This window comes from Pseudomonas sp. GW456-12-1-14-TSB6, assembly GCF_059424205.1.
Map to the genome: position 1 here is coordinate 1 of NZ_JBWKZE010000005.1, position 57,671 is coordinate 57,671.

At 57.4% G+C, this 57,671-nt stretch carries 40 protein-coding genes, 1 other RNA gene and 1 pseudogene (1 of these 42 running past the window's edge); 22 read left to right on the top strand and 20 right to left on the bottom strand.

The window, feature by feature from the left end; all coding sequences use genetic code 11:
• The 4 genes from AC07Y2_RS05855 to AC07Y2_RS05870 all read left to right on the top strand — a co-directional run.
• Positions 1–1,186, top strand: a 1,186-nt coding sequence (locus AC07Y2_RS05855) for a GntT/GntP/DsdX family permease (RefSeq protein WP_103385608.1), incomplete at its 5' end; no start/stop codon positions are given.
• Between the two features lie 15 nt (positions 1,187–1,201).
• Complete coding sequence (locus AC07Y2_RS05860; RefSeq protein WP_039769047.1) at positions 1,202–2,062, top strand: MurR/RpiR family transcriptional regulator; 861 nt, start codon at positions 1,202–1,204, stop codon at positions 2,060–2,062.
• Position 2,063: 1 nt separating this feature from the next.
• On the top strand, positions 2,064–3,521 hold the full coding sequence (locus tag AC07Y2_RS05865; RefSeq protein ID WP_103385609.1) for an N-acyl-D-amino-acid deacylase family protein: 1,458 nt from the start codon (positions 2,064–2,066) through the stop codon (positions 3,519–3,521).
• 117 nt (positions 3,522–3,638) lie between these two features.
• Positions 3,639–4,007, top strand: a complete 369-nt coding sequence (locus AC07Y2_RS05870; protein ID WP_103385610.1) for a glyoxalase superfamily protein — start codon at positions 3,639–3,641, stop codon at positions 4,005–4,007.
• Here the strand turns inward: AC07Y2_RS05870 and gliR are convergent.
• The 7 genes and pseudogenes from gliR to AC07Y2_RS05905 all read right to left on the bottom strand — a co-directional run.
• On the bottom strand, positions 4,004–5,032 hold the full coding sequence (gliR, locus tag AC07Y2_RS05875) for an AraC family transcriptional regulator GliR (protein WP_039769050.1): 1,029 nt from the start codon (positions 5,030–5,032) through the stop codon (positions 4,004–4,006). The two genes, AC07Y2_RS05870 and gliR, sit on opposite strands and share 4 nt — an antisense overlap.
• 237 nt (positions 5,033–5,269) lie before the next feature.
• Complete coding sequence (locus AC07Y2_RS05880; RefSeq protein ID WP_103385611.1) at positions 5,270–8,092, bottom strand: RHS repeat domain-containing protein; 2,823 nt, start codon at positions 8,090–8,092, stop codon at positions 5,270–5,272.
• Complete coding sequence (locus AC07Y2_RS05885; protein WP_103385612.1) at positions 8,089–12,618, bottom strand: SpvB/TcaC N-terminal domain-containing protein; 4,530 nt, start codon at positions 12,616–12,618, stop codon at positions 8,089–8,091. The genes AC07Y2_RS05880 and AC07Y2_RS05885 overlap by 4 nt, the downstream gene beginning before the upstream one ends.
• Positions 12,615–16,463: a Tc toxin subunit A-related protein gene (locus AC07Y2_RS05890; RefSeq protein ID WP_103385613.1), complete on the bottom strand. Its 3,849-nt coding sequence runs from the start codon at positions 16,461–16,463 to the stop codon at positions 12,615–12,617. The genes AC07Y2_RS05885 and AC07Y2_RS05890 overlap by 4 nt, the downstream gene beginning before the upstream one ends.
• A gap of 23 nt (positions 16,464–16,486) precedes the next feature.
• Positions 16,487–19,807, bottom strand: a complete 3,321-nt coding sequence (locus AC07Y2_RS05895; protein ID WP_103385614.1) for a Tc toxin subunit A — start codon at positions 19,805–19,807, stop codon at positions 16,487–16,489.
• A gap of 226 nt (positions 19,808–20,033) precedes the next feature.
• Complete coding sequence (locus tag AC07Y2_RS05900) at positions 20,034–20,897, bottom strand: methyl-accepting chemotaxis protein (protein ID WP_371857340.1); 864 nt, start codon at positions 20,895–20,897, stop codon at positions 20,034–20,036.
• Positions 20,892–21,953, bottom strand: a pseudogene (locus tag AC07Y2_RS05905) (methyl-accepting chemotaxis protein); the annotation flags it as partial. The gene AC07Y2_RS05900 and the pseudogene AC07Y2_RS05905, both read right to left, overlap by 6 nt.
• Before the next feature lie 244 nt (positions 21,954–22,197).
• Here AC07Y2_RS05905 and pmrG point away from each other — a divergent pair.
• Together pmrG and AC07Y2_RS05915 are read left to right on the top strand one after the other, a co-directional pair.
• Positions 22,198–22,869, top strand: coding sequence for a lipopolysaccharide core heptose(II)-phosphate phosphatase PmrG (pmrG, locus tag AC07Y2_RS05910; protein ID WP_085611269.1), 672 nt, complete (start codon positions 22,198–22,200; stop codon positions 22,867–22,869).
• Positions 22,866–23,687, top strand: coding sequence for a phosphatase PAP2 family protein (locus AC07Y2_RS05915; RefSeq protein WP_103385616.1), 822 nt, complete (start codon positions 22,866–22,868; stop codon positions 23,685–23,687). Before pmrG ends, AC07Y2_RS05915 begins: the two co-directional genes overlap by 4 nt.
• Before the next feature lie 65 nt (positions 23,688–23,752).
• On the opposite strand, the gene AC07Y2_RS05920 is transcribed toward AC07Y2_RS05915, so the two are convergent.
• Positions 23,753–25,186, bottom strand: a complete 1,434-nt coding sequence (locus AC07Y2_RS05920; protein ID WP_103385617.1) for an ArnT family glycosyltransferase — start codon at positions 25,184–25,186, stop codon at positions 23,753–23,755.
• Positions 25,187–25,254: 68 nt separating this feature from the next.
• The gene (gene rimJ, locus AC07Y2_RS05925) at positions 25,255–25,842 is read right to left on the bottom strand and encodes a ribosomal protein S5-alanine N-acetyltransferase (RefSeq protein WP_103385618.1); all 588 of its coding nucleotides are present in this window, start codon (positions 25,840–25,842) and stop codon (positions 25,255–25,257) included.
• Between the two features lie 143 nt (positions 25,843–25,985).
• On the opposite strand from rimJ, the gene AC07Y2_RS05930 reads away from it, so the two are divergent.
• The gene (locus AC07Y2_RS05930; RefSeq protein ID WP_103385619.1) at positions 25,986–26,564 is read left to right on the top strand and encodes a GNAT family N-acetyltransferase; all 579 of its coding nucleotides are present in this window, start codon (positions 25,986–25,988) and stop codon (positions 26,562–26,564) included.
• Positions 26,565–26,659: 95 nt separating this feature from the next.
• Here the strand turns inward: AC07Y2_RS05930 and AC07Y2_RS05935 are convergent, their stop codons facing one another.
• Complete coding sequence (locus AC07Y2_RS05935) at positions 26,660–27,028, bottom strand: DUF6124 family protein (protein ID WP_103385620.1); 369 nt, start codon at positions 27,026–27,028, stop codon at positions 26,660–26,662.
• Between the two features lie 1,035 nt (positions 27,029–28,063).
• On the opposite strand from AC07Y2_RS05935, the gene AC07Y2_RS05940 reads away from it, so the two are divergent.
• The 5 genes from AC07Y2_RS05940 to AC07Y2_RS05960 all read left to right on the top strand — a co-directional run bounded on the left by AC07Y2_RS05940 (position 28,064) and on the right by AC07Y2_RS05960 (position 36,988).
• Positions 28,064–29,623 (top strand): type I restriction-modification system subunit M, encoded by a 1,560-nt coding sequence (locus AC07Y2_RS05940; protein ID WP_103385621.1) that lies wholly within the window; start codon positions 28,064–28,066, stop codon positions 29,621–29,623.
• The gene (locus AC07Y2_RS05945; protein ID WP_103385622.1) at positions 29,620–30,897 is read left to right on the top strand and encodes a restriction endonuclease subunit S; all 1,278 of its coding nucleotides are present in this window, start codon (positions 29,620–29,622) and stop codon (positions 30,895–30,897) included. Before AC07Y2_RS05940 ends, AC07Y2_RS05945 begins: the two co-directional genes overlap by 4 nt.
• A 1-nt stretch (position 30,898) precedes the next feature.
• A complete protein-coding gene (locus AC07Y2_RS05950) occupies positions 30,899–32,056 on the top strand; it encodes an ATP-binding protein (protein ID WP_103385623.1) in 1,158 nt (385 codons plus the stop codon).
• Between the two features lie 119 nt (positions 32,057–32,175).
• Positions 32,176–35,274: a type I restriction endonuclease subunit R gene (locus tag AC07Y2_RS05955; RefSeq protein ID WP_103385624.1), complete on the top strand. Its 3,099-nt coding sequence runs from the start codon at positions 32,176–32,178 to the stop codon at positions 35,272–35,274.
• A gap of 712 nt (positions 35,275–35,986) precedes the next feature.
• A complete protein-coding gene (locus tag AC07Y2_RS05960; protein ID WP_103385625.1) occupies positions 35,987–36,988 on the top strand; it encodes a restriction endonuclease in 1,002 nt (333 codons plus the stop codon).
• A gap of 106 nt (positions 36,989–37,094) precedes the next feature.
• On the opposite strand, the gene ssrA is transcribed toward AC07Y2_RS05960, so the two are convergent.
• From ssrA to AC07Y2_RS05995, 7 genes are all read right to left on the bottom strand, one after another.
• Positions 37,095–37,484: a transfer-messenger RNA gene (ssrA, locus tag AC07Y2_RS05965) on the bottom strand.
• A gap of 95 nt (positions 37,485–37,579) precedes the next feature.
• Entirely contained in the window at positions 37,580–37,858 is a 279-nt protein-coding gene (locus AC07Y2_RS05970; protein ID WP_007953788.1) for a PA2433 domain-containing protein, read from the bottom strand.
• A 130-nt stretch (positions 37,859–37,988) separates the two neighbouring features.
• Positions 37,989–40,811 carry an FAD-binding and (Fe-S)-binding domain-containing protein gene (locus tag AC07Y2_RS05975; protein ID WP_103385626.1) on the bottom strand — a complete coding sequence of 941 codons (2,823 nt, stop codon included), beginning with the start codon at positions 40,809–40,811 and terminating at the stop codon, positions 37,989–37,991.
• Positions 40,808–41,479 carry a LutC/YkgG family protein gene (locus AC07Y2_RS05980; protein ID WP_011332385.1) on the bottom strand — a complete coding sequence of 224 codons (672 nt, stop codon included), beginning with the start codon at positions 41,477–41,479 and terminating at the stop codon, positions 40,808–40,810. Before AC07Y2_RS05980 ends, AC07Y2_RS05975 begins: the two co-directional genes overlap by 4 nt.
• Positions 41,479–42,933, bottom strand: coding sequence for a LutB/LldF family L-lactate oxidation iron-sulfur protein (locus AC07Y2_RS05985; RefSeq protein ID WP_103385627.1), 1,455 nt, complete (start codon positions 42,931–42,933; stop codon positions 41,479–41,481). Before AC07Y2_RS05985 ends, AC07Y2_RS05980 begins: the two co-directional genes overlap by 1 nt.
• On the bottom strand, positions 42,930–43,754 hold the full coding sequence (locus AC07Y2_RS05990) for a (Fe-S)-binding protein (protein ID WP_039769136.1): 825 nt from the start codon (positions 43,752–43,754) through the stop codon (positions 42,930–42,932). The genes AC07Y2_RS05985 and AC07Y2_RS05990 overlap by 4 nt, the downstream gene beginning before the upstream one ends.
• Positions 43,755–43,904: 150 nt before the next feature.
• Positions 43,905–45,599 (bottom strand): lactate permease LctP family transporter, encoded by a 1,695-nt coding sequence (locus AC07Y2_RS05995; protein WP_064593333.1) that lies wholly within the window; start codon positions 45,597–45,599, stop codon positions 43,905–43,907.
• A 262-nt stretch (positions 45,600–45,861) separates the two neighbouring features.
• Here AC07Y2_RS05995 and AC07Y2_RS06000 point away from each other — a divergent pair, with 262 nt between their 5' ends.
• Positions 45,862–46,629: an FCD domain-containing protein gene (locus tag AC07Y2_RS06000; protein ID WP_039769141.1), complete on the top strand. Its 768-nt coding sequence runs from the start codon at positions 45,862–45,864 to the stop codon at positions 46,627–46,629.
• Positions 46,630–46,679: 50 nt separating this feature from the next.
• Here the strand turns inward: AC07Y2_RS06000 and smpB are convergent, their stop codons facing one another.
• Positions 46,680–47,162: an SsrA-binding protein SmpB gene (gene smpB / locus AC07Y2_RS06005; protein WP_007953781.1), complete on the bottom strand. Its 483-nt coding sequence runs from the start codon at positions 47,160–47,162 to the stop codon at positions 46,680–46,682.
• A 119-nt stretch (positions 47,163–47,281) separates the two neighbouring features.
• Between smpB and AC07Y2_RS06010 the strand changes: the two genes are divergently transcribed.
• From AC07Y2_RS06010 to AC07Y2_RS06020, 3 genes are read left to right on the top strand one after another with little or no spacing between them, the layout of a single operon-like run.
• A complete protein-coding gene (locus AC07Y2_RS06010; RefSeq protein WP_039769144.1) occupies positions 47,282–48,685 on the top strand; it encodes a sodium-dependent transporter in 1,404 nt (467 codons plus the stop codon).
• 7 nt (positions 48,686–48,692) lie between these two features.
• The gene (locus AC07Y2_RS06015; RefSeq protein ID WP_003221509.1) at positions 48,693–49,127 is read left to right on the top strand and encodes a type II toxin-antitoxin system RatA family toxin; all 435 of its coding nucleotides are present in this window, start codon (positions 48,693–48,695) and stop codon (positions 49,125–49,127) included.
• Positions 49,120–49,434 (top strand): RnfH family protein, encoded by a 315-nt coding sequence (locus tag AC07Y2_RS06020; protein WP_103385628.1) that lies wholly within the window; start codon positions 49,120–49,122, stop codon positions 49,432–49,434. The genes AC07Y2_RS06015 and AC07Y2_RS06020 overlap by 8 nt, the downstream gene beginning before the upstream one ends.
• A 61-nt stretch (positions 49,435–49,495) precedes the next feature.
• Here AC07Y2_RS06020 and AC07Y2_RS06025 read toward each other — a convergent pair whose 3' ends face one another.
• A complete protein-coding gene (locus tag AC07Y2_RS06025; RefSeq protein ID WP_039769148.1) occupies positions 49,496–50,023 on the bottom strand; it encodes an outer membrane protein assembly factor BamE in 528 nt (175 codons plus the stop codon).
• A gap of 97 nt (positions 50,024–50,120) precedes the next feature.
• Here AC07Y2_RS06025 and fur point away from each other — a divergent pair, with 97 nt between their 5' ends.
• Positions 50,121–50,525 (top strand): ferric iron uptake transcriptional regulator, encoded by a 405-nt coding sequence (gene fur / locus AC07Y2_RS06030; RefSeq protein WP_039769149.1) that lies wholly within the window; start codon positions 50,121–50,123, stop codon positions 50,523–50,525.
• Positions 50,526–50,600: 75 nt separating this feature from the next.
• Here fur and recN read toward each other — a convergent pair whose 3' ends face one another.
• Positions 50,601–52,274 (bottom strand): DNA repair protein RecN, encoded by a 1,674-nt coding sequence (gene recN / locus AC07Y2_RS06035; RefSeq protein WP_103385629.1) that lies wholly within the window; start codon positions 52,272–52,274, stop codon positions 50,601–50,603.
• Positions 52,275–52,514: 240 nt separating this feature from the next.
• Here recN and grpE point away from each other — a divergent pair, with 240 nt between their 5' ends.
• The 5 genes from grpE to carA all read left to right on the top strand — a co-directional run.
• Entirely contained in the window at positions 52,515–53,084 is a 570-nt protein-coding gene (gene grpE / locus AC07Y2_RS06040) for a nucleotide exchange factor GrpE (RefSeq protein WP_103385630.1), read from the top strand.
• Between the two features lie 102 nt (positions 53,085–53,186).
• On the top strand, positions 53,187–55,103 hold the full coding sequence (dnaK, locus tag AC07Y2_RS06045) for a molecular chaperone DnaK (RefSeq protein WP_074691912.1): 1,917 nt from the start codon (positions 53,187–53,189) through the stop codon (positions 55,101–55,103).
• Between the two features lie 297 nt (positions 55,104–55,400).
• Positions 55,401–56,525, top strand: a complete 1,125-nt coding sequence (gene dnaJ / locus AC07Y2_RS06050) for a molecular chaperone DnaJ (RefSeq protein ID WP_039769159.1) — start codon at positions 55,401–55,403, stop codon at positions 56,523–56,525.
• A 9-nt stretch (positions 56,526–56,534) separates the two neighbouring features.
• Positions 56,535–57,341, top strand: a complete 807-nt coding sequence (gene dapB / locus AC07Y2_RS06055) for a 4-hydroxy-tetrahydrodipicolinate reductase (protein WP_007953764.1) — start codon at positions 56,535–56,537, stop codon at positions 57,339–57,341.
• Positions 57,342–57,597: 256 nt separating this feature from the next.
• Positions 57,598–57,671 carry the 5' portion of a glutamine-hydrolyzing carbamoyl-phosphate synthase small subunit gene (carA, locus tag AC07Y2_RS06060; RefSeq protein WP_064593337.1) on the top strand. 1,063 nt of this gene lie beyond the right edge of the window, so the window shows 74 of its 1,137 coding nt (coding positions 1–74); it begins with the start codon at positions 57,598–57,600; the stop codon falls past the right edge of the window.

Here is a 57,671-nt window from a genome sequence, read left to right on the forward strand (position 1 = left end):
GGCGTACGAGGCCGGGGTGGGCAAGACGCTGGGGCACATTGCGCTGGTGGTGGCGCTGGGGACGATGCTCGGCAAGATGATGGCCGAGTCCGGCGGGGCCGAGCAGATGGCGCGCACGCTGATCGAGCGCTTTGGCGAGAAGAACGCGCACTGGGCGATGGTGTGCATTGCGTTTCTGGTGGGGCTGCCGCTGTTTTTCGAAGTCGGTTTCGTGTTGCTGGTGCCGATTGCATTTACGGTGGCGCGGCGGGTCGGCGTGTCGATTCTGATGGTCGGTTTGCCGATGGTCGCCGGGCTGTCGGTGGTGCATGCGCTGGTGCCGCCGCACCCGGCGGCGATGCTTGCGGTGCAGGCGTATCAGGCGTCGGTCGGGCAGACCTTGCTGTACGCGATTGCCATCGGCATTCCGACGGCGATCATTGCCGGCCCCCTGTACGCCAGATTCATCGTGCCGCGCATTCAGTTGCCGGCGGATAACCCGCTGGAAAAACAATTTCTCGAACGCGAACCCCGCGACAGCCTGCCGGGTTTTGGTATCACCATGGCGACCATTCTGTTGCCGGTGGTGCTGATGCTGATCGGCGGTTGGGCCAACCTGATTTCCACGCCGGGCAGCGGCTTCAATCAGTTCCTGTTGTTCATCGGCAACTCGGTGATCGCGCTGTTGCTGGCGACGCTGTTGAGCTTCTGGACGCTCGGCATTGCCCAGGGTTTCAACCGCGAATCAATCCTCAAATTCACCAACGAATGCCTGGCACCGACCGCCAGCATCACCTTGCTGGTGGGCGCTGGTGGCGGTCTGAACCGGATTCTGGTGGACGCCGGCGTCACCGATCAGATCGTCGGCCTCGCTCACGAATTTCACCTGTCGCCGCTGATCATGGGCTGGCTGTTCGCCGCGTTGATGCGCATCGCCACCGGTTCGGCCACCGTCGCCATGACCACGGCGTCCGGTGTGGTGGCGCCAGTGGCCATCGGTCTGGGTTATCCCCACCCGGAACTGCTGGTGCTGGCGACCGGCGCGGGCTCGGTTATCTTTTCCCACGTCAACGACGGCGGCTTCTGGTTGATCAAGGAATACTTCAACATGACCGTGGCCCAGACGTTCAAGACCTGGACGGTGCTGGAAACCCTGATCTCGATTGTCGCTTTCGCCCTGACCGTCGGTCTTTCTTACCTGCTGTAGTCGGAGTTATCCGCCATGGACATCCTTTATCAGATCCGCGCCCGTCAGGATTCCTTCAGCGCCGGTGAAGGACGCATCGCCCGTCTGATGCTCGACGACGTAGGATTTGCCGCCTCCGCCAGCCTCGAAGACCTGGCGCAGCGGGCCGAAGTCAGTACCGCCACGCTGTCGCGCTTCGCCCGCACCGTCGGTTGCCGCGACCTGCGCGATCTGCGCCTGCAACTGGCCCAGGCCAGCGGCGTCGGCAGCCGTTTCCTCGACCCGGCGGGCACGCCCGAGCAGTCGGCGTTTTACGGGCAGATCGTCGGCGATATCGAAACCACCCTGCGTCAGCATCTGGCGGCGTTCGATGAATCGCGCTTCGCCGATGCGGTGAAACTGCTGGGCCAGGCGCGGATGATCCACGCCTTCGGCATCGGCGGTTGCTCGACCCTGTGCAGCGATGAGTTGCAAGTGCGACTGGTGCGCCTCGGCTACCCGATTGCGGTGTGCCACGACGCGGTGATGATGCGCGTCACCGCCGCCAGCCTCAGCGCCGAGCAGGTGGTGATCGTCTGTTCGCTGACCGGCATCACCCCGGAATTGCTGGAGACCGTGGCGCTGGCGCGCAACTACGGCGCACGGATTCTCGCCATCACCCGCGCCGACTCGCCGCTGGCGGAACTGGCCGACATCGTCCTGCCGCTGCAAGGCGCCGAGACCTCGTTCATATACAAACCGACGGCGGCACGCTACGGCATGCTGCTCGCCATCGACGTGCTGGCCACCGAGCTTGCGCTGGCCAATCCTGAAGACAATCAAGAACGTCTGCGGCGGATCAAACTCGCCCTCGACGAATACCGTGGCGGCGATGATCACCTGCCGCTGGGAGACTGACATGCTGTACGACACCCTGATTCGCAACGCCCTGGTCATCGACGGCAGCAACAACCCCGGTTACGCGGCCGACGTGGCGATCCTCGACGGCCGCATCGCGCAGATCGGCGACTTGGGCGATGCCCGCGCCACCGATGAAATCGACGCCGCCGGCCGTGTGCTGGCGCCGGGTTTCATCGACGTGCACACCCACGACGATACCGTGGTGATCCGTCAGCCGCAGATGCTGCCCAAGCTCAGCCAGGGCGTGACCACGGTGATTGTCGGCAACTGCGGGATCAGTGCGGCGCCGGTCAGCTTGCGCGGCGATCCGCCGGATCCGATGAACCTGCTCGGCTCGGCGGCAGCGTTCGTCTATCCACGTTTCAGCGACTACCGCGCAGCGGTGGAAGCGGCCAATCCCACGTTGAACGTGGCGGCGCTGGTCGGGCATACGGCGCTGCGCAGCAATCATCTGGATGATCTGTTTCGCACCGCGACCGACGATGAAATCAGCGCCATGCGCGAGCAGTTGCGTGAAAGTCTGGAGGCGGGCGCCCTTGGGTTATCCACAGGGCTGGCGTATGCGAGTGCGTTCTCGGCATCCACCGATGAAGTCATGCAATTGACCGAAGAATTGAATGCGTTCGGCGCGGTGTACACCACCCACCTGCGCAGTGAATTCGAACCGGTGCTGGAGGCGATGGACGAGGCCTTCCGCATCGGCCGCCACGCTCAGTCACCGGTGATCATTTCCCACCTCAAATGTGCCGGCGCCGGTAACTGGGGCCGCAGTCCGCAGTTGCTCGCCTCGCTGGAGGAGGCGGCGAAAACTCACCCGGTCGGCTGCGATTGCTATCCGTATGCGGCGAGTTCTTCGACCCTGGACCTGAAGCAGGTCACCGACGCCCACCGCATCACCATCACTTGGTCGACGCCGCATCCGGATATGGGCGGTCGCGACCTGATGGACATCGCTGCCGAATGGAACCTGTCGTTGCTCGACGCCGCCAAACGCCTGCAACCGGCGGGCGCGGTGTATTACGGCATGGACGAGAACGACGTGCGCCGGATCCTCGCTCATCCGCTGTCGATGGTCGGCACCGATGGTCTGCCGGAAGACCCGTGCCCGCACCCGCGTTTGTGGGGTGCTTTCCCAAGGGTGCTCGGACATTTCAGTCGTGATGTCGGCTTGTTTCCGCTGCACACCGCCGTGCACAAGATGACCGGTCTGTCGGCCGCGCGATTCGGCCTGAAGGAAAGGGGCGAGATTCGTGAAGGACACTGGGCAGATCTGGTGTTGTTCGACCCGGCGACCGTGCGTGACGTGGCGGATTTCAACGACCCGCAACGTGCCGCGCAAGGCATCGACGGGGTGTGGATCAATGGTGTGTTGAGTTATCGCGACGGCCGGGCCAACGGGCAAACAGCAGGGCGGTTCCTGGCGCGCCAGGGCGATCTGCGCGACGGCTTTCGTTGAATTTTGCTGACTGCGTCACGGTGATGGCACATTGCAATTAAAGAAAGCCATCACCAAGCCGAATTGCTGACATCCACCCCGACTACACTCTGGGGCCAATCAGTCAGGGAGCAACCCATGAGCTTCGGCAAAACCACCCCGATCCTGCGGATTTTCGATGAAGCCAAAGCCGTGGGGTTCTACGTCGACTTCCTCGGCTTCAAGATCGACTGGCAGCACCGTTTCGAACCCGGTTTCCCGTTGTACCTGCAAGTCTCGCGCGGCGAGTGCGTGCTGCATTTGTCCGAACACCACGGCGATGCAACACCGGGTTCGGCCCTGCGGATCGAGACCGATGAACTGGAGGCGTTTCAGCAGCAGTTGCTGGCCAAGGAATACAAGTTTTCGCATCCACAGATTCAGGCCATGCCCTGGGGCAGCCAGGACATGACCATCGCCGATCCGTTCGGCAATCGTCTGGTGTTCACCAACGCGATCAGCATCTAGCCGTCGTTCGACACCCGGTGAATCTGCCGAAACTCACCGGGCGGCATCCCGCGTCGGCTCTTGAAGGCGCGGTGAAAGGAGCGTGATTCGCTGAAGCCCAGATACTGGGCGATGTCCTGAATCGGCAGGGTGCTGTTGAGCAGGTAATGCTCGGCCAGTTCCTGGCGCAGTTCATCGAGAATCTGCTGATACGAGGTGCCGGCCTGATGCAACTGACGTTGCAGCGTGCGTACCGACACGGTGAGATGTTCGGCCACTTGTTCCTTGCGCGGCAGGCCTTCCTTGAGCAACTGGCGCAGGATGCTTTTGACCCGCTGCTCCAGCGACGCATCCTCCAGGGTCGCCATCAAACTCTGCGCGTGCTCTTCCAGGGTGCGCAGCAAATGTGCATCGGCCTGGCGCAACGGCAACTGCAAATACGGCAACGGCACGATCAGCGCTGAATACGCCTGATCGAACAGTACCGGGCATTCAAAAAACTGTTCGTACTGCGCCAGCGTCGTGCCCGCCGGGAGTGAGTGTTCCAGCCACACTGCGGCGGGCGACAGTCGGGTATCGGCGATCCAGCGTGCGTATTGCAGCCAGGAGCCAAGCACGTTTTCCACCAGATGCCGGCGAATCCGCGGGCGCTCAAAGCGACAGCTCCAGATCAGGTGTACGTGGCTGTCGTGTACCTCGGCGCGGCTGACACCCATGTCGCCCACCAGTTTTTCGAACGGCATGATGCGGCTCATGGCATCGCCCAATGTCGCGCAATTCATGGTGATGTAACCCAGCACGCTCCACGAGTTGGGCAGGACGAAATTCGCCGCGTTGAGGCCGAACAGCGGATCGCCCGAGTGTTCGCAAAAGTAATCGAGCAACCGCTCATGGGTTTCACCCGGCAAGCGCAGGCTGTTGTCGCTCAACTGCTGCGCCTGCAACCCGGCCGCCGCCAACGCAGGCTCGATGGCCAGGCCCAGATGTTCGGCATGGCGCAGGTACTTGAGCAGCGGCGGAACGGAGGTGAAGCCGAGCGATTGCATGACCGAATCCTCTTGATCGAGGCCGCCGTGGGCGGATGAGCGCTCTGAAAGGTAATTTGAATCCGCGAATAAAGTAAATGGCTGACGCTTGCGCGACGTTGGGGGGGGAGGTGATCAGCCCTTGGAGAATTTGAGCGAGACAAGCCTTAAGTCTGTCTAGTCCTGAAATAGGTGTAAACCTTATTCAGGACGGGACACCCAGCCAAAAAGAAGGGCAGCCAAAAAGCTGCCCTTCTTTCAGAACCGCCTGAAATAGCCAGTCGGGAACAGATTTCTGAAATCCTCGGTAAATTGGGTTTCATTGGCAATCTGAAGATAGTGACCTTGTGGGACATGGGCGAAGTTGAAGAACTGCCCATTTTCCACGAAGTTGACATCGGCAGACTGTTGGTTGGACGTCATTTGACTCCACACCCACGTGCTTGGGGCGCCAGTCGTAAGGGCATCATTCAGCATGTCGATAATCAATGGTGTATTCGGTAGTACCGTTTGCATATACACAGGTAAAAGCGCATTGACATCGGCTGTGCGGATTTCATAAGTGGGATCCTGAGGCATGCGCGGGGTTACGTTGTAGTAGAAGGGCGTTGCGGGGTATCGGCTTTCCGAGAGCAGATGTGGCAATGGATAAGTCACCCATGGATCTATGACCAGTGGATCCTGATTCGGATCGCCCAGCACCGTGAATGTATGACCGGGGATCACGGCGATGTTCACAGGGTGTATTGCAGAATTGCGGGCGGACGATGAAAGCAGGCTTGAACTGACGGCCGCGTATTCGTCGCAGTAGCCAGTGCCTGCAGCAACCGCGTGTTGTGCCCGGGATGGTGTGGTTGCGGGCGATCCAATATTGAAGCGAAGACGACCGACAAGTGCCGGTGCCCAGCCAGTGCTGTTTACAATGCTGCCGATCTGGTTGCCGGCGCCTGTGTGAAGCAGTGAGCGAGTGGTCCAGATCGTGTCATAAGCCAGCCTGTAGTGCTCCAGATCGTTTGCGTCCAGAAAAGTGCTGGAAGAGTCATGCTGTACGGCCGCACGAGTCGACGCCGGGGCCGGGACGCCGGGCTGGGAGCTGTAGGCGCCGATCTCATACTTTGTGAGTCCCGCATGATCCTTGTATCTTTGAGGGTTGTTGGAAACGAAGCGGTACAGATTCAACCCGTCGACAAATCCCGCCGGATCCGCACTGATCCAGCGTTGCAGCCAGGGCGCGTAATACCTCGATCCGTAATAGTACAGCCCACTGGCATCGCACTCTTTGCCCGAGTAGCGGATGGTTCTGTAATTTGCTTCCACGTGGTTAGGGGCCGCTCTCCACGCTGTGCCACCAAAGGGGTAATAGCCTTCTTCGCTGAGCAGATTCCCCTCAGCGTTCAATTCCATCGTGTTGGCGCCCAGGTGATCATTGAAGGTGTAGCGCAAGGCGTCATTCGTGATCTTTGCGGGCGTGGTTTCATCGCGCCAGTGCAGGCAACGCACGTTGCAACCTCCTGCCTGCACGGTGATGACGTCCAGTCGTTTACCGTTTTTCTCACGGATTTCCAGGCCTGGTAGATAGATGACGGCGTCGATGTGGGTGAGTGCACGAGACTGGGTGGCGCGTTGCTTGCGTATACGTTGACCATTGCCATCGTAGACGTAACTTTCCGTATCCCCCTCTTGCTGTGCGCGTTCGACCAGAGTCACGCGTTGTAGCTGGTTACGTGCATCCCACTCCAGGGGATTCCCGGCTTGCAGCAACTGCAGATTGCCGTTGGCGTCGAAACCCTCTGCAAAGTCGGGTGAGGGATCGCCGGTCTTCCAGGCCAGCGCGCGATTGCTTGCAAGGGCGGTGCGCATTTCACGGGTGTAGTTGTTTCCCTCCCGTTGGTGTTGCAATCGAATCAGATTTCCGCGTGCATCATAGGTATATTTCTGAACGAAGTTGAGCAACCTGCTCCTATCACCGGAGCGCGAGGACCACTCTGGCAGCGATCTTTGAATGCAGGATCCCTGTTCCTCACGACCAGAAGCTTGAACCAACTGATAAAGGCTGTCGTAGACATAGGTATTGATCGGTCTGATCTGTTGATTGTTGTTGTGCTGCACAGGCTTTGAATGGTCCTCGACGTTCAAGACGTTGCCGACGGCGTCATAGGCATAATGCATTTCCTGAAGTACACCTCCGTCTGTGAGCGAAATTTTCATTTTTTTCATTCGCCCGTTTTCAGAGGCGTATTCGGCAGTGTGGTTGATCTTTTCACCCAGGACCTGCGACTCGATCTGACCCTGAGCGTTGTATCGGGTCCGGTCGAGAATCAGCCGCTGTTCGGTTCTGCCATGGAGCTGCAAAGCAACTTTCTTGAGCTGCCCGGCTACATCGAACCAGAAGTGTTGCGTATTCCCTCTGGCATCTTTCTGTCTGAGGGTTTCTCCGGTTGGCGCGTACCACCAGGTGGTGGTGTAGCCGGCACCTGTTTCGAGTTGTTTGTCGCGCTCGTCGAGATCCTCCGGCCAGTCAGGCGTTTGTTGGTTTTTCAACAAATGTCGGGTTTCGCTGAGCAACTTTCCCTTCAGGTCGTACCCGGAAAAAAGGCGTTTTCCCGCTGAATCGTCATGGCGAATCAATTGACCGCACCGATTTGTGTTGGCGTAGCCGGCGGAGCTGTCTGCATAAGTAAAACGCTCGATTGCCCTGCGCGGTTCATTCTTGGGCTTTTCGTAAACCGCGACTGGGCGTAACTGACTGTCATAACGGGTCTGCCAGTGAGTACCGCGAGAGTCCCATTTCTCCAGTGCTTTTCCCGCCCCGGCGAAGAATTCCAGGCGCCAGCCGGCATCATTGCTTTCGGTCAGTAACGCCACACCCGACAGGCTGCTGACTTGCCGCAGGTCAGCTGTTTCCATCTGGTGCGAATAGTGCGCAATGTCCTGACCCTGGATGTCATGTCGGGAGCGAGTGATACGGGGTTGTGGTTCTTTGAGGGAGTCATTGAGCAGGTACGTGACCTCACGGACCTGCAGGCCACGGCCGTCGATGACGCTCAGGGTCGGAGTGTTGCGGTGAGTGTTCGCGCTCATTGCTTGACTCCTGTCTGAGAGGCTTGCTCAGGCTGGGTGTCATTTTCGTCTTCTGTGATGGAGTACCAGGGGTGATAGGTGTACCGACGCTCGTCACCTTTGGCATTGATGACGCGGACAGAGCGGCCCAGCGGGTCGTGGAAATGCTGATCGCACAGTCCTGATTGACGCAGGGACTCATCGTTGATGTACCGATGACGATCACTGAAGTAGGGGCGGTAGGCGCGAATCACCAAGCCTTTGCTGTCGTATTCAGTCCTTTCGCTGACGCGCCAGCGATGGCTGGCTTCGTGCGATTGCGGTTTGTTCCCGACTTGCCTTAACGCGCCATCCGTGTCGACGACCCACGCTGTCCCCGGGTCGACCTTCTGTTTTCGTTGCAATGGTCGACCGAAACCGTCCCAGCAAGCGATCGTGATTCGGAACTGACTATCGACGTCGGTGGAATACCGGTCCGCTTGGATCGTCGCGCAGTGAACCGGCTCGCGTTGAGTGTTTTCAATCCGCTTCTGGAGTTCTTGCTCGTAGGATGTCTTGGTACCGAGGCTGCTCAGACGAATCCGGGCACTGGCGCGGACATGGCCGCCAGGCAACAGATCGCCAAGCTCGACGGCCTGGTTGCGCCATTCCATTTCGGCCGGGGTCGTGGCTGCAATACGACCCATCCAGCTGAGCGTATCGTAGAAGCAGGCGCTGGCGACATCCTGTATTCCTCTTGCCGGTTGCTCGATGGCAATGTCGGGTCGACCATCGTAACGCCGGATATAGCTGGCAATCGGTTTGAAGCCGGTTACCCCGTCAGCATTGCTTTTATGATAAGTGGTGGCCTGCACTTGTCCGAAGGCATCGTACAGTGCTTCCTGGACATTGCCGTTGGGGTCGGTGATCTGTTTGGGCTGGAGTGTCCGGTAGTCAATACCAGAGACCGTGGTGGTGCAGTTGTCCGGCAGCTTGACGGCGCTGATCAGGCAGCAATAAGAGTCGTGGGTGATTGTGGTCGGATCGTGCTGCTGGCTTTCACGGAAACTCTGAATCCTGAAAAAGCCATCCGGTTTTGCGTAAGTGGTGAAGTTGCGCCTGACCGACCAAAGTCTGCCTTGCTTGTCCCCCTCGCTGTCGGGGGGTAATGCGAGGGGCATTTTCCGGTAACCGCCGTTCTGCAGCTTCGTTGTCATTTCAATGGGCGTATTGCCCGGCTGATGGTTGAGTTTGTTGTAGGCACTGAGTGCCAGATCATTGAGTTCGGCAGTTTCCAGATGATCAGCCAGGGCTTCGTTGCTGGCCTGGCCATCTTTAAAGGTGCCACTTGCATCCGGTTTGCGGTAACGCTGTAAAGACAGGCCTGTCATGGCCCGCCTGGCCTTCCAGGCTGCTGAATCGCAAAGTTTGAGCAGATTTTCATAGCTGATGGAGCGCAGCTCCAGGCCGGCGTCCAACGGAGCTTTCGGCAACTTCAGAGCATTGCTGCGTTGCAGGTAACGCAGGCCCAGGTGTCTGGCTTGTTGCGTGCGTACATGGATGAATTCAGATCGTGTTTCGTTCACGTAGTAATACTGCTGATCCTCATCATGGGCATCTTTCCACCACTTGGCTTGCCAGGTGTCCGTGAACGGAGGCTTATCAGTGGCTGTTTTGCGGCGTGCATAACTGATCTTCAGGCTATGGGTGAGATAACCGTATGGGTCCCATTGCAGATTGACTGTGTGGTCGCAGCGAGGGTCATCGTGAGTGCGCTCGTAATGATAGTGAATGGACTCCACGAGCAAGGGATGCATGATCGAGTAAGGGCTGTTTTCACCCATCCCTTTGAGTTCACGTACCAGGTATCGATGTTGTAGTACCGAGTACGGAAGTTTTGCTTTCGTGTCGTTGTCCAGGCCAAATGTTTCCACCCGCAAGATGTGACCACTGAGTGCCCGAGCAAGCTCGCGCCGCCGAGCTTCGACAAAAGTCCTGTGCGGGGCATGGATGGGTGTGCGTGGGCTCCAGCTCTCACCGTAGTTCTGAATTGTCGTTCCGAGGGCGATGGCTGCCGTATCGCTGCGGTCGTAATCGACGTTGACCGGGTCTATCGTATTTCCGGTATGGAACCAGCTTTTGGTCAACGTTGGAGAGCTTTCGGGACCCGTTCGGATGCTGTTCCGGTTGCTGGGGCTATCGGTTGTCAGTAAAAGGCCGAACCCACGGAACTTTCGTTCGGCGCTATCGTAGAAACCGCGTCGATACTTGAAACTCTGAGTCAGCTTGTTGCCGGTGATTTCATCGCACTGGACCTGTTTCTTGACCAGAAACACTGGAAATGGCAAACGTGAAACAGGGTCTTTTTGGTTTTTGAGCAACTGTCTCTTTTCGTCCAGCCACTCTTGCGCAGAACTACGGTAGTGGATACTGCCGCTCGCTCCCATATTGTTGTTGGTCGCCGTGAGCAGGTACGGCTTGATGTCAACGAAGTCGTAGCGCCAATAGCGACGTAATTCACCGGGCTGGCAGAAAACCAGGCTGGAGCAGCCGGTCCCTTGCAGATCCGAAGCACTGACCTGGCAGAAACGGTCATAGTGCAGGCCGTCGGGCCATGGCAAATCGATTGCATCACTCAGTCCATTCCCGCACCGGTTCATGAAAATACGCGCGCAGGTGGATTGCAGATAAACAAGATCGACAGCCCCCGATCCGTCCAGATCGGCCAGCAAGATGTTTGAGGCATCGAATGTCTCATGGGAGAAATCCAGCGTTGCGATCACCCGGCCTTTGCCGAAGTGTCCATGGCCGAGGTTGGGCCAGCACTTCACTTCATTGTGGCGGATACGGATCAAGTGTTGTTGACCACTTCCCAGTACATCACTGAAAGCCACCAATTCGCCGGGCGAGTTTCCAGGCTTAGGGAAATCGTCTTCATCGATCGGCCGAGGTACCTCGGTTGCGGGGGCGAAGTCTCCGTTAGGTTGTCTGGCATACAGGCGCACACTGCGCGGTCCAATCATGGCCAGGTCTGGAAGCCCGGAGCCCGCCAGGTTGGCCAGTCGCCCTTGAGGGTGAAAGAACTCTGTCGGCACCGCGCCAAGAGGGGTGAAATTCGACCATTCGCCTTTTGGGTCCAGGGTGAAAAAACCGTTCAGTCCAGCTTGCGCGACCAGCCAGGCGGGGAGCCCGCTGTCGTCGATACCGTGGAGAAACTGGCGAGTGGGTGCGCGGCTGTCCGCCAAAGGAATAAGTGGAAGCTCGCGCCATTGCGAGTACGTGACCCTGTCCCCTCCCTTTTCATCCCGCAGGGGCTGGCTATAGCGCCAGTTCTTGTCTGTTCGGTTCAGGATGCCTGGCAGTCCCTCTCCGAACAGATCGACAAACTGAAATTGCTGTTGGTGGTTGAGCCGGGAAAGGGCCTCGAACGGTTTGTAACGCCGAGGGTCGGGCTCCAGGGTAAAGTCGGTATAGGTGAGTTCAATGGGTGGATGGTATTGGCTGGTACTTTCGCCGAAGCCCTGGGTCAATGCTGCGGTCAGCAGGTTGTAGGTCAAAGAGGTGGTCTGATACTGGAGCAAGAGACGCTGAACCAGTACCTGTTTACTCCCCATCGATGGTTCTTCGGGGAAGTAATGAAACATCAGAACCTGTCGGCACAAATGCTGAGTGCCCAATTCAAAGCCGTAGGCGAAGTCGGAGAATGGATCGCTGCGTATCGGCCACGGGTGCTCCGCCCGATAGGCTGGTTGAACCCTGAGCGATACCTCTCGTTCGCCGTAGTCGAAGACCATTTCGAAATGCCATTTCACAGCCGTGAGTCCATCAGTCCTGCAGTGGTACAACTGTGAATCGGCGTTGAAGTTGCCATAGCGCACGTGGCTCAGGTAGCGCTGGGCACGATAGTCGGCAGAAGCCCTCGCGGGTGGGGACGTGTCGGATTTGTACTCGTAGAGAATATGTTCCCCGTGAGCGTTCATGCTTTCTTCGAGCAACCACTCTCCGACGCGTAACGGCGTGTCGGGGTCTGCGCGACGTGCCGAGAGGGTTTTTCCGAAAAGATGCTTGCTGCCATCGGCGCTGTGCATCAGCCAGAAGCCGGCTTTGTCCGTTGTGCTGGACCAGTGTTCGAGCAGATCGAAGCGGGTTTCGACCCGAGGTCGGTAACGCACGACAGTATGCTTCAGTTGCTGTTTACCGTCGCTGCACATCTTTTGGCTGGATTGGATGGTCCCCGTCGTTCTATTGCGCTCAGGCATCCAGACCTCTCCATCGGGGCCAATGTACAAATCATCGTCGGCGTACTTTGGGACACCAAGTCTGGTTCGTCTTGCAACGGCGGGCAGGGACAACCTCCAGCCGAGACCGAAAATCCCGTTGCCTTGATCACTGCTGTATTGCAGTGCAAGGGGCGGGGCATACCCGCGCCCGGGTGACACGGGGAGTGGAATTTCGCAGGAGGCCGAACCGGTGACTCCGACAGAGCCTATTGCGTTTCCGATACTTTTGATCGCACCACCGCCCTTGGGCAGAGCTGGAAGGTAGGTCGCCAGGGATTGTTCACTCATTGCACACCTCCATTTACCCTGGCGGTGTACCGTACATGAACGATGATATCGGTGAGCGATTCGAGCATTGCCTTCTGCGCGTCATGATTGGGAAACGACAGTATCCACTTTGATACTGCGCCGGTGTATTCAAACGGCAGGTAGCGCTCGTCCTGGAAGTTCAGCGTGAACAGACCGTGATCGTTGACGCCGGTGGAGAGGGCTATTTGCTGATTGCTGCGCAGACTTTTCATGACGCTCTTGCCATCACCGGGCATGACGACTTCGCTGTCGGTCTGGGTCAGCGTGGCGCGGATGTCTTCGTATGGGCCGAGGATGGCGGGCAGAGAGATACTGATGCTTTTGATTCGGCGCAGACAGTGCCCCGGGTAGTCATTTTCAAAAAGGGACTGGGTCAGTTCGAACGCGCACGAGCCGGTTTTCACAAGGTCGGACTTGATCCCGTCAACCTTCTCCGTGCCGCCTGCCTGGAGCGGTGAGTCCTCCCAGTTCTTATTGATCGATATCTTATTGTCGTTCTTGTTGTTGTCTTTCGCCTTGAGCTGACGCAACGACACGGTTTTACTGATTTCCAGCTCGCGCTCGTTGCCCAGCAGGTAGGCGTTTTTCATCTTCAGCAAACTCATCTTCATTCGCTCGCCAGGGCCCAGCCCCTGATAGGTGCTGTTCCAGGTCTGATGCTGGAAGAACGGCTGCGTGGAGTTGTCGACCATCGTTTCGTAGCGCCAGCTCAATTCGGTGAGCCGGCACATGGAAAGGGCCGAGTCATACACCTGGCTGTAGAAACTGGCCATTTGATTGGTGAACCATTGGTAAAGCTGCGAATTGGTAAAGCGTTTGCTGAGAAATTCGTAGGAGCTACGGGCATGTGCCAGGGAGGTCTGGGTCTGTTGCAACAGCAGGCGCGAGGCGGTTTCCTTTTCAGTTTCCTGCTCCAGCTGTGCCTCGATCTGCGCGATTTCGAGCCGTGCCTGGTCACGGGCGAGCTTCCAGTCCTGATGGCGGCGACGATACTGCGCGACACGATCGAGGGCGTCGCCAATGCCATGGGCGGCGACTGCCACCCCTTGAGCGGTCGTTGCCATGGACATGGGCACGCCTTCAAGGCGAAAACCGCCATCTGCCAGACCAAAAATATTTGGCATGACTTTCAGGCCCTCGCCAACGGCCTGTGCCGCATAGACGACTTTTTCAGCGATACGTCCCTTCAAGTGTGACGCGCTGGCCGCCACCTCGTCAGTATTGACGACTTCATGGACCAGTTGGCTGTAGTAGTCCAGCCGGTTCTCGACAATGGCTTTACTGGCGAGCAGCGCTTGTCTGGTTTTCTGGTCGACTTGCAGCGCCTGGGTCTGAAGGTCGACTGCCATATTGGCAATATCCCAGACGTGGTGCTGTTGCAGTTCCTGATAGCTGGACTGCTCGCTGCGTTCGATGAACGACATCAGGGAATTGCCGAGTTGAATGACCGTGTCTACCGCGCCCATGGCATGGGCATGCCAGATAGTGAAACGGTAAGGCGGTATCTCTGAACCCAGGTATTGGGCCATTTCGGGTTCCGCTGCACGCGGGGAACTGGAAGCAAGAATATCGGAAGAGAATGATGAGGGCGCAAAGAGCGGGAGCCTCAACGGGCGGCCGACGATATCGAGATTGTGTCTCAGGTTGTGTAGACGGCTTTCGAGTTTCTCCCACCGTGAAATCAATACGGGGTTAAAGGGCAATCGCAAATGCGGTGTGTCGATCGTATGTACAGAGAGTGGGGGAGCATAGGGGCGTATGCAGACTTGGGGGGGCTGTCTGGGGTTGGCGTCACTGGGTATGTGTTTGCTCTCATCGATCAGACTTTGCTCAAAATCACGCAACTCTTGATTCTTGTTCTCACTGAGCTCCTTCAATGAGACCGTCTCCCACAAATCGGTTTGCCTGATATCCAGCCGTGGACCCAGTAAATCCAGTGCGCGTATGTACCAGAACTTGGCATCCGTCAGGCTCTCGGGCGTTAACTGGCGGTAGGCCGTGTCGCCGCAGTTGAACAGAATATCGATATAGAGCATGTACAAGGCTTTGCGAAAGTGCACGGGATGGCTCATGGCAATCTGATGCGGATCCAGTGGATTCTGAATGGCAAAGCTGGGCTGGCTCGGGGTGGGGGTGGCGGTGATCAATGGCACCGCGTTCCAGTAATCGGGGTTGGCGCCTTCGACCTTTTTCCGACCGGGATTGAACAGGTAGTGCAACCAGGATTTGGCGTTCCCGTATTGACCCTCTTGGTTATAACGGTGGGCCACCAGCCAGGGAAGGTACAGGAACAGCTCGACAAAGTAGCGCCCGTAGGCACCATAGAAATCCAGCTTCTCCCCCTGCTCCCCGGTCTTCAAGCCAGGTTCTTCAAGACACTGGGTGCTCCAGGCGAGCAGTGTGTCCATACCGTTTTCTGCGCGTTCGATCAGGTGTCTGGCGAAGGTGATGTTCAGTCGGATGTCGCTGCGAAGCTGTTCTGGTGAACTGTCGCTCTGTTTGATTGATGAGCCTGAGAAGTCGATGAGTTCTATCGTACCCAGTGCAGTGTCCTGACGGGAGGTAAGGCAGGGTGGCGTCTGCTTGCTTTCTGTGGCGTGAGGCGCCAATAAAGGGAACAGGAGTTTTCGTTTGAGAGGCTGCGATCGAACATCCAGCTGCTGCAGATGTGTATAACTATCTTCACTGACAGTAAGTTCCTCGAGTAGGATCGATGACTTGCTTACAGAGTCCTTGTCTATGTGAACCGACATCCCGAAAACGAAAGTGATAACCGATGTTGGCTCGCCAGTTGGCTTTTCAACATACAGGCCAATCAACAGTCGTTCTGTAGGCCCCGATTTATCAACCATTGCAACGGTATGCGTTCTGTCTTTCAGCGAGGTGACGTCGTGGGGAAAGTAGCTTTGCAGGCAGGTACGTGGCGTGCTCCAGTTGCCGTCGTATTTTTTGTGGCACATGTTTAAACGGAACAGGGGATTGGCGGCTGCTTTCTTCGATTGATCTTTTTTAGCCGCCTCGTCTTGCTGGATGCACTCAGCCCAGATCACAAACAAACGATTGTTGAACACAACCGGGCGAATGGTACGTTCGATAGTGCTTTCGGAAACCGGCAGGTCGACGCGTTTCCAATCGGACCACGCTTGCGGCTCCGGTGCATCGTATTTTTGTGCCAGTGGGCCAGATAGTGAGGGGCGGCATTTCATGTCCAGAGAACGCCAGTACCACGTGTTGGCAGTCCGGGACCTGGCAATGAAGTAATAGGTACTGTGGGCTAAATCGACTCCGTCGATATAACCGTTGATCATTTGCAGGTTGGCCACCTCTTCAAGCCTGCTCAGGTAGGCCAGCACTGCCGTATCAACGGACTCGGCCGTGAGCTGGTTCTGGTTGAGGTCGTTTTCCAGTTGCTCAAAGTTTGCGGTCCTGGTCTTGCGCAGTGTCGGATCAAGATAGAGTGCGGGGAAGTAGTGCAAACGCTGATGCGTTGCCCAGGCAGGATAGTGATGCATCACGGTGTGCCAGATTTCGATGTGGTCCGCCGGAAAATGCGCGGTGTGGTACCCGGGCTCCATGTCGGCCAGGATACTGCTGATGTATTGCTGAAGGCTGGCAATGGCACAGGCCACCGGAGTGGTCGGTACATCCTGGCTGACCAGCACATCCAGCAGCCAGTAGTGATAAAGGTCATTGGCAGTCTGGATATTCTTGTCGATACCGAGGCGCACCAGTGTTTTGTCTTTCGGGGCAATTGCCGACAGGTAGAACCCGAGCTGCGCGTCACGCAAGCTTTCGTTAAGTTGTTTTTCAATCGCAGTAGACATGTTCATTCCTTGAGCATGTGGGATCAGAGACTGGCAGCCATCACGGCTTCTCCGACAGTTTTCCAGGCGTTTTCCGGGCTTTCGTTACTCAAGGCCGTAGCCTTGAGCAAGGCTTGAGCGCTGAGTCCCGTGGATTTACAGGTATTCTGGCAGCGCATGATCCAATCAATGGCTTGCAGCGTTTGGGCCTTTCCGGATTCCAGCTTTGCACTCAGCTCGGTGACTTCTGCCGTTGTCCAGTTCAGCAGCCGGGCCAGAAGACTGTTGAGTGTCGTTGCGCTAGCAGAGTCGTTGGCGAGTTCCAGATAGCTCAGTACGCTTTCTTCAGAGACGTAATTTGTGTCGATGCAATGATTGAAACGATCCAGAAAGTACAGGCTGTCAATCGTCATCCTCAAGGGCGAGGTTGTCTTTCTCAGCCACTCGGGGTGCTTCAGGAACAAGCACAGGGTCTTGTTACTCAGGCGCAATTGAACGCTTGCTTCGGCATGGCGCAGAATCGGATGCATAACCTGGGGAAGAGAGAGGGAGTATTGATCCTGTATGGCCGCGCTCAGAATCCGGTAAACCGACGATCCACTCCAGATCACGACACCTTTGCCACGATTCATGGGCAGTGAAGACGTTTCTTGCAGGAATTTTTCCATCAGGTGCAGCTGTCGGTCATGGGCCGATAGCAGCAGCGCCTTGAGTTTCTTTTTGCAGTCCACCTTGAGCTTCAGGTCTTTGTCGGGATTTGTATCCAGAGTCAGCGCATCTACGACGATGGCCAGCGCCGCGTCGAATTTGCCAGGTATATCGTCGTCGGGTGACGGGGCGAAATCCTTTACCAGGCCTTTGTCATCAAGCAATGTCTCGGAAAGCTTTGCGCGCCAGTCAATGTTTTCCGGCAGATACAACTTTGCCAGCTCCTGGGGAGTGACTGCGCATCGCTTTGTATCCTCGTGCAGCTTGTCCAGATGCGGCAGCAAGTCCTGATACGAATGATCATCGCTGTTCGTGGGTACGAGGAAACGGCGCAGCATGGGGATGTCCAAGGCAGACTCATTGAGCCAGCGAGTCATCCAGTCCATCTGCATCAGCACATCCATCAGGTTGATGGAAGGCTCGTCATGGGTGAGCGTTGCATTGAATTGAATGTCATCATCGTCGAGCCCGTTCGATTTGGTTGAAGTGATTTCAGCAACAAGTTGCTTTCGGTGTAACAGGCGGTATAGAGAAGGGGCAGTTACATTAATGACAAGTCCCTCCAGAGAGTGTGTTTGTCTCTCGGCAATTGTCGGGATCCCGCTGATAAAGAGATGGGCGTTGTCCCCGTTAGCGGCAAGTTTGAGTCCGTAAGGTGCCTTACCCTCTGGAAACCATGTTGAATGGTTAGTCAGGCTTGATCCCGATAGAAGTCGAAGAGACGCTGACGAATCGGCGTCTTCCGGTAACTGGATTATGGCGACCAGTTCACAGTGCTGCTTACCGTGAGAGACCTTGATGCGCAGGGTGCTGGTATCCAGATCTTTTCCTTTTACCAGGCATCGACGAACGCTTTCTCCTCCAAGCCAATTGGCCAGTGTCATGGTGTCAGTGATTGAAATGTCGAACATTCGGGCAATTCGTGTCTGTCGGTAAATCGAAGACAGGGTCGGCAGGTCACACTTCAGTGAGCCTAGGTATTTTTGCGTGTTGTTGATGGCAAGCAGGAGTGAGTCTTCCGTCTGAGGCAGGCCAAGGTTTGCACTCAAATGCTGAAGTACGCTGTGCGACTCAGGATCCGACAGGTCGGCCCGAAATTGTCGACCGTCAAGCAGCAACGGTTTCTCGAACAACCGGCTCTGATTGAAGATCCGATCAAGCTGGGAAGTGTCGCTACCGTTGGCGGAGGGTGAGACCCGATGCAGCAGCGCTGCAAACTCTTCAGCCGTAACCGAGTACAGACGGTTCAGATAGCGATAAACCCCGAGGGATCGCACGGTGTGTCTGTCGGGTTGCATCGAAGTATTACGGGGGTGTTGTGATTCAAAAATGCTGCAGATCAATGTGTCCAATGCGCCGAAGGGGATGCCGAGCCAGCGTTGCAAACGAATCATTCGATGCAGGCGATCGATTCGATACTCGTTTGCTTCGTTGATCTTTTGATTTTTCCCGATCCGGGACAAATTCATCGAGGCATTCGGTGCGGTGCCGTTAACATAGCGGGCTCCAAAGGGCGTAGTGAAAGGATTGGGTAACCGGTAGTGTGATGATTGGCGGGGTGTGTATTTCCCTTGAGCGATCAATGCCTCCAGCTGTTCTGCGTGCAGTCCGGTGCGTTTCAGCAACGTGTTCACGTCCTTCAGGTCGAGGAATGACGCAATGCCAACGTTGTTTATCCAGTAGTCATTATCCTGTTGATGTTGCGCGGGCGGAAAATGTGGCTGTTCCTCGTTCCGCGGCACTTCTGTCAGCAGCTCTTGCTGTTTAGGACCCATTCCGGACATCAGGAGTCGGGCTGCATCAGCGGTGGATTCCAGTACCTTGCCATACGGGCTGTTCACGCTTGCCGTAATGGGAAGGTCATTGCTGATGAGGTAGTTCAATTCCCCCAGCGCGGGCTTTTTCCCTGCCAGGCCCAACATGCATTGGTGATGGAAAAACTCATAGGGAAGGGTGAGGGGATAACGATGTTGAGCAAGTACCTCATACGTCGTCTTGCGTTTGTCGGAGGTGGTTTTCAACGCTTCCTGAATATTCGTGTCCAGGATGTCATTGACAATTTTGAGCATGGGTTGAGCAGTGAAGGTACTTTGCTGATCGATCGACAGCATTGCCAGGTCTGGCCGGCGATCTTTCAACAGGATCCGGCTGGCTTTGTCCCCGACGTCAGTGGAGATAGAGGACTCCAATTGATGGGCATATCGGTACAACGCTCTGAGGTAGGCTACTGGTGAGTCGATGGCGGAGATCGAATCGACTTTGCAGGCGTCATTCCAGTTTTCTTTGAACAGATTGGTGTAGGTCGGGCCATGTCCCTTCAAACCCCGAATGCCATGGAGATGCCAATGATCCTGAATCGTGCCGCCTGAACTCTGTTTCTCCCGATAGAGTTGGCTGATCTGGGCGGCCAGGCATTTGGCATTGTCGTAGAGCTGCCCGAGTCGGACTTTGGAAAAATCCTCCTTTAGCGCAACCTCTAGCGCATCGTCGGGTTTTTTGATCGCATTACTTACGCGATCCTTGAAGTCGGCTTCGGTCAATCCGCTGATATCAAATACCGAGGTGATCCCCAGTTTTTTGAACAACGCTAGGGACTCAACCGTGTTGTTGAGACTGTATTTCTCGATCAGAGTCTTGAGTAACGAATTGTCGTTCATGCCGAGGAGCTCCTTGAGTTGGAGCTATCGACGTTACTGCGTGGCCAAAGTGGAAAGCTGTCAGCCAGACCGTCACATGGAGGTGGATGCGTCGCTGTCGGAAAGGTGAAAGAGTCCGCAGACCTGTAGGATTCCGATCGCCCCGTGGCTGAGTGCGACTTTGCGGCTTGGGCTTTGCCATTTGAAACCCGAAACCCCGCCGTTGCCAGCGGGGTAAAAGGGGTGATCAGACGCGGAAATGACTCACCATCTGCTGCAACTGCCCACCCAACCGCGCCAGTTCAACGCTGGATTTGGCGGTCTCATCACTCGCCGCCGCGGTCTGTTCCGACACGTCACGGACGTTGATGATGCTGCGGCTGATTTCTTCGGCCACGGCGCTTTGCTGTTCGGCGGCAGCGGCGATCTGCTGGTTCATCGACTGGATGTTCGACACCGTGCGGGTGATGTTTTCCAGCGAGTCGCCGGCCTTGCGGGTCAGGGCGACGCTGCTGTCGGTCAGGGCGCGGCTGTTGTTCATCACGGCAGCCACTTGCTGAGTGCCGTTTTGCAGACCGGCCACCAGGCCTTCGATTTCCTCGGTGGATTTCTGCGTGCGCTGGGCCAGGCCACGGACTTCGTCGGCGACCACGGCAAAACCGCGACCGGCTTCACCGGCACGGGCGGCTTCGATGGCGGCGTTGAGGGCCAGCAGGTTGGTCTGTTCGGCCACGGCCTTGATCACGTCCATGACGCTGCCGATCTTGTCGCTTTCCTGTTGCAGCACGCTCATGGCTTCGGTGGAACGCACCACTTCGCTGGCCAGACGCTCGATCTGGGCGATGGCTTCGTTCACCACTTTGTCGCCTTCGCGGGCTTCGCCGTCAGCGGCGGCTGCGGCTTGCGAAGCTTCTTCGGCGTTGCGCGCGACTTCCTGCACGGTGGCAGTCATCTCGTGCATCGCGGTGGCCACCTGATCGGTCTCGACCTTCTGGCTGTTCACGCCGGCGCTGGTCTGTTCGGTGACGGCGGACAGTTCTTCGGCGGCGCTGGCGATCTGGGTCACACCGTCGCGGATGCCGCTGATCAGGTCGCGCAGGGTCACGCCCATGCGGGCGATGCCTTGTTGCAGCACGCCGAGTTCGTCGCGGCGGGTGACGATCACGTTCTGGCTCAGGTCGCCGCTGGCGATGCGGTCGACCACGGCCATGGTTTCCTGCAGCGGACGGGTGATCTGACGAGTGATGATGAAGGCAGCGATGATGCCCACCAGCAACGCCAGCAGGGTGCTGATCAGTTGCAGGGTGCGGGCCTGGGCGCTTTCTGCATCACGGCGATCGAGCTGGATCTGATACAGCTGCTCGCTCAGGGTCACGATGGTCGCGCCCTGATCGGTCATTTCCTTGCGCGCCTGCACCGCATCGGTGTTGGCGTTCTTGAAGGCCTGCAAGGCGCTGCGGTAGTTGGTCAGTGCGGTTTCCAGCTGACGCAGAGCGTCCTGTTGGGTGCTGGCGAAATGCATGTTCAGTGGCTTGAGGCTGGCGATGGCCACGTCCAGTTGGCCGACGGCTTTCTGCTCGGTCTCGGCGTTGGCGGTGGCGGTGTAGCCGCGCACTTCGTAGCGCGCCAGGATGAACGCTTCCTTGGCGGCGGTGACGGCCTGGAACTGCTCGAAACGCTCATCGCTCAGCGGCATTTGCTGGACGCGGTTGCTCAGCGCTTCGATCAGGCCGTAGGCCGTCGCGGCACTGGAGGCCATCGAGTCGCGCGCCGTGTTGCCGGTGCGGTAGGCGTTACGCATTTTGTTCAGGGACGTCTGGTACTCGGCGATGGTCGCCGCCTGCTCCTTGAGCAGCTTGACGTTTTCCGGGCTCTTGAAGCTGCTGATCAGCTTCTGCTGTTGGGCGGCGAACCCGTCAAGGGTGGTCTGCACGTTCTGCGCGGCGGTTTCATCGCCGTTGGTCAGCATGTATTGCAGGCGCACCACGCGCAGTTTGGTCAGGCCAGCGTTGAGCTGGGTGATGTCGCTCATCCAGTTGCTGCGGTCAATCAGGCCGCCCAGACTGGTCCAGCCAGTGAGCGCCAGGATGCAGGTCAGGGCCAGGACGAGGCCGAATCCGAGCCCCAGTTTCAAGTTCACGCTGATGTTGCCGAACCAGCTATTCATCAAAAATCCTCCAGAAAAACGTTGTGCGTCTTGATCGTCGGTCAGGCTGGAAGATTGTTGTTTTTTTGCGCCAGCAAGGGTGTAAGCAGGACTGTATCGGCCGCAAATCCGATAGCTGAAAGGATTTTGTCCTACGGAATTTGTAACAGGCACTCACAAGACTTTTTTCACATGAGTTTCACTGCCTGCCCACGCCGTGCTCTCTAACCTCGCCGCATCGAATGACAAGTGATGGCGGCTTTTTGTGGAATTGCGACTGAGTCTGTTCGGCGTAAAGCGCTCGATTGATCTGAGCGGTCTGGCCCGTTTTCGAAACACCTGGGTGGTCTTGGCGGCCTCGGTGCTGGTGATCCCTTTGACCCTCTGGCTGCTGGCACCGGCGGCGGTGCCTGACCTTGCCCATGGCAATGTGGCCGGGGCGCAGGCGCTGAAGGAGGGCTGGAACAAAGGCGACATCATCGTGCTGGTGCGGCACGTCGAGCGCTGCGACCACTCGAAAGCCGCTTGCCTGAGCGGCCACGATGGCATCACCGACCGTTCGCGCAGTGTCGCGGTGAGCGTCGGCGCGCAGTTCGAGCAGTTGGGTCTGGACAAGGCTGACGTCTACAACAGCCCGATGATGCGCACCGTGCAGACCGCCGGCTACATGTTCAACAAGGCGGCGACCGGCGAAGACTGGCTGATCAGTTGCAAGGGCCGGATGCTGCAGGACGCGCTCGCGCACAAAGTCCCGGGACGCAACCTGATTCTGGTGACCCACAGCGAATGCATGGCGCAGCTGGAAAAAGACCTCAAGGTGCCGGCCTCGACCCTCGGGTACGGCGCATCGCTGTTTGTTTCCGCCGCCAGCCCGGCGGCCCCACAGATGCTCGGCTTCATTGAAGCCTCCGACTGGCGCACGGTGACCACCCGATGAAATCCCGCTTTTACGCTTACAACTTCGGCATCCCGCTGCTCTGCGCAGCTGTGGTTTTTCTGATGTTCGACATGACCAACATCGACATCGCTTTCAGCAATTTGCTGTTCGATCCACTGACCCACACCTTTCCGCTCGACAAGATTCACTTCTTTGAAAAACTGACCCACAAGTGGGCGCGGATCATTCCGAACTGGACGGCGGAAATCGCCTTGATCGGCGCGATGTTGTCGTTTGTCTGGCCGCTGCTGAAACCGCAAAAGCATCCGCGTCTGGGCGGGTTTCTCGAGCGCAGCAAAGTCGCGCCGATGCTACGCTTTGCCGCCGATCACCGTAGGGATTTTCTGTTTGTGGTGGTGGCTTTCGCGGTCTGCACCGGGGTGATCCATTTCCTCAAGGCACACACCAGCGTCTACTGCCCGATCGAGACCACGTTGTACGGCGGAAAGATGCCGCACATCGAGTGGTACAACAATTTCCAGCTGTTCCACGAAGCGGGTGAAGGACGTTGCTGGCCGGGCGGTCATGCTTCCGGTGGTTTCACCATGCTGGCGCTGTATTTCGTGGCGCGTCGTTACCAGTGGCGTTTCTCCAGCGCGTTGTTGTGGGGCTCGCTGCTGCTCGGTTTTGTCTACGGCACTACGCGAGTCCTACAGGGCTGGCACTACATGTCCCATACGTTCTGGGCCGGCATCTTCGTGTGGCTGGCGTGTTTGCTGACGGCGCTGGCGTTTTACGGGCGGGCTCGTCTGGAATTGCCGGTGTTGAGCAAGCGTGAGCGAAAGGTGTTCGGCGCACAGCCTGAGGTTTCTCTCTAAGTCCTCGCCGGTGAAATGAAAAACCCGCCATCACCGGCGGGTTTTTCGTTTGTGCTGCTGTGGTTTCAATAGCCCACGAAGTAATACGCCTGGCGTCCGACCATCATGGTCTTGTGGACTTTCAGCGGTGCGGCGGGTTCGCTGTCTCCCGACATCACGGCGATGTGCGATGGCGATGCACTGAGAAATTCCCGTAGCTGTGCATCGGTGTCCAGGCCCTTCAGGACGCTTTGGGTGTAGAACACGCTGGCGCCGCCGACCCGTTCGTTGGCTTGAAACAGCGCGACCTGATTGCCGCTCGCCTGCAGGGCCTGAATGTGTTCGGTCAGCGGCAGGAACGACAAGTGTTTATCGGCGTTGGGCAGTGCCCATTGCGCGGCGCCTAGATAGCTGGCGATGACCACCGTCAGTATCCCCGCCGCCAGTGGCTGACGATGACGGGCGATTCGTCCGACAAAACCATTCCTGTGATCCTTCAACTTGTCGAACAGCACGCCCGCATATTCCGCTGCAATCACTGCCGCTGCGGGCGTCATCGACATCAGGTAAACCGTGCGTTTGCTCGAGGCCAGGGTCAGCAGGATGAACTGCGCGATGATCCACAGGCTGAAGAACAGCAGGTACCGGTTGGCCTTCAGTTCCTTGCGAAAATGCCACAGGCCCAGGTACACCAGAATGTTCCAGGGCAGGAACGCCTGCGGCAGCTTGGCGAGGTAGTAGTAAAACGGCTCGTAGTGCCCGGCTTCGACGAACGATCCGCTGAAACGTCCTACGCTGTTGGTCAGCAACACTTCGCTGACCGCCTGGACGCCGCCGCGCTGATAGAGCACGGCGAGCCATATCATCAGCGGGATCAGACCGAGCGCTGTCAACAAACCGGGCCGCAACCACTCGGTCAGTTTGAAGCGCTTGTCCATCAGATTGTCGGCCAGCAGATAAGCGAAAATCACCACGCCCGGCATCGCCAGGCCGAGCACGCCTTTGCTCAGCGTGGCGATGGCAATCCCGACGGCAAACAGCAACGAATTGCCGAAGGTTGATTCTCGCTGCGCCTGGAAGAACGCCAACAATGCCGTGGTCACGCCGAGGGCGAGCAACGCATCCTCGCCGACCCCGCGCACGTTGCTCCAGTAACTGGCCATGGTCGCCAGCAGAATCCCCGCCGTCCAGGCGATGGCCTTCGGACGTTCGAAGCGACGCAACATGGCGTACAGCAGCATTACGCTGAGCAACCCGGCCACCGCCGACGCCAGTCGCACCGCCCAGGGTGAGACGCCGAAAACCCGCAGGGCGCCGGCGTCCAGCCACAGGCTCAGGGGCGGTTTTTCCAGAAAGGGCTCGCCGAACAGACGCGGCGTCACCCAGTCGTTGTCCAGGTGCATCTCCATCGCAATGCCCGCAACCCGGGCCTCGGTGGAACCTTGCAGTTGATGGCTGCCGAGGGCGAAAAAGAACAGCAGAGCGGCAAGCAGAAGCAGGGAAGAGGCGGCACGCGACATGGGTTCAGGCAACCGGAAGTGAGCGGAAACCCGAGCTTACGCGGCCATTCCTTAATAATTTGTGAACGTCAGGACAGCGGTCGCGACCAGCGTTGCTCCGACGTTTCGAAACGCGGATTGACCCGCGCCGTCAGCACATGATCCTGCCAGCGCCCGGCAATGTTCAGGTACGCCTTGGCATAGCCTTCACGCTCGAATCCAAGGCGCTCCAGCAACCGGGCGCTACGTTCATTGCCGGGAATGTAGTTGGCCATGATCCGGTGCAGGTTCTGGGTCTCGAACATATAAGCGATGGCCGCCTCCAGCGCTTCCTGCATCAACCCCTTGCCCTGATGCGCTTCGTCGATGTGATAACCCAGATAACACGCTTGAAACGCACCGCGGATGATCCCGCTGAAATTGCAGGCGCCGATCATCTGCTCGCCATCCGGGGTCAGCAACGCCATATGCACCGCCAGCCCGGCTTCGAAGGCGCTGGCCTGTATTTCAAGGCGTCGGCGGATCTGTTCGGTGGAGAAATAGTCGGTGGTGCGGATCGGTGACCACGGTGCGAGGTGGCGCAGGTTGCGTTGATAGAAATCGCTTTCCGGAGGCGCCTGATCCGGGTCGAGTACCGCGAGCGTCAGGCGTTGACAGGGCAGGGTCAGCAGCGGCATCGGGTGCTCCGGAGGCAGGGGATGATTGACAGAATTGTCCGGCCGGACGGAAAACACAACTGGATCGCCTAACGCAGAGCACTATAAATTTCCCTGATTCACTTCACATCCGGTTATGAGATTCGTCGTTCAAGGAGGACATGATGGAATGGGCATTCAAGGCGGGGGAGCAGTCGCTGCGACTGATACCGGCGGATCCGGCGTTTTATTTGTTGTTTCAGCAGGCGCTGAACGCCAGCTACCTCGATCATTCGGAATTTCTGCCCTGGCCCCGTGAGTACACCAACGCGGAGCAGGCGCTCGAGTTCCTGCTGAAGGCCCGAAAAGAGTTCAACAGTGAAACCGGCGAGCGACGATGGCTGATCGTTACCGAAGACGGGCAAGCGCTGATCGGTTGCATCGGACTCAAGCCCCGCCCGCGCAACCGTTACGTCGTGGGCTATTGGGCCAACACCGAGCAATCGGGCAAGGGCTACATGCGCGCCGCCCTCACGCACCTGCTCAACAACCTTCCTGAATTCACCTTTTACCTGACGGCGTCCTCTGCCAATGCGCGAAGCCGGCGTCTGGCCGAGGCTGTCGGGTTTGTGTTGATCAGGATCCACCCAAGGGCCCGGCAATCGGAACGGCACGGCGAGCAAGACACCTGCGTCTATCGCCTGCCAGGCAAAACGCAGGCAAAAAAAAGCCCGCAGGAGCGCGGGCGAACCGTAGTTTCTTGAATGAGCGAGGCCAATGTACACGGCCATCACCGCCGCCGGGGTGAAGAAAAGTTCATGTCGATGAACGACTTGCGTCATCGACGAGCGGTCGTTTTTCAGTGAACGACAGGTGCCGTCGTACGGGGCATCAGATTCACCGGGTCAAGGTTCTCCACGGCGCGATTGACCAGCATTTCGGTCATGATCGACAGCTGCCGTATCGCCAGCAACCGGCTGCGCTGAGAGCCTGTGAAATCATCGGCGATGTTCGCCGTCATCATGTTGAGCGCCGCCAGGGTTTCGCAGGCATGGGTCAGCAGAGTGGCCGTGTCCACGTCGGTGCGCACGGAGAAAATCTCGTTGAAAGGCAGGGTGCGACGCGGCTTTCTCACGTATTCCTGAGGCTGGGCAAGCACAGCGGGTTCTTTCGATTCGGACTCGTGAGACGGTGTTTGATCAGGCAGGCTTGGGTTGTCTTTTTTCATGACGAGGCTCCATGGTTTCAGGCTCCCGGCGAATCCCTTTGGTAAACCATCTGCCGGGTTGCAGCGGAGCGCGAAGACTAGCGTTTGGAAGCATCTTGAACCAGTTCATGAAAGTCGACGCGGGTTGCGGGAAATTTCCTAGGACGTTGGGTGGAGGTGTTGTTCGGATACGGAAGTGTAGATGCGACAGGGCCCGCACTGGGTGGGTCTTGTCGTTTGTGAGTTGGTGGGACGGGGTAATTTGAAAAAAGTCGTTATCTATATGTTTTTTACTAGTTAATCATTTATTGGTAAATATTTTTGGGTATTAGGTGGAATGCTGGGTGGTCTGGCTTTCGATGGACTGCGATTTTTAACTTCTTCCCCAAAAAGGAATCGGGATCGAATCTATCAAGCAAAAGGTCGTGCTGTTGGTTTGCCCCTGCGCGTACGATGTCCCCACACGCAGGCACATTCAATGTTGCGATACGTATGTCCACCTCCGCGATCTGCCCCTAGCTCGATCAGCAGGCACCTTGGCCAAGTAAACATTCAGTCAGCTTCAACACAGAAGGGGAGCAACTTTTCGCAGGTGCCTTCAGATGTGCGGTGTCGGGTGACGTCTTGGAATTTATCGTTAAAACGAAGATCGACACCAAAAATGATCTTGAGAAAGTCTCATCTGGATTAACTCGCCCAGGTTTGCGACGTGCACAAACTGGGGCTGAGTACGAAATATCGAGCAACCCCCACCCAACCTCATAGGGCAGATCCTCACACTGGCAGTGGAAAGAGCAAGAGAAGCGGTTTCGGCATTCATCCACACGGCAGGCGGTTTCACTGTGGCATCAAGCCGCAAAAGTCAGCGTGTTTTTGTGAGTATGTTATTGATTGTAGGGTGCGAAGAAGGCTCACGGCAGTATATCTAATTGAAGGGAGCACATAGAATGACCATCCTTGTGCCAACGTCGGCTCGACACGCATATAACATGATTCAGGTCAGATCCGAATGCTTTGGAATGATCATGGAAATCGCATTGAAACAGGATAAGCAGTATGACCAGTGCCCAACAACGTTCCGCCCTACAACGTCAGATCTGGGCCATCGCCAATGACGTGCGTGGCGCCGTCGATGGCTGGGACTTTAAGCAATACGTGCTCGGCACCCTGTTCTACCGCTTCATTAGCGAGAACTTCGTCGACTACATCACCGGTGGCGACAGCACAGTCAATTACGCGGAAATGGAGGATGATGACCCGCTGATCACCTCCGCCAAAGATGACGCCATCAGGACCAAAGGCTATTTCATAGCCCCTAGCCAGCTATTCAGCAACGTGGTCGCCAAGGCCAGCAGCAACGACAGCCTGAATACTGATCTGGCGCGCATCTTTGCCGCCATTGAGAGCTCGGCCAACGGCTACGCCTCCGAACAGGACATAAAGGGCTTGTTCGCCGATTTCGATACAACCAGTAACCGCCTAGGCAATACCGTCGCTGACAAGAACAAGCGCTTGGCGGATGTGCTCAAGGGAGTGAGCAAGCTGGAGTTCGGCAGCTTCGATGCCAGTCACATCGACCTGTTCGGCGACGCGTACGAGTTCCTCATCTCCAACTACGCGGCCAATGCCGGCAAATCCGGCGGCGAATTCTTTACACCGCAGCATGTGTCCAAGCTGATCGCCCAGTTGGCGATGCACAAGCAGACCAGCGTCAACAAAATCTACGACCCGGCGTGCGGCTCCGGCTCGCTGCTGCTGCAAGCCAAAAAACACTTCGATGCTCATGTCATTGAGGATGGATTTTTCGGTCAGGAGGTAAATCACACTACCTACAACCTGGCGCGGATGAACATGTTTCTGCACAACATCAACTATGACAAGTTCAACATCCAGCTCGGCGATACGCTGCGCGCCCCGCACTTCGGGGACGACAAACCCTTCGACGCCATCGTCTCCAATCCGCCCTATTCGGTGAAGTGGATCGGCGACGACGACCCGACGTTGATCAATGACGACCGTTTTGCCCCAGCCGGCGTGCTGGCACCCAAATCCAAAGCCGACTTCGCCTTTGTGCTGCATGCTTTGAGTTACCTGTCTGGCAAGGGACGCGCGGCCATCGTCTGCTTTCCCGGCATTTTCTACCGGCGCGGCGCCGAGCAGAAGATCCGCCAATACCTAGTGGACAACAACTATGTGGAAACGGTGATCTCGCTAGCGCCCAACTTGTTCTTCGGCACCACCATCGCCGTGAACATTCTGGTGCTGGCGAGAAACAAGACCGACACCACGACCCAGTTCATCGACGCAAGCACGCTGTTCAAGAAGGGCATCAATAACAACTTGCTGGAAGACGTTCATATCGAGCGCATCATGCAGGTGTTCGATAGCAAAGAGAATGTCGAACACTTCGCGCAGTCAGTGCCGTTGGAAAAGTTGGCCGTCAATGATTATAACCTGTCGGTTAGTAATTATGTAAAAGCCAAGGATACTCGTGTAGTGGTGAATATTGCCCAGCTCAATGTCGAGCTGAAAAAGACGGTTGCCCAGATCTCCCAGCTTCGGAATGAGATTGATGCAGTCGTTGCAGAGATTGAAGGTGGGGAAGCTGAGGTATGAGCAACATTAGTTTCATCGACAGCCTGCTTAATGGGGTGGTGGTGGAGTGGAAGGCGCTAGGCGAACTCGGCCAGTTATTTAGGGGCAGCGGCCTGCAAAAAAAGGATTTCACCGAAACAGGGGTGCCGGCTATTCACTATGGTCAAATCTACACTTATTACGGTTTATCCACGTCAAAAACGAAGTCGTTTGTATCACCTGATTTGGCTAGGCAACTAAGAAAAGTCAATCAGGGAGATGTGATAATTACCAATACAAGCGAGAATCTTGAAGATGTTGGGAAGGCTCTTGTTTATCTTGGAGAACAACAGGCCGTCACGGGAGGTCATGCAACTATCTTGAGGCCTGGCAATTGCTTGTTGGGGAAGTATTTTGCCCATTTCACCCAGACGAGTAAGTTTTCTGGTGAGAAAAGAAGATATGCAAAGGGAACAAAAGTAATTGACGTATCTGCTACCGATATGGCAAAGATTCGGATTCCCATCCCCTGCCCAGATAATCCCAAAAAATCGCTAGAAATCCAGTCCGAAATCGTCCGAATACTGGACACTTTCACCGAGCTTGCCGCCGAGCTTGCCGCCGAGCTTACTTCCGAGCTTCGCGTCCGTAAAAAACAATACAACTACTATCTCGAGAAGTTGTTAAGTTTTGAAACCGAGGAAGTGGAGTGGAGGACCTTGCCCGAGATGTCGCTTGATTTTGGCCGGGGCAGATCTAAACATCGTCCGAGAAATGACGGAAAGCTGTATGGGGGTAATATACCGTTTATACAAACTGGTGATATCAGGGGGGCGGCACGGATTATCACAAGTTACGAGCAAACATATAGCGAGCTCGGATTAAAGCAAAGCAAGTTGTGGCCTAAGGGTACTCTGTGTATCACAATTGCAGCTAACATTGCGGAAACTTCAATATTAGGGTTTGATGCTTGCTTTCCTGATAGTGTTATTGGCTTTGTTGCTGATCCTAGTAAAACTAGCTCCGCATACGTTGAGTTTGTTCTTCAGGCAGCTAAGGGTGCGCTTGAGCAGAAAGGGAAGGAAAGAAGTAGCGCGCAAAGTAACATTAATCTTGAAACTTTTGAGCAGTTGAGGCTGCCTTTTCCATCACTTGTAGAACAAGCTCGTATCGTTGCGACTCTCGATAAATTCGACGCTTTGACCGACGCAATTAGCGAAGCTTTGTCCCACGAGATTGAGCTACGCCAGAAGCAGTGTAAGTACTACCGTGACCTGTTACTGAGCTTCCCCAAGCCGGAAGAGGTGGCGGTCTGAAATGAGCAAGACACTGACTGAGGTTGCCCAAGAGCTGAAAGACGCGAACAAGAAGGTGCAATTGATCTATGCCTTTAACGGCACGGGCAAGACGCGGCTTTCACGTGAGTTCAAGCAGAGAGTGTTAGAAAGGAATGACGATGAGGAGGCTTCCGATACGCCAGTGTTGACCCGCAGTAAAATTTTGTACTACAGCGCCTTTACCGAGGATCTGTTCTATTGGGATAACGATTTGGCGCTGGATGCTGAACCTAGGTTGCGAATCCAGCCCAACTCGTTCACGAATTGGCTGCTTGGCGTTCTTCGGGATCTAGGGCAGGACGGCAATATCGTCCGCTATTTCCAGCATTACACTAGCGACAAACTGACTCCGCATTTCAGCGAAGATCTTTCGGAGGTCACTTTTTCATTAGAGCGCGGCAACGACGAGCGTTCAGGAAACCTCAAGATCTCCAAGGGTGAAGAAAGCAATTTCATCTGGAGCATTTTTTACACTTTGCTGGACCAAGTCATCAGCACGCGTAATGTGCCTGAGCCGGAGGACCGTGAGACGCGGGAGTTTGATCAGTTGGAGTACGTATTCATTGACGATCCGGTGAGTTCGTTGGATGAAAATCATCTCATCGAATTGGCGGTCAATCTGGCAGGGTTGATCAAGACCAGTCCCTCGGACCTGAAGTTCGTCATCACCACCCACAGCCCGCTGTTTTACAACGTGCTGCATAACGAACTTGGACTTAGCAAAGGTGGCAAGAGAGAGGGCTGCTATTTACTGGGCCGTCTCGATGACGGTAGTTTTGATCTGGGCGTCAAGTATGGCGACTCCAACAAGAGCTTTTCTTACCACCTCCATCTGCGGCAGACCCTCGAACAGGCGATAGCTGCTGGCGAGGTACAGCGCTATCACTTCACCCTGCTGCGCAATCTCTACGAAAAGACCGCCAGTTTTCTGGGTTATCCGCAATGGTCGGGGCTTTTGCCTGACAACAAGCAGGCCTACCTGAACCGAATCATGCAGTTCACCAGCCACAGCACGCTGTCCAACGAGAGCGTCACCGAGCCAACCCCGCAGGAGAAGCAGACGGTCAAGTTGCTGTTGGACCATCTGCTGGCCAACTATGGCTATTGGCAACAGGAAGAGGAGGCGCCAGATTTTTGAGCGCATGGGCGTAAGCTCATTCATCATCAAGGACATTCCGCTGGCCGTGCAGTCGCAATTGCCCACAGTGGAGGAAATTGAAAGCGAACTCGCACAGGGACATGGGGAGACCCTAAGCAATGACTGATTACAAGACTATCGCCGAGTCCAACACCTTCATCGTGCTCGACAAGTACGCCAGAGAATGGAAAGTTGCAGAGAGCTACCAGAGCGAAGGTGATTTGGAGCGTGAGTTCATCCAGGATTTGGTCAATCAAGGCTATGAGCATTCCACCGGGTTGAAGACGGTGCCGGCACTGCTGGCCAATGTGCGCACACAGTTGCAGGCGCTGAACAGCGTCGAATTTTCCGACCTTGAGTGGGTGCGCTTCGTGGAAAGCTGGTTGGACAATCCCAGCGAAAGCATCCTCGACAAGACCCGTAAAGTCCACGACGACCACGTGTATGACTTCGTGTTCGATGACGGGCGCATCCAGAATATCTACCTGCTGGACAAGAAGAACTTGGCCCGCAACAAGGTGCAGGTCATCAAGCAGTTCGAGCAGACAGGCAGTCATGCCAACCGCTACGACGTAACAATTCTGGTTAACGGCTTGCCACTGGTGCAGGTGGAGCTGAAGAAGCGTGGCGTGGCGATCCGCGAAGCTTTCAATCAGGTGCATCGCTACAGCAAGGAGAGCTTCAACACTGAACATTCGCTGTTCAGGTATCTGCAGCTGTTCGTGATTTCCAATGGCACCGATACGCGCTACTTCGCCAACACCACGCAGCGCAACAAACACTGTTTCGACTTCACCATGAACTGGGCGCAGGCAGACAACAGTCCGATTAAGGATCTGAAGGACTTTACCGCGACCTTCTTCCAGAAACGCACTCTGCTCGATGTACTACTCACCTATTCGGTCTTCGACGTCAACAGCACCCTGTTGGTGATGCGCCCGTACCAGATTGCCGCTACCGAGCGCATCCTATGGAAGATTCGCAGTGCCTGGCAGGCCAAACGCTGGAACAGCACCGAGGGCGGTGGTTATATCTGGCACACTACAGGCTCGGGTAAGACGCTGACCAGCTTCAAGGCTGCACGCCTTGCCACCGAGCTGGAATTCATCGACAAAGTGTTCTTTGTGGTAGATCGAAAGGATCTGGATTACCAGACGATGAAGGAGTACCAGCGTTTTTCACCCGACAGCGTCAATGGCTCGGAGAGCACGGCGGGCCTTAAGCGCAATCTGGATAAGGACGACAACAAGATCATCGTCACGACCATCCAGAAACTGAATAACCTGATGAAGAGCGAAGTCGACCTGCCGGTGTTCCACCAGCAAGTGGTTTTCATCTTCGACGAGTGCCACCGTAGCCAGTTTGGAGAGGCGCAGAAGAATCTGAAGAAGAAGTTCAAGCGCTTCTATCAGTTTGGCTTCACCGGTACGCCGATTTTCCCAAAAAATGCGCTGGGCGCTGATACAACCTCCAGCGTTTTTGGCCGCGAGCTGCATTCCTATGTAATCACCGATGCCATCCGTGACGACAAGGTGCTCAAATTCAAGGTGGACTACAACGATGTCCGCCCACAGTTCAAGGCTCTGGAAACCGAACAGGACGAGAAGAAGCTCAGCGCCGCAGAGAACCGCCAGGCGTTGCTCCACCCCACACGCATCCGAGAAATTTCGCAATATCTGCTCACGCATTTTCGACAGAAGACCCATCGATTACAGGGAGCAAACAAGGGCTTCAATGCCATGTTCGCGGTGAGCAGCGTCGATGCCGCCAAGGCGTACTACGAAACGTTGCAAAAGCTGCAGGAAGGCAGCGAAAAGCCGCTGCGCATCGCCACCATTTTTTCCTTCGCCCCCAATGAAGAACAGAACGCTATTGGCGACATCGTCGATGAGAGCTTCGACGTGTCGGCTATGGATAGCACCGCTAAAGAATTCTTAAGTGCGGCGATTGCTGATTACAACGCGCTGTTCAACAGCAAGTTCGGCGTGGACAGCAAAGGCTTCCAGAACTACTACCGCGACCTGGCCAAGCGGGTAAAAAATCAGGACATCGACCTGCTGATCGTGGTCGGTATGTTCTTAACTGGCTTCGATGCGCCAACGCTGAACACGCTGTTCGTCGACAAAAACTTGCGCTATCACGGCCTGATTCAGGCCTATTCACGCACCAACCGCATCTTCGATGCCACCAAGACTTTCGGCAATATCGTCACTTTTCGCGATCTGGAGCAGGCTACGGTCGAGGCCATCACGCTGTTCGGCGACAAGAACACGCGTAACGTGGTTTTGGAAAAAAGTTACAAAGAGTACATGGATGGCTTTACCGACGCGCTAACCGGTGAGGCGCGGCGTGGGTTCATGGATGTGGTGACGGAGCTGGAGCAACGTTTTCCCGACCCTGCCAATATCATCAAGGAATCGGAGAGGAAAGACTTCGCCAAGTTATTCGGCGAGTACCTACGAGTGGAGAACGTGCTGCAGAACTACGACGAGTTTGCGGCACTGAAGGCGTTGCAAACAGTCGATATCAGCGATTCGCAGGCCCTGGAAGCATTTAAGCTCGAACATCACCTGGATGACGAGAAGCTAACCGAGCTGCAGACCATCCGCCTGCCTGCCGAGCGTAAGGTGCAGGACTATCGCTCCACCTACAACGACATCCGCGATTGGCTGAGGCGCGAGAAAGCGGGCAACGAAGCAAGCGAGTCCACTATCGATTGGGACGATGTGGTTTTCGAAGTGGACCTGCTCAAGTCTCAGGAAATCAATCTGGATTACATCCTTGAGCTCATCTTCGAGAAGAATAAGAAGGTCAAGGATAAGGCGGTACTGGTCGAGGAGATGCGCCGGGTAATTCGAGCTAGCCTGGGCAACCGAGCCAAAGAAAGCCTGGTGGTGGATTTCATCAACCAGACCGATTTGGATCGAATTGATGACAAGGCTAGCGTGATCGATGCTTTTTTCACTTTCGCCCAATCAGAGCAGCGGCGCGAGGCCCAAGAGCTGGTCAGCGATGAGGAGTTGAATGAAGTGGCGGCTAAGCGCTACATCGCCACTTCACTGAAGCGGGAGTTTGCTAGCGATAATGGAACTGAGCTCAGTTCCGTTTTGCCTAAGATGAGTCCACTTAATCCGGCTTACTTGGCAAAAAAACAAAGGGTCTTTCGCAAAGTTGCTATTTTTGTCGATAAATTCAAGGGGGTTGGAGGGCAAATTTAATGGGCGGCCTGTTAGGGTTGGCACCCATCCCTAAATTGGATGTCAACAATTACCGCAGCCGCCAGTGGCACGAAACCGTTGTGCGGATAAGGCCGTGGCCAGTTATGAGGTATCGACACCTATGTCCTGCTCAGTCAAAACCTTTTTCAGGCTACGAAACAGCTGCTCTATCGGTAGGGAGTAGCAGTTTTCCCGGTCTGCTCATGCTTTGGGTCATCCGATAGCGCCACAGTTGCTGGCGTCGATTACGCCTGCCGTATTGGCTTCCCTGATTGAAACAGGATGTCTCTTGGCCTGCGACGCATTTCATAAGCCCTGTCGAGCGTTTGGATGACCAGATCGATATCGCCCAGCCATGCATCCGTCTCCAGTGGCCCTTTGCCCAGATATAGGTGATGTCAGCGGACTAAGTAGTGTTCGGTGTTGCCACGGCGTACTGCTGATCGAGGAGGTCGGGAGTTCCGGGCATTCAGCCGGGACTTTCTTACACACATGAGAACCGACTTCTGCTGATCAACCTCTGCCTCTTCATTAAACCTCTGATCTAGAAGTGTCCCACCTCGACGCCCTCATTCCGGAGCATGGCCACGATACTAAGACGACCGGCACAGCTATGGCATTATCTGGCCGCTATAGTCGTGCTTTTCGTTCACACAAACGCTCACCATTGCTACATTCTCACCTCGAATTCATGGAAATAACGAGTGTCAGCATGCCAGCGATGTGGATGATCCGAGGTGACGGCGGCCGTCTCTATGACGATTTCAGGGATCGCAATATGGCGGCGATTGGTTGGGCTCAACTAGCCCCAGAGGCCAAGCCCGGCGTTTCTCGGAAGGCATTGATTCAAGCCTATAAAGACCTTCAGCCAGGGATTAAGGACGGGAGTGCCGTATCTGGTGCTTCACAGGTATTTCGCTTCGTTAACGAAATCAGCATTGGCGATACGGTCGTTACGTATTCTCCCGCGAACCGAACGTATCTGGTCGGTCGCTTCACCGGTGAATGCCAGCTTCGCCCAGATCTGGCGGATGATGGGATGTCTTTAACCAGGTCTGTTGAGTGGTTCCCGCAGGAGGTTGATCGCGACAAGCTCACTGGCGCGAGCAGAAACAGTCTGGGATCTACGCTAACCGTATTTAATGTTGCAGAGGATGCTCAGAAGGAATTGCTGGCCCTCGCTACTGGTAAAAACGTCTCCGCTATGCCGAAAGATCCTATTGAAGACCCAGAGGCCCTGGAAGACCCGTTGAAGGGTGTTCAGGAGATTGCCTTCGAGCGGATCAAGGATCAAATCAACAGCCTGGATTGGGCTGAAATGCAGGAGCTGGTAGCTGGAATCTTGCGAGCAATGGGTTACAAGACGCTCGTTTCACCGGCCGGTGCTGATAGGGGGAAAGACATCATCGCTTCCCCTGATGGTTTTGGGTTTGAGCCGCCACGCATTGTTGTGGAGGTTAAACATCGAAATGCCCGGATGGGGAGTAGTGAGATTCGTAGCTTCTTGGGCGGTAGGCACAAGGATGATCGCGGGCTGTATGTCAGCACTGGCGGGTTCACCAAGGAGGCGCTTTATGAGGGAGAGAGAGCCCATGTCCATCTGACAATGTGGACGCTGGATGAACTGGCTCGCACGTTGATGGCTCATTACCCGGCTACTGATCCGGAGACCAAGCGATTGGTGCCGTTGAGCTATTTTTACATGCCTGCGTAAAAAGCCTCGCTGGCCAAAAAAGCAGGTGCTGATTTTTAAATTTCCAAAATCAGCACCGAATCGCAGACACAAAAAAAGACGTCCGAAGACGTCTTTTTTGTTGAGTTGGTGGAGCCGGGGGGATTTGAACCCCCGTCCGCCAGTACTCCGCTGTCGGTACTACATGCGTAGCCGTGTCTATTAAGTTAACCCTCAGCGACCCGACGGGCAGGGTGCTTTGGGCGAGTTGTGTAAGTTTTAGCCGCTTCGTCCACAACGTACTGCACGGCGATTCTGTTCTATATGACAATCATTTTGGGTTTACAGACATCCCCTGATGATTGCTGGACCCGAAGGTACCAGGAGTGCATGTCAGCTGCAATTAAGCAGCGAGAGCAGCACCGTATTGGTCGTCATTGGCAACTATAAGTAGTTGCAACAGTGGATTTACGACTTCTGTTACCAAGTCGGCATGCACCTAGAGTTTCGCAACCGGCGTCGAATCCTAAACGGCCCCGAGCCTGGCGCTCTGTGTGGCTTATGAGCAACAAGCCTGCGCAGTGTACGCCAAACGGCTCACAAGGCCAACCCGAAGGTTGGCCTGAGCTTCGATCAGTTGTTGGTTCCGCTGGTTTTGCGGATTTCCAGAATGGTTTGCTGGGTTTCAGCCACGCATTCGTCGATCTTGCCCTGGGCCTTGAGTGCCTGGGCTTTTTGCACACTGGCTTCTACCCGCTGATTCAGGTCGGGTGAGGCCATTGCCTGCGCCTTGGCGTTGTTGATGGTTTGCAGATTGGCATCACACAGGTCAGCGGGCTTGTCGGCAGCGAACGAAGCCGACGCCATCATCGAGGCAGTAACGAACAGACCTAACAGTACAGAACGTTTCATATGAATCTCCTTGAACTGAGGGATCCAGACTTCGCTGGCCGTCAGGACGGGCAACCGAATGGAGGACAAGCCCCGATTGTTCGGGGCCTGTTCTGTGGACTGCGGTCGCTCGCAAGGGTTCTATTTTTCTTCAGAGGGCGGTTGCGGGGGCTTTGGCCCGGGTTACCCGGTCCACCAGATACACCAGACCGTGGTAGTCGATTCCACCGTGTTGCGTCAGACCGATCTCACAGGTGCGGCTGGTGGAAATCCCCTCGCTGCACTGTTGCACCGCATCCTTGAGCGTTCGCAGGGAATGGCTGTTGAGCTCCGGTGTGGTGAAACCCTTGTCGCCAGCGAAACCGCAGCAGTGAATGCCTTCCGGGATCACCACGTTCTTGCTGCATTGGCGCGCCAGGTCGATCAGCGCCTGGCTTTCCCCAAGGTGCTGAGTGCTGCAGGTCACGTGAACGGCAATCGGTGCTTCCTGCGGGGTGAACTCGAGCCGGTCCATCAGATGCGTACGGATGAATCGCACAGGGTCATACAGATCCAGGCGAACATTTCCCACATCCTGCACCAGCCGCAGCGTGCAGGGGCTGGTGTCGCAATAGATCGGATCGAGCCCGCCGCGACTGGCCTGGAGCAGCGCGCCGATCAGCTCCTGACGTTTGTGCTCGGCCTGTTCGGCATAGCCCTTGGACGCGAAAGGCTGGCCGCAGCAGAGGTTGTCCAGATTGTCAGGGAACACCACTTGATAACCGGCCTTTTCCAGCAGGCCACGGGTTTTGTCGTACAGCGACATCTGCTCCTTGTCGCCCGCCGCCGGCCCCATCACCCGCGAGACGCAGGCTGCCAGATACACAACGCGCGGGCGTTCGTCCGACACGGCCGGGCTGAAGCGAATGGCTTTTTCCGGCTGCGGCATCGCGCTGGTCCACAGCGGCACCTGACCTTTGGACAGTCGCGTCAGGGTGGCCGAAAGCTTCGCCAAGCGTGGTGCACCCAACAATATCCGCGCACCGTTGGCCACGTGCAGGGTGAAACGCGCACCTTGCAGGGTGGTGGCGAAATTTCCTTCGATCAAGTTGGCGGTTTTCGTATGCGTGGCGTGACGGCCGCGAAGCTTTTTCACCAGCTCGCCGGTGTTGATGCCTACAGGGCAGCGTTGCGCACACAAGCCGGTCGCGGCGCAGGTATCGATGCCTTGGTACTCGTAGGCTTTTTCCAGTTCGGTGGTGTCGATTCCGGCGCGTTTTCGCGCCTGGATATCGCGCCAGATCACGATGCGCTGGCGCGGGCTCAAGGTCAGGCCTTTGGAAGGGCAGACCGGCTCGCAGAAACCGCACTCGATGCATTTATCCACAATCTCGTCGGCCGCCGGCAGCGGTTTCAGGTGCTTGAGGTGGATCTGCGGATCTTCGCTGAGCACCACGTCCGGATTGAGAATGCCGTTGGGGTCGAGCAGGCGTTTGAGCTGCCACATCAACTGATAGGCGTCACTGCCCCATTCGAGTTCGACGAAGGGCGCCATGTTGCGCCCGGTGCCGTGCTCCGCCTTCAGCGAGCCGCCGAACTCCACGGCTACCAGTTGCGCCACTTCGTCCATGAACGCCTGATAGCGTGCGACTTCTTCCGCGCTGTTGAAGCCTTGGGTGAAGACAAAGTGCAGATTGCCTTCCAGCGCGTGTCCGAAAAGGATCGCTTCGTCGTAGTGATGTTTGTCGAACAGCTCGATCAGGCGGTTCACGCCGATAGCCAGTTGCTCCACCGGGAAGGTCACGTCTTCGATGATCACCGTGGTGCCGGTCTTGCGCACGGCGCCGACGGCGGGGAAGGTGTCTTTGCGAATCGCCCAGAGGCGGGCGTTTTCGACCGGGTCTTCGGTGAAGTCGACCTGTTTCTCCACCGGGAAGGCGCTGAGCGACGCCATGATCTGCGCCAGTTGTTCCTGCAGCAAAGTGGAAGAGGCTGCGCGGGATTCGATCAACAGCGCGCAGGCATTGTTCGACAGCTGCTGTACGAAAGCCGGCATGCCGGGTTTGTCCTGCACCGAGCGCAGGCTGCGGCGGTCGAGCAGTTCCACGGCCGACACCGGTTGGCTTTTCAGCACGGTGACGGCGTTGCAGCAGGTTTCCACATCCGGGAATACGATCAGCGCCGAGGCCTTGTTCGGGTGGTCGATCACCGTGTCGTAGGTCACCGCGCTGATGAAGCCGAGGGTGCCTTCGGAACCGACCAGCAAGTGGCTCAAGATATCCACAGGCTCATCGAAATCCACCAGGGCGTTGAGCGACAGGCCTGTGGTATTTTTCAGACGGTATTTGTGGCGAATTCGTGCGGCCAGTTCGGCATTGGCGCGGGTCTCGCGGCCCAAGCTCGCCAGGCGTTCCAGCAATTGACCGTGGCTGACTCGAAACGCCTCGACGCTGGCGGCATCTTCGGTGTCGAGTCGCGTGCCGTCGGCCAGCACCAGACGAATCCCGGCCAGCGTGTGATAGGTGTTTTGCGCAGTGCCGCAGCACATCCCGCTGGCGTTGTTGGCGACGATGCCGCCGATCTTGCAGGCGTTGATCGACGCCGGATCCGGACCGATCTTGCGCCCGAATGGCGCCAGCCATGCATTGGCCTGGGCGCCGATCACCCCCGGTTGCAGGCGGATTTGTGTGCCTTGTCCGCGGATCTCCCGCGCGTTCCAGTTATCCCCAAGCACGATCAGCACCGAATCGCTGATCGCCTGTCCGGACAGGCTGGTGCCGGCGGCGCGGAAGGTCACCGGGACCTGATCGCGCTGGGCCAGTTTCAGCAGCGCCACCACTTCGTCTTCCGATTCGACGCGTATCACCAGTTGCGGAATCAACCGGTAGAAGCTGGCATCGGTGCCGAAAGCCAGGGTCGACAGCGGATCGTCGAAACGCCGTTCGGCAGGAATCAATTGCTGCGCATCGCGCAGGAAAGTCGCCGGTAAGGTCATTGGTCCTCCAGGATCAACACCACCAGATCTTTCGGGCCGTGGGCGCCGTAAGCCAGGACTTGTTCGATGTCGGCGGTCTTCGATGGGCCGGACACCAGCAGCGCGTTGGTGGGCATGCCTTGGGCCCACTCGAATTCCTGCTGCACCTGATAGAAGTTGTCGCGGATCTGGCTGGCCTTGAGCAGGGCGAAATGCACCGGTGGCACCAGACTCATCAGCCGTGGTTCTTCGCGGGTCGGCCAGAGAATCAGGCTGCCGGTGGCGGCGATGGCGCCGAGGGTGCCGGTGAGGCTGGCCGGGGTGTCGTTGAACAACTCGGCTTTCCATTCCTCCATCGGCCGGTCGTAGGATTTCAGCGCCGGCAGATCAGGATTGTTCGCCCAGTGTTGTGTGATGCGCTGCCCGTGAGGCGTAGTCGGTGCGATCAGCAGGCTCGGCAACTGACGGTCGCGCAGCAATTGCGCCAGCAGCGCCGGCCAGCCATCAGCGGATGTCAGGTGGATTTCGGTGTGCACCGCTTCCATCAGTTTGCGCAGTTGCGGGATCCGTTGTTCGGCACTGTAGGTGTAGGGCTGGGTCACCAGATCGACGTCAAAGTTGTCGGCAATCGGTGTGGTGCCGGTCAGACTCTTCCGTAACTTGCCGAGGATGTTTTGTTTGGCGCTCATCAACGGTCTCCTCGTTTTGCCAGGTGTTCGCGAGCCATGTCATGCAGTGAGCGGGCGGCGGGTTTCGGTGCGCTGTGGTTCTGCGTCCACGGCCCGACATTGTTCGGCGCCAGGGCGCGCAGGCGCGTGGCGAAAAACGCAAACAGTCGATACAAAGTCGGCGAGCTGTTGAGCTTCGCCCAGGCATTCCAGATGAAACGTTCCTTGCGCGAATACTTGCTGCCCTGGCCGCGCATCACTTGATGAGGACTGTCGGGGGCTTTGACGTTTTCCTCGCGTAGGCGGCGCAACAGTGCGGGAATAGGAATTTTTACCGGACACACTTCACCGCAGGCGCCACACAACGAAGAGGCGCTCGGGTGATCCGGGACTTTCGCCAGGCCGACCATGTGCGGGGTGATGATTTTGCCGATCGGGCCGGGGTAAACCTCGCCGTAGGTATGGCCGCCGACACGGGTGTAGACCGGGCAATGGTTCATGCAGGCGCCGCAGCGGATGCAGTTCAGCGTCTGGCGCAGTTCGCTGTCGGCGAAGGCCTGGCTGCGACCGTTGTCGAGCAGCACCAGATGCACTTCCTGTGGGCCGTCGAGTTCATGTTCCTTGCGCGGGCCGGAGATCATGTTGACGTAGGTGGTGATCGGAATGCCCAGCGCCGAGCGGGTCAGCAATGACAGCAGCGGCACCACGTCGCGCAGGTATTCCACGACTTTTTCGATGCCGGTGACGGCGATGTGCACCGGTGGCACGGTGGTGGTCATTCGGCCGTTGCCTTCGTTTTCCACCAGCAGCAGGGTGCCGGTTTCGGCCACGGCGAAGTTGACGCCGGAGACGCCGATGTCCGCTTCGAAGAATTTCTGCCGCAGGACCCTGCGACCGATCTGAATGAGTTGGTCAACGTCCTTGGTGTATTCCACGCCAAGTTTGTCGTGGAACAAGGACGCGACCTGACCGGCATTCTTGTGGATTGCCGGCATGATTATGTGTGAAGGCTTCTCGTGGTCGAGCTGGACGATGTACTCCCCCATGTCGGACTCCAGACATTCAATGTCCCGAGCCTCGAGGAAATGGTTCATCTCCATCTCTTCGCTGACCATCGATTTGCCCTTGATCACTTGCCGCGCCTCGTGAGCGCGGATGATCGAAAGGACGATGCCATTGGCCTCGTCCACCGTTTCCGCCCAGTGCACTGTCACACCGTTGCGGGTCAGGTTCTGTTCCAGTTGCTCGAGCAGGTCGGGCAACTTGGAGAGCGCACGCGCCCTGATCGAGTTGCCCAGGGCGCGCAAGTGTTCTCTTTCGTGGGCATCGCTGAAAGCCGCTGCCCGTTTGGTCATCAGTGAATCCATCGCGGTACGGAAGTTGTTCCGTAACTGCGAGTCGCCCAGGGCGTTGTGGGCCCGGGTGCGGAAATCTTCTTCTACGGCAACCGTAGGAATAATCGTGGAAGTGCTCATCGCGCACCTCCGGTTCGTTGCCAGAGGAAGCTCGCCAGGTGTTGCCCGCGCAGCGCTTCCTGCTGTTTTTCCAGCGAGCCGTTGATGTTCATCAAGCAGCCGCAGTCGGCACTGAGTACCTGATGTGCGCCGGATTCCTTCAACGCCCGGGTCTTGTCAGCCACCATCGCGCCGGAAATGTCTGGCATACGGACGCTGAATGTCCCACCGAAGCCACAGCATTCGCTTTCGTGATCGTGGTTGACCCGTTCCACGTTGCTCAACTGCGCCAACAACTCGCGGCCGTGCAGGTGGGTGTTCATTTCCCGTCGCGCCGAACACGAGGTGTGCAGCGCCACTTTGACCGGCTCGCCGCTGTCCTTGAGCTGCACCTTGCAGACGAACAGCAGAAACTCGGCCAATTCATAGGTGCGGGCCGCGAGGGCCTGAACCTGTTTCAACGTTTCCGGCTCGTCCTTGAACAAGTCGGCGTAATGCTCGCGGATCATCCCGGCGCACGAACCCGAAGGCACCACCACCGGATAGTCCCCGGCAAACAGCGCCAGTTGCGAGCGCGCCACCGTCCGTGCCTGCTCGGTGTAACCCGAGGTGTAGGCCGGTTGTCCGCAGCAGCTCTGCCCTTGCGGGTAATCGACCCGGATGCCTTCGCGTTCCAGCAAGTGGATCGCGTCCATCCCGGCTTCCGGGTAGAACAGGTCGACCACGCACGTGCCGAAAAGGTAGACCCGCGACGGTTTCTCGCTGGGGTATTGCCGGGGTTCGGGCAGTGGCGGTGCGACGCGAGTGGCGTTGGGCACAGCGTTGTAAAAAAGCTCGCTCATCAGGCGTGTCTCCGGGTGGGCCCGGTTATCCGTCTGTTGAGGCTGCCGAATATAGAGCGCATTGCTTTCAGCAGCCTTACAGACCGGGTTGTGAGTTGCTGACGCCGGAATCACGGACCGGCGTCGGTTATTTCCATGTCGCTTGTAGTCTTAATGCACCAGCATGCCGGTGAACCAGTAGGCCTGAGCCAAAGTGATGAGGCCGACAATCGTTGCAAAGAATAGGCTGTGCTTGAGGGTGAAGCGGAACAGATCGGATTCCTTGCCCACCAGGCCGGTTGCTGCGCAGGCCACGGCGATCGATTGTGGCGAGATCATCTTGCCGGTCACGCCGCCGCTGGTATTGGCTGCCACCAGCAGGGTGTCGTTGACCCCGATCTGGTGAGCGGTGGTTGCTTGCAGCGAACTGAACAGGGCGTTGGACGAGGTATCGGAACCGGTCAGGAACACGCCGAGCCAGCCGAGGAACGGCGAGAAGAACGGGAACGCTGCGCCAGTACCGGCCAGCACCAGAGCCATGGTCGAGGACATGCCGGAATAGTTGGTGACGAAGGCAAACGCCAGCACCATGCCGATCGACAGGATCGGCCAGCGCAGTTCGTAGAAAGTCTCTTTCAAAGTGGTCAGACCAGTTTTGAAGTTGATCTTCAGCACCAGCATCGAGATCAGCGCGGAGAAGAAAATCGCCGTGCCGGTCGCGGAAATCGGGTCGAGTTTGAACACGGCTGGGATCGCGGTCGGGGCGGCAACGATCGGTGCAGTCTTGATGACCAGTTGATCAAGGTGCGGAATCGCGAAGTTGAACACCCAGGCGTACATCGAGCCGCCGGCGGCGAACATGGCTTTGAAAGGCTTGAGGGTCCAGATGGTCACCAGCACGGTGAGGATCAGGAACGGCGACCACGCCTTGAAGATTTCCCCGAGGCTGTAGGGCGAAGCGACGGTGGTGCGCTTCTGGCCGAAACCGCCGACGCTGGCGGAGACCACCGAAGCGGATACGGCGCCGACGATGTGCTGGCCGGCGGCACGTTTCGGTTGCCAGACCTTCAGGAACAGGGTCAGCGAAATCAGACTGGCCAGGGCCGACGTGATGTCCGGCAGCTCCGGGCCGATGAAATTCGAAGTGAAGTATTGGGTGACAGCGAAGCTCAGGCCGGCAACCAGTGCGGCTGGCCAGGTTTCACGCACACCGCGCAGGCCGTCCATCATGAACACCAGCCAGAACGGCACGAACAGCGACAGCAGCGGCAACTGGCGGCCGGTCATGGCGCCGATCTTGAACGCGTCGATGCCGGTGACTTGCCCGGCCACGATGATCGGAATCCCCAGCGCGCCGAACGCCACCGGTGCGGTGTTGGCAATCAGGCACAGGCCGGCGGCGTACAGCGGGTTGAAACCCAGGCCAACCAGCAGCGCAGCGGTAATCGCCACCGGCGCGCCGAAACCGGCGGCACCTTCGAGGAATGCACCGAAGCAGAAACCGATCAACAGCACCTGCAGGCGTTGGTCGTCAGTGATCGACAGCACCGAGCTGCGGATGACCTCGAACTGACCGCTCTTGACCGTCAGTTTGTACAGGAACACCGCCGCCACAATGATCCAGGCAATCGGCCACAGACCATAGGCGAAGCCATATCCGGCAGCGGCGAACGCCATGTCGACCGGCATCTGGAACGCAAAGATCGCCACGGCGATGGCCAGGGCGAGCGTGATGCTGCCGGCCACATGACCTTTGAGGCGGAACACCGCCAGGGCGAGGAAGAAGAAAACGATGGGGATGACGGCCGCGAGTGCGGACACGCCGAGACTGCCGAGCGGGCTGTAGAGCTGTTGCCAGGTTTGCATATGGGGTGGCCCCTAATTGTTGTTGGTCAGGCACTGTCAGCTTACTTGGTTAATTGGTAAGACCAATTTACAAGTGCTGTCGGCTAGGGTAAAAGCCTTGATGTCGGTGTGTCAATTTGCCGCCCTAAAACTTTTGTCGAACAACCGGACGGCGAGTCGGATTGCACCGGTTGAATTGGCGTCATCTGGCAGGTGTCGGCGCAGCGCCGATAGGCCAGAATAGAGAGCCCGGCGAGCGGTCGGGATGGTGGAGAGTTGAGTGATGGGGTTTGATCAGATACGTCAGCGCCGTTTGTCTGACGACATTGTCGAGCGACTGGAAGGGATGATTCTCGAGGGCACGCTGAAGTCCGGCGAGCGTCTGCCGGCCGAGCGGACTCTGGCGGAACAGTTCGGCGTTTCTCGGCCCTCTTTGCGCGAGGCGATTCAGAAGCTTGCGGCCAAGGGGTTGCTGGTCAGCAAGCAGGGCGGCGGCAACTATGTCGTGGAAAGCCTCGGTTCGACGTTCAGCGATCCGCTGCTGCAACTGCTGGAAAGCAATCCTGAGGCGCAACGTGATCTGCTGGAATTTCGCCACACGCTGGAGGCATCGTGCGCCTATTACGCGGCATTGCGCGCCACGGATGTGGACCGCGAACGGCTGACGGCGGCGTTTGAAGAGTTACAGGACTGCTATTCGCGTCACGATGAAGTGAGCCGGGCGGAAGAGGGCGCGGCGGATGCGAAATTCCACCTGGCGATTGCCGAAGCCAGTCATAACGCGGTGTTGCTGCACACCATTCGCGGGCTGTTCGATCTGCTCAAGCGCAACGTCGTGACCAACATCGGTGGCATGTACAAGCAGCGCACGGAAACCCGCGACATGCTGATCACACAGCATCGTGAATTGTATCTGGCGATTATCGAGGGGCGCGCGGAACAGGCGCGTGAGGTCTCCAGCCGACACATTCTGTATGTGCAGGAAGTGCTGGAAGAAGTGCGGCAGGAAGTGCAGCGCATGGCTCGCGCCGAGCGACGCAAAGGCATGTAGGCATGACCGCTCCCGTGTCGAGCACGGGAGCGGTCATTCGGGCAGAAAAATCAGTCTTCCTTGCCCTTGTTGCGCACCGCACGCTGCAACTCGCGACCGGCGTCGCGTTCGCGTTCGGTATCACGCTTGTCGTATTCCTTCTTGCCCTTGCCGAGAGCGATCTCGCACTTGACCATGTGCTTGCTCCAGTACCAGGACAGGCACACGCAGGCGTAACCCTTCTGCTGCACGGCGGCGGCGAGCTTGTCCAGCTCGCGGCGGTTGAGCAGCAACTTGCGGGTACGCACCGGGTCGGCAATGACGTGGGTGCTGGCGGTCATCAGAGGCGTGATGTGGCTGCCTAGCAACCAGGCTTCGCCATCCTTGAGCAACACGTAACTGTCGACCAGTTGCAGCTTGCTTGCCCGCAGACTTTTTACTTCCCAGCCGGCCAGGACCAGACCAGCCTCGAACTTGTGCTCGATGAAGTAATCGTGTCGCGCCTTTTTGTTTTGCGCGATGGTCCCTGTTGGGTGTTTCTTCTGTTTAGCCATAGGGGCGGCATTATATGGAGATAAACGGCTGTCGGCTACGGTGATGCTGCGTGCTTGAGCAGGTTGAGTGAATCCCGGACAATGCGGCCTCTTTTTCTAACGCTTGGGCGTGATAAACGATGTCGACAGACAAGGTTTCTGTCCACGGCAGTTGGGCTAGCCGCTGGGTTTTCATATTCGCCGCGACCGGTTCGGCCGTGGGATTGGGCAGCATCTGGAAATTCCCCTACATGGTCGGGGTCTACGGTGGCGGCGCCTTCGTGCTGATGTTTCTGGCGTGTATCGCGCTGATCGGCATCCCGGTAATGCTCGCCGAAACCCTGATCGGCCGCCGTGCCCGCCAGAGTCCGGCGAATGCCCTGAAGGTGCTGGCGCGGGAAGCCGGGCACTCGGGCAAGTGGTCGTGGGGCGCGTTCGCCGGGATGATCACGGCGCTGCTGATCCTGTCTTTCTACAGTGTGGTCGGCGGCTGGTCGCTGGATTACATCATTGATATGGGGCGCGGGGACTTCCAGGGCGCGACGGCTGATCAGGTCGGGGCGTACTTCGGGAATGTCATCGCCGACCCGTGGCGTATCACGCTGTGGCACACGGTTTTCATGCTGTTGTCGGCGGTGGTGATCGCCAAGGGCGTGGTTGCCGGGCTCGAGCGCAGCCTGCGGATCATGATGCCGCTGCTGTTCGTGATGGTGCTGGTGCTGCTGGGTTACAGCATGACCACCGGGCATTTCATGGAAGGCGTGCATTTCATGTTCGACTTTCACCCGGAAAAAGTCCTCGACGGCTTGCTGCCGGCCATGGGTCACGCGTTCTTCTCCCTGAGCGTGGGCGTGGGCTCGATCATGATCTATGGCGCCTACATGACCAAGGAAGCCTCGCTGTCGGGCACGGTCGTCGGTGTGGCGCTGCTCGATACCTTTGTTTCGCTGGTGGCCGGTCTGGCCTTGTTTCCGATTGTGTTCGCCGGTGGTTTGAACCCGAGCGAAGGCCCGGGGCTGATGTTCGTCAGCCTGCCATTTGCTTTCGGTAACGTGCTTTTCGGCCAGTTGATGGGCGTGGTGTTCTTCGTTCTGGTGGCCATTGCGGCCTGGAGCTCGGCGATTTCCCTGCTGGAGCCAATGGTCGCCTATTTGGTCGAGCGGACTAAAATCAGCCGTGCCTGGGTGACATTCTGGTTGGCGTTCACCTGCTGGTTCGTTGGCCTGGGCACGGTGTTTTCCTTCAATATCTGGAAGGAAGCCAAATTTTTCGTGAACGATGGTGGGGTGTTCCATCTCTACCAGTGGGGTGCGGCCGGTGGCCTGGACTTCTTTGGCGTGATCGACTTCTTCACCTCGCGCATCATGTTGCCGCTCGGTGGGCTGTGCTTTGTGCTGTTTGCCGGTTGGGTGATGGGGCGTGAGGCGGTGCGTGATGAATTGTCGATTCGCAGCCCGGCGCTGTTCGCCCTGTCTCTGTTTTTGATGCGCTATGTGGCGCCCATCGGCATTCTTGTAGTGTTTGCCGCCCAGCTCTGGAAGTGACGCTTACATGACGACACATATTCAACGATCGGCGCTGCTGCCTTATCCGGCGCAATTTCTCTACGACCTCGTCAATGACGTGGCACGTTACCCGGAATTTCTGCCGTGGTGCTCGTCTGCTGAAGTCCTGGAAAGCTCGCCTGAGCACATGCGCGCCAGTGTCGGCGTGGCCAAGGGCGGCCTCAGTCAGCACTTCGTGACACGCAATACGCTGGTGCCGGGGCAGTCGATCGAGATGAACCTGGAGGAGGGACCGTTCAATCAGCTGCACGGCGTCTGGGTATTCAAGGCGCTGAACGAGAAGGCCTGCAAGATCAGTCTGGATCTGTCCTTCGACTACGCCGGGCCGCTGGTCCGCGCGACGCTCGGTCCTTTGTTCAATCAGGCGGCCAATACGCTGGTGGACGCGTTCTGCCAGCGCGCCAAGCAGATGCATGGTTGAGCCGGTGATCGAAGTCGAAGTGGTGTATGCGGCGGTTGATCGTCAGGTTTTGCGTGCAATCAGTGTTGCTGAGGGTACGACGGTGCGTGCGGCGCTGATGGCGTCCGGGATTGATGCTGAATTTTCGGAGCTGGATCTGAAGAGCTGTCCTTTGGGGATCTTCGGCAAAGTGATTGCTGATCCGGATGCTCGACGGGTTCAGGAGGGCGATCGCATCGAGATCTATCGGCCACTGTTGGCAGATCCGAAAGAGGTGCGTCGTCTTCGTGCCGCCAAGGCTGCCGAAGCCAAGGCGCGAAATCAGTAGGCTGGCCAAGCGGCAGGCAATAAAAAACCCGGAATTTCCGGGTTTTTTATTGCGTCGCAAATTATTGCGGCGAGGTGTCCAGCGGTTCTGGCGTTGGAACCGGAACGGTTTCCACACCATCGACGTCCTTCTGGATCTGATCCAGCAAGGAGCCAGGCTTGGCCGGTTGTTCCGGTTTCGGCTGTTCGGTGTTTTCAGCAGGAGCGGTCACGCTGGTGCCGCTGTCCTTGCCGAGAATTGCTTCATCACGGCTGACGCCCGGCATGAAGTCACCGGACAGGCTGACGAGGCGGTCATTCGAGTCGAAAATGACACTCATGCGTTCCTGTTGGCGCTCACCGCCACCAGGTTGCAGGCTGTACAGATAATCCCAGCGGTTGGCGTGGAACGTGTCGGCAAGCAGAGGGTTGCCCATGATAAACCGTACTTGCGGCCGGGTCATTCCCGGGCGTAACTGGTCTATCATGTCCTGCGTGACGACATTGCCCTGCTGGATGTCGATTTTGTAAACCCCGGGGAATGAACAACCGGCGAGTGCGAGCAGTCCCACAAAGGTGAAACTGGTTAGCAAGAGCTTGGTGTTTTGCATCGGTGGGCGACTTCCACTATCTTGGCTGGGACAACGTAAACGCCGATCATACCCGCATTAAGAGAAGCTGCGAAGCAGCATCGCGAGAAAGCTGACCATGGTTGAAAATAGCGAACTACGCAAAGCCGGCCTCAAAGTGACCCTGCCACGGGTCAAGATCCTGCAAATGCTCGACTCTACAGAGCAGCGTCACATGAGTGCCGAGGACGTCTACAAGGCGTTGATGGAAGCTGGCGAGGACGTCGGTCTGGCCACGGTCTACCGTGTTCTGACCCAGTTCGAAGCGGCTGGCCTCGTGGTCCGTCACAACTTCGACGGCGGCCACGCGGTATTCGAATTGGCCGACGGTGGCCACCACGACCATATGGTTAACGTTGAGTCGGGCGAAGTCATCGAATTCTTCGACGAAGAAATCGAAAAGCTTCAGAAGGCGATCGTCGAGAAGCACGGTTACGAGATGGTTGATCACAATCTCGTACTGTACGTACGCAACAAAAAGTAAGCATGTCGCGCGAATTTCAGGTTCGCGAAACGAGCGAGGGCGACCCAAGGGTCGCCTTCGTGCTTTCTGGCGTGCTTAAACCTTTGCGGTGACGACCATCTTTTTCGCGTGCGCCAAAGACTCTTTGGTCAGATCGATGCCGCCAAGCATGCGTGCGACTTCTTCTATACGGTCATTCTTGCTCAGCTTCGAAACAGCCGTGTGAGTGGCCTGCTCGCCTCGCACCTTGTGCACGAACAGATGCTGATGCCCCTGAGCCGCGACTTGCGGCAAGTGCGTGACCGTCAGTACCTGTCCGCGATCTCCGAGGCGGCGCAACAGTTGACCGACGATTTCAGCCGTTGGACCGCCAATCCCCACGTCCACTTCGTCGAATACCAAAGTCGGTACGCGAGAGGTCTGGGCGGTAATCACCTGGATGGCCAGGCTGATCCGTGACAGCTCACCGCCGGACGCTACTTTGGCCAGGGCCTTCAGGGGTTGGCCCGGGTTGGCGCTCACCAGCAGCTCGACTTGTTCCAGACCGTTGGGTTGCAGTTCGCTGCTGTTGTTGGCGCGCAATTCGATGGTGAAGCGACCGCCCGGCATGCCCAAGCGTTGAATCTCCTGCTCCACCGCGCTTGCCAGGCTGCCGGCTGCCTGATGACGCAGCTCGCTCAGTTCCCGAGCCTTTTCCTGATAGTGGCGGGCATAGGAAGCGAGCTCTTCGGCGAGGCGCTCGATGGATTCATCGTTGGCGTCGAGGGCTTCGATTTCGTCGAGCAGCTTCTGCTGCATCTCCGCCACTTCTGTCGGCTGAATGCGGTGTTTGCGTGCCAGCGTGTAGATGGAGTCCAGACGTTCTTCCAGATATTGCAGGCGCGCCGGATCGGCATCGAAGTTGTCCAGAAAACGATTGAGCTCGCCGACGGCCTCTTCGACCTGGATTTGCGCGCTGGTCAGCAGGCTGCTCGCCTCACCCAGCGCGCCGACGGAGTTGTTCACGCTCGACAGTCGATTGAGGCTGGCCGTCAGGGCATTCAGCACGTTGCCGGAATCGCTTTCGCTGCATTGCTCGACCACTTGTCGGCAGATGCCGAGCAGGGTTTCTGCGTTGGTCAGGTTCTTGTGTTCCTGCTCCAGTTCTCCCAGCTCGTTTTCGCCGAGGCCGAGGTTTTCCAGTTCTTCGAGCTGGTAGCTGAGCAACTGATGGCGCGCGCGCTGTTCGTCGCCGGAGTTGGAAAGGCGCTCCAGCTCCTGACGGGTCTGACGCCAGCGCTGGGCGGCCAGGTGAACCTGACGCGCCAGATCGGTAGCCCCGGCGTATTCGTCGAGCAGGCGCCGGTGGGTGTCGGTCTTGAGCAGGGATTGGTGTTCGTGCTGGCTGTGGATGTCGATCAGCAGCTCGCCGAGCGCCTTGAGATCGCCGAGCGGGCAGGGGGTGCCATTTATATAGCCGCGTGAGCGACCTTCGGAAGTGATGACCCGACGCAGGATGCACGGACCGTCGGTTTCCAGGTCGCGTTCCGCCAGCCAGGCACTGGCCTCGGGAATATCTGCCAGATCGAAGGTCGCCAGGATATCGGCCTTGTCGGCGCCCGGTCGCACCACGCCGCTGTCGGCGCGATCACCGAGCGTCAGGCCCAGGGCGTCGAGCATGATCGATTTGCCGGCGCCGGTTTCCCCGGTAATAACGCTCATGCCGCGATCGAGTTCGAGATCGAGATGTTCAACGATGGCGTAGTTGTGTACGGACAGGTGCACCAGCATAAAGGCCGCTCCCAAACTTTAGGTCTGGTTATTTATACAGTGTTTTGTTTCGGGCTGACAATGCCCTCGCTTAGCTCGATGGGGATGATCCGATCAAATGCTTATCGCGTTCGGGAATGACAATGCAGCACTTTTTTGTAGGGTTAATCGTTGTCAGCCCTTGAAGCCTGATTTTGCGGCCCCATATACCGGGGCAGAAGCGCGAATCGAACTCGCGGACGATATTGAAAGGAGAATCCCATGGCTGACGAACAGACAGTAGATACGCAAAATCCAGAAGCCAATCAGGCGCCCGAGGCTTCGGGTGATGACCTGGCGACCCGTGTACAAGAGCTCGAAGAGCAATTGGCCGCCGCGCAGGATCAATCGCTGCGCGTAGCTGCCGATCTGCAGAACGTCCGCCGCCGTGCCGAGCAGGATGTCGAGAAGGCGCACAAGTTTGCGCTGGAAAAATTCGCCGGCGACCTGCTGCCGATCGTCGACAGCCTGGAGCGCGGCCTCGAGCTGTCGAGCCCGGATGACGAAAGCATCCGTCCGATGCGCGAAGGCATCGAGCTGACCCTGAAAATGTTTCACGACACCCTCACGCGTTATCAGCTTGTAGCTGTCAGTCCGCAGGAAGGCGAACCGTTCAACGCCGTGGAACATCAGGCAATGGCCATGCAGGAAAGTGATGTCCTGGAGCCGAACAGCATTCTGAAGGTGTTCCAGAAGGGCTACCAGCTCAACGGTCGCCTGCTGCGTCCGGCGATGGTCGTGGTCAGCAAGGCGCCGGCGCCAGTTGCGCCTTCGATTGACGAGAAGGCTTGAAATTAGCCGCAAGGCCCCCATTTACAAGTCAAGCGTTTAAGTATTACCGCAGTCAGCCACCACTGCTGCGGCAAAAAAATCCAAAGTTTCGGGAGAGTGAACATGGGCAAAATTATCGGTATCGACCTGGGGACTACCAACTCCTGCGTCTCCGTGCTGGAAAACGGCAAAGCCAAAGTTATTGAAAACGCTGAAGGCGCGCGTACTACGCCGTCGATCATCGCTTATGCCAACGATGGCGAAATCCTGGTCGGTCAGTCGGCCAAGCGTCAGGCTGTGACCAACCCGCACAACACACTGTTCGCAGTGAAGCGCCTGATTGGCCGCCGCTTCGACGAAGAAGTTGTACAGAAAGACATCAAGCTGGTGCCTTACAAGATCGTCAAGGCCAACAACGGTGACGCCTGGGTCGAGGCTTCCGGCAAGCAGATGGCTCCGCCGCAAATCAGCGCCGAAGTCCTGAAAAAGATGAAGAAGACCGCCGAAGACTACCTCGGCGAAGCAGTGACCGAAGCGGTGATCACCGTTCCGGCCTACTTCAACGACAGTCAGCGTCAGGCGACTAAAGATGCTGGTCGCATCGCCGGTCTGGACGTAAAACGTATCATCAACGAACCAACCGCAGCCGCTCTGGCTTATGGCATGGACAAGGCCAAGGGCGATCACACCGTGATCGTTTACGACCTGGGTGGTGGTACTTTCGACGTTTCCGTGATCGAAATCGCTGAAGTTGACGGCGAGCACCAGTTCGAAGTGCTGGCCACCAACGGTGACACCTTCCTGGGTGGTGAAGACTTCGACATGCGCCTGATCGACTACCTCGTCGACGAGTTCAAGAAAGAGTCCGGCATGGACCTGAAGAACGATCCTCTGGCCTTGCAGCGTCTGAAAGAAGCCGCTGAGAAAGCCAAGATCGAGCTGTCTTCTTCGCAATCGACCGACGTCAACCTGCCGTACATCACAGCAGACGCGACTGGTCCTAAGCACCTGAACGTGAAGATCTCTCGTGCCAAGCTCGAGTCGCTGGTCGAAGATCTGGTGAACCGTACCATCGAGCCATGCCGTATTGCTCTGAAGGACGCCGGTATCGACGTCAGCAAAATTAACGACGTGATTCTGGTTGGTGGTCAGACTCGTATGCCTCTGGTGCAGAAGGCAGTTACCGATTTCTTCGGTAAAGAAGCACGTAAAGACGTGAACCCGGACGAAGCTGTTGCCATGGGTGCTGCGATCCAGGGCGCCGTTCTGGCCGGTGACGTGAAAGACGTTCTGCTGCTTGACGTCAGCCCGCTGACCCTGGGTATCGAAACCATGGGTGGCGTGATGACCGCGCTGATCGAGAAAAACACCACGATTCCTACCAAGAAATCGCAAGTGTTCTCGACCGCCGACGACAACCAGGGCGCCGTGACCATTCACGTCCTGCAAGGCGAGCGCAAGCAAGCCGCACAGAACAAGTCCCTGGGCAAGTTCGATCTGGCCGACATTCCACCAGCTCCACGTGGCGTTCCGCAGATCGAAGTGACCTTCGACATCGACGCCAACGGCATCCTGCACGTAGGTGCAAAGGACAAGGCGACTGGCAAAGAGCAGAAGATCACCATCAAGGCCAACTCTGGTCTGTCGGATGAAGAAATCCAGAAAATGGTGCGCGACGCCGAGCTGAACGCCGAGGAAGACCGCAAGTTCGAAGAGCTGGCCGCTGCCCGTAACCAGGGTGACGCACTGGTTCACTCGACTCGCAAGATGATCGCTGACGCTGGCGACAAAGTGACTGCAGAAGAGAAGACTGCAATCGAAGCGGCTGTGGTTGCCCTGGAAGCCGCCGTCAAAGGCGACGACAAGGCTGCCATCGACGCCAAGGTTGAAGAGCTGTCGAAAGTCTCTGCGCCGGTTGCCCAGAAGATGTACGCCGAACAGGCTCAGCCTGCTGAAGGCGCGGCACCGCAAGGCGAATCGGCTGAGAAGGCTGACGATGTTGTCGATGCCGAGTTCGAAGAAGTCAAAGACCACAAGTAAGTTGTTGGTCGCCCGGTTGACTGCCTTGCGGCGGTGACTGGTAGGATGTCGCCGCGCGGGAGCTTGCTCCCGCGTTGGCGTATCTGGAATACGCGAATTTTTACAGCATGCGACAAGCTTCGTGTGTTGGCGGTATGGCCGGGAATGCTCCTGCTTTTCGCGCCGTAAATACCGCATGAACCAAAGACCAGGATCGTTGAATTGACGTGAGTTGGGTCCGGGCCTGTATTGGGGCTCAACGAGTTTGGCGAAGCTCAGGAGGGGTTTGCCGAACGTCCTCAAGAGTATGAAGAACTTATGGCTAAGCGTGACTATTACGAAGTGTTGGGTGTTGAGCGCGGCTCAAGCGAAGCAGACCTGAAAAAGGCCTATCGCCGTCTGGCGATGAAGCACCACCCGGACCGTAATCCCGGTGACAAGGCGTCGGAAGATCTGTTCAAGGAGGCCAACGAAGCCTACGAAGTGCTGTCCGATTCCAGCAAGCGTGCAGCGTACGATCAGTACGGTCATGCCGGCGTCGACCCGAGCATGGGTGGCGGCGGTGCAGGCTTCGGCGGTCAGAACTTCTCCGACATCTTCGGTGATGTCTTCAGTGACTTCTTCGGTGGCGGTCGCGGCGGCTCCCGTGGCGGCGCTCAGCGCGGCAGCGATTTGCGTTACACCCTGGAGCTGAACCTGGAAGAAGCGGTACGCGGTACGACCGTGAATATCCGCGTTCCGACGCTGGTCAATTGCAAACCATGCGACGGTTCGGGCGCCAAGAAAGGCTCGTCGCCATCGACTTGCCCGACTTGCGGCGGCATCGGTCAGGTGCGTATGCAGCAAGGCTTCTTCTCGGTGCAGCAGACCTGCCCGCGCTGCCATGGCCAGGGCAAGATCATTTCCGATCCGTGCGATTCCTGCCACGGCGACGGTCGCGTCGAAGAGTACAAAACCCTCTCTGTCAAAGTGCCGGCCGGTGTCGACACCGGTGACCGCATTCGTCTGTCCGGCGAAGGCGAGGCGGGCACTCAGGGTGGTCCGACCGGGGACCTGTACGTGGTGATCAACGTCCGCGAACACGACATCTTCCAGCGTGACGGCAAGCACCTGTTCTGCGAAGTGCCGATCAGCTTTGTCGACGCAGCCCTGGGTGGCGAGCTGGAAATTCCGACCCTCGATGGTCGCGTCAAACTGAAGATTCCGGAAGGGACTCAGACCGGCAAGCAGTTCCGCGTACGCGGCAAGGGCGTTGCGCCGGTGCGTGGCGGTGGTGCGGGCGACCTGATGTGCCGTGTGGCCGTCGAGACGCCGGTCAACCTGAACCGCCGTCAGCGTGAATTGCTGGAAGAGTTCCGCAGCTCCCTGGCGGACGACAACAGCCATTCCCCGAAAACTACCGGTTGGTTCGACGGTGTAAAACGCTTCTTCGGCGATCTGTAAGGAGTCGGCATGCGACGTATAGCTGTGATGGGCGCTGCCGGGCGCATGGGCAAGATTCTGGTCGAGGCGGTGCAGCAGCGCGCGCCGCTGACCGGTTTGACGGCTGCGATTGTCCGTCCTGGCAGTACGCTGATCGGTGTGGATGCCGGTGAGCTGGCTTCGCTCGGTCGAATCGGCGTGCCGTTGTCCGGCAATCTGGAATCGGTGGCGGAAGAGTTCGATGTGTTGATCGACTTCACCCTGCCGGAAGTCATGCTGAAAAACCTGGCCTTCTGCCGCAAGGCCGGCAAGGCGATGGTGATTGGCACGACTGGTCTGGATGCTGCGCAGAAGCAGTTGCTGGCCGAGGCGGGCAAGGATATTCCGATCGTGTTCGCCGCCAACTTCAGTGTCGGCGTCAACCTGTCGCTGAAGCTGCTCGACATGGCGGCACGGGTGTTGGCGGAAGATGCGGACATCGAAATCATTGAGGCCCATCACCGCCACAAGATCGATGCGCCATCGGGCACGGCCCTGCGCATGGGTGAAGTGATCGCCAATGCGCTGGATCGTGATCTGCAGAAGGTTGCGGTCTATGGTCGTGAAGGCCACACCGGTGCCCGTGAGCGTGAGACCATCGGCTTCGCCACTGTTCGTGGTGGTGATGTGGTGGGTGATCACACGGTGCTGTTTGCTTGCGAAGGTGAGCGCCTGGAGATCACACACAAGGCTTCGAGCCGCATGACGTTCGCCAAGGGCGCGGTGCGTGCGGCGTTGTGGCTGGATGCTCGCGAGCCTGGTTTGTACGACATGCAGGACGTGCTCGACCTGCATTGAGATGTTCTGAATCCGGCGCAAACGCCCTGTTTGTGCCGGTTTCAATCCGCTGAGCGACGCCCTGTCGCATTCTCCGGCCTTTCAGGCTCATTGGCGGTAGACCAAAAATCCCTTTTTCTGTAAGCTACAGCTTTAGTGTGTCCACTAAAAGCGCGCAGAATAATTCAGTGAAGAAGCGGGGTGACGTGTCCATACGTCACTCCGCTTTTTTACAACCTGCGATTGCCCTTTCATGCGTTATTTACGGGAGGTCTTCTTGACTAAGCCAGCCATACTCGCCCTTGCTGATGGCAGCATTTTTCGCGGCGAAGCCATTGGAGCCGACGGTCA

What these genes read in the sequence shown, in the direction of transcription:
- AC07Y2_RS05980 (WP_011332385.1), bottom strand. Translation starts at nt 41,479, where the DNA reads ATGAGCGCCAAACAAAACATCCTCGGCAAGTTACGGAAGAGTCTGACC.
- AC07Y2_RS05985 (WP_103385627.1), bottom strand. Translation starts at nt 42,933, where the DNA reads ATGAGCACTTCCACGATTATTCCTACGGTTGCCGTAGAAGAAGATTTC.
- AC07Y2_RS05960 (WP_103385625.1), top strand. Translation starts at nt 35,987, where the DNA reads ATGCCAGCGATGTGGATGATCCGAGGTGACGGCGGCCGTCTCTATGAC.
- AC07Y2_RS06010 (WP_039769144.1), top strand. Translation starts at nt 47,282, where the DNA reads ATGTCGACAGACAAGGTTTCTGTCCACGGCAGTTGGGCTAGCCGCTGG.
- AC07Y2_RS05895 (WP_103385614.1), bottom strand. Translation starts at nt 19,807, where the DNA reads ATGAACGACAATTCGTTACTCAAGACTCTGATCGAGAAATACAGTCTC.
- AC07Y2_RS05880 (WP_103385611.1), bottom strand. Translation starts at nt 8,092, where the DNA reads ATGAGCGCGAACACTCACCGCAACACTCCGACCCTGAGCGTCATCGAC.
- AC07Y2_RS06015 (WP_003221509.1), top strand. Translation starts at nt 48,693, where the DNA reads ATGACGACACATATTCAACGATCGGCGCTGCTGCCTTATCCGGCGCAA.
- AC07Y2_RS05885 (WP_103385612.1), bottom strand. Translation starts at nt 12,618, where the DNA reads ATGAGTGAACAATCCCTGGCGACCTACCTTCCAGCTCTGCCCAAGGGC.
- fur (WP_039769149.1), top strand. Translation starts at nt 50,121, where the DNA reads ATGGTTGAAAATAGCGAACTACGCAAAGCCGGCCTCAAAGTGACCCTG.
- AC07Y2_RS05995 (WP_064593333.1), bottom strand. Translation starts at nt 45,599, where the DNA reads ATGCAAACCTGGCAACAGCTCTACAGCCCGCTCGGCAGTCTCGGCGTG.
- dnaK (WP_074691912.1), top strand. Translation starts at nt 53,187, where the DNA reads ATGGGCAAAATTATCGGTATCGACCTGGGGACTACCAACTCCTGCGTC.
- dnaJ (WP_039769159.1), top strand. Translation starts at nt 55,401, where the DNA reads ATGGCTAAGCGTGACTATTACGAAGTGTTGGGTGTTGAGCGCGGCTCA.
- smpB (WP_007953781.1), bottom strand. Translation starts at nt 47,162, where the DNA reads ATGGCTAAACAGAAGAAACACCCAACAGGGACCATCGCGCAAAACAAA.
- AC07Y2_RS05870 (WP_103385610.1), top strand. Translation starts at nt 3,639, where the DNA reads ATGAGCTTCGGCAAAACCACCCCGATCCTGCGGATTTTCGATGAAGCC.
- AC07Y2_RS05915 (WP_103385616.1), top strand. Translation starts at nt 22,866, where the DNA reads ATGAAATCCCGCTTTTACGCTTACAACTTCGGCATCCCGCTGCTCTGC.
- AC07Y2_RS06020 (WP_103385628.1), top strand. Translation starts at nt 49,120, where the DNA reads ATGGTTGAGCCGGTGATCGAAGTCGAAGTGGTGTATGCGGCGGTTGAT.
- AC07Y2_RS05860 (WP_039769047.1), top strand. Translation starts at nt 1,202, where the DNA reads ATGGACATCCTTTATCAGATCCGCGCCCGTCAGGATTCCTTCAGCGCC.
- AC07Y2_RS05970 (WP_007953788.1), bottom strand. Translation starts at nt 37,858, where the DNA reads ATGAAACGTTCTGTACTGTTAGGTCTGTTCGTTACTGCCTCGATGATG.
- AC07Y2_RS05920 (WP_103385617.1), bottom strand. Translation starts at nt 25,186, where the DNA reads ATGTCGCGTGCCGCCTCTTCCCTGCTTCTGCTTGCCGCTCTGCTGTTC.
- AC07Y2_RS05950 (WP_103385623.1), top strand. Translation starts at nt 30,899, where the DNA reads ATGAGCAAGACACTGACTGAGGTTGCCCAAGAGCTGAAAGACGCGAAC.
- dapB (WP_007953764.1), top strand. Translation starts at nt 56,535, where the DNA reads ATGCGACGTATAGCTGTGATGGGCGCTGCCGGGCGCATGGGCAAGATT.
- AC07Y2_RS05990 (WP_039769136.1), bottom strand. Translation starts at nt 43,754, where the DNA reads ATGAGCGAGCTTTTTTACAACGCTGTGCCCAACGCCACTCGCGTCGCA.
- AC07Y2_RS05930 (WP_103385619.1), top strand. Translation starts at nt 25,986, where the DNA reads ATGGAATGGGCATTCAAGGCGGGGGAGCAGTCGCTGCGACTGATACCG.
- AC07Y2_RS05890 (WP_103385613.1), bottom strand. Translation starts at nt 16,463, where the DNA reads ATGTCTACTGCGATTGAAAAACAACTTAACGAAAGCTTGCGTGACGCG.
- AC07Y2_RS05865 (WP_103385609.1), top strand. Translation starts at nt 2,064, where the DNA reads ATGCTGTACGACACCCTGATTCGCAACGCCCTGGTCATCGACGGCAGC.
- AC07Y2_RS05935 (WP_103385620.1), bottom strand. Translation starts at nt 27,028, where the DNA reads ATGAAAAAAGACAACCCAAGCCTGCCTGATCAAACACCGTCTCACGAG.
- rimJ (WP_103385618.1), bottom strand. Translation starts at nt 25,842, where the DNA reads ATGCCGCTGCTGACCCTGCCCTGTCAACGCCTGACGCTCGCGGTACTC.
- gliR (WP_039769050.1), bottom strand. Translation starts at nt 5,032, where the DNA reads ATGCAATCGCTCGGCTTCACCTCCGTTCCGCCGCTGCTCAAGTACCTG.
- recN (WP_103385629.1), bottom strand. Translation starts at nt 52,274, where the DNA reads ATGCTGGTGCACCTGTCCGTACACAACTACGCCATCGTTGAACATCTC.
- AC07Y2_RS05975 (WP_103385626.1), bottom strand. Translation starts at nt 40,811, where the DNA reads ATGACCTTACCGGCGACTTTCCTGCGCGATGCGCAGCAATTGATTCCT.
- AC07Y2_RS05945 (WP_103385622.1), top strand. Translation starts at nt 29,620, where the DNA reads ATGAGCAACATTAGTTTCATCGACAGCCTGCTTAATGGGGTGGTGGTG.
- AC07Y2_RS05900 (WP_371857340.1), bottom strand. Translation starts at nt 20,897, where the DNA reads ATGGGCGTGACCCTGCGCGACCTGATCAGCGGCATCCGCGACGGTGTG.
- AC07Y2_RS06025 (WP_039769148.1), bottom strand. Translation starts at nt 50,023, where the DNA reads ATGCAAAACACCAAGCTCTTGCTAACCAGTTTCACCTTTGTGGGACTG.
- AC07Y2_RS06000 (WP_039769141.1), top strand. Translation starts at nt 45,862, where the DNA reads ATGGGGTTTGATCAGATACGTCAGCGCCGTTTGTCTGACGACATTGTC.
- AC07Y2_RS05940 (WP_103385621.1), top strand. Translation starts at nt 28,064, where the DNA reads ATGACCAGTGCCCAACAACGTTCCGCCCTACAACGTCAGATCTGGGCC.
- AC07Y2_RS05955 (WP_103385624.1), top strand. Translation starts at nt 32,176, where the DNA reads ATGACTGATTACAAGACTATCGCCGAGTCCAACACCTTCATCGTGCTC.
- grpE (WP_103385630.1), top strand. Translation starts at nt 52,515, where the DNA reads ATGGCTGACGAACAGACAGTAGATACGCAAAATCCAGAAGCCAATCAG.